The organism is Polaromonas sp. A23 (assembly GCF_002001015.1).
GTDB lineage: Bacteria > Pseudomonadota > Gammaproteobacteria > Burkholderiales > Burkholderiaceae_C > Polaromonas.
Genome location: NZ_MUNO01000001.1, coordinates 57,672 through 115,155, shown reverse-complemented (window position 1 = coordinate 115,155; position 57,484 = coordinate 57,672). Strand labels below are relative to the sequence as shown.

Sequence of the window (57,484 nt, the reverse complement as noted above, 5' to 3'; positions counted from 1 at the left end):
AGCCCTACCGACGCCGAGCCGAAATCGGTTTCTGGGTTGTGGTGCTGACGATCCAGGTGCTGTTCAACAGCATCACAACCTGGATTGATTTACGGACAGCCCCGTTTGCCCAGCCTTTACTGTGGGAGCTCTCGAGCAACCTGACCGTGGGCTTGCTAATCCCCGCGCTGATCGCTTTCGAGCGGCGTTTTCCGTTGCGCTGGGACACGCTGGGCCGCAACCTGCCCTGGCACCTGGCCGGCACGCTGGTGTTTTGCGCCATGCATGTGCTGGTGATGATGGCGCTGCGCAAGGCGGCCTATGCGCTGGTCGGAGCCAGCTACAACTTCGGCAACTGGGCAACCGTGCTGGCTTACGAGTACCTCAAGGACGTGCGCAGCTACGTGCTGATTCTTTGCGCCGTGCTCAGCTACCGCCTGCTGCTGCTGCGCTTGCAGGGTGAAGCGCGCGTGCTGGACGCGCCCGAGACGCCCGCCGGCACCGAATCGGCCGGGCCGTCACTGCGGCCTGAGCGGTTCCTGGTGCGCAAGCTGCGCAAGGAATTTCTCATTGCCGCCACAGACATCGAATGGCTGCAGGCCCAGGGCAACTACATCGGCATCCACGTCAACGGCCACGACTACCTGCTGCGCTCGACCCTGGCAGACTTTTTGAGCCAGCTTGACCCGGCGCGTTTTGTCCAGGTGCACCGCAGCTATGCCGCCAACCTGGACCGCGTGGCAGAAATTGAGCCAGAAAGCAGCGGCGATGCCCGCCTGCGCATGAAGGACGGCAGCCAGGTGCCGTGCAGCCGGCGCTACCGCGCGGCTCTGGGTGGTAGTTAATAGAAAAATCAGGATTTCCCCCTTTAGATACGGGAAAAGTATGCTATTTATTCAATAGCATACGATGCTCGCATTAAAAGTGAGGTGCGCCAACATGGCGCAGAAAATCAGCCAGCGTTTTGCCAGCTTCATGCTGGAAGCCGGTTTCCAGTACCTGCAGTTTTTCAATACGGTCAACCCGGAAACTGCGAAAGTCCTGCCGTGCTTCGCACCAGGCCGCAAGCGTCCAGACCTTGCCCCAGAAAAAGCAGCCCAGCGGGCGAATCATGCGCTCGCTGGTGTTGTCCTGTAAGTCGCGGTAATGCAGCTTGACCTTGTGCCGCGCCTGGACCGCTTCGCGCAAGCGTTGCAGCCGCTGCTGGTTCTCGCCATCCACACCCAGCAGGGGCGCGTAGACCGCCAGACTTTCTGCGGCCACACGCGCCGCCGCCGGTAACACCGACAGGATTTTTCCCAGCGCATCTTCGGCCTCGCGGGCCAGGCCCGGGTCCAGGCCCTGCTGCGCCAGGCGCACCGAGGCCACCAGCGCCTTGGCTTCTTCCTGAGTGAACATCAAAGGGGGCAAGTCAAAGCCGGTGCCCAGTCGGTACCCGACGCCGGCTTCGCCTTCAAGAGGAACGCCCTGGTGCTGCAATTCGGCAACGTCACGGTAGATGGTACGTACCGACACTTCCAGGCGCTTCGACAGAAACACCGCCGTGGTGAGGCGGCGTCCGCGGATCAACTGCAGGATCTGAAACAGACGGTCGGCGCGGCGCATGGCAGGACTTTAGCGCAGCACGCCGGTCGTCAGGCCTCAAAACCCAATCGGGCGGGATCGGCCTGCATGGCCAGGGCAATCACCTGCATGTCGTGATCGCTGATTTCAAACAGGCCGAAGCGCAGTTTGTAGCCCCAGTGTTGGCGCTCCTGTGCAAACTCAAGCCGGTCCAGCAGTGGCGCCACCGGCACCTCCTGTGCGGTCAGGTAAGCCACGTCACGCCGAAAAGGCACAAAGCCACCGCCCATGTCAAACGGATAAGGTTCACCGGGCTGGGCCACACCTATGGACACGAAGTGCTGGTACTTGTCCCGCGCGCCGAACGCAAGCGTTGGCGCGTAGTAAGTGACACGGTCGCCCGGCAACACCCTCTTCAGCGGGGCGCATTTGCCGTGGCAGACCTGCATGTAGCCCCGCGCAGGCTCGGCACATCCACGGCGGGCGTGCTCCGCGCTGGCCACGGCAATCCAGTTTCGGGGGTGCAATTGCGGGTGGGATTGCATCGCCGCCTCAGGCCAGTGCGTGCAGGCCGACCCGGTTGCCGTCCAGGTCGGTGATGTGCGCAAAGAAACCCAAGCCGGGTGGCAAGGCCTGCCGGCCCAGCGCAATGTTGCCGCCGGCCTTGGCCACCCGCGTCAAGGCTGCATCCAGCGAAGGGGAAGCATCGAGATAAATCAGCGTGCCTGTGGCGCCGGGTGCCGGTGCTGTGGGGCCGGCCATGAGGCAGCCGCCGACACCTTCACCCTCATAGGGAAACACGGCACCTTCGGAGGGGCCCATGGGCTCGCGGCGCAGCTTGCAGTTCAATACGGCTTCGTAAAAAACCTGGGCGCGGTCAATTTGGGTGCTGGGGATTTCAAACCAGCTGATGGTGCTTTTCATGAAGGACTCCTGTTGTGTTGAAGAAGCCTTGATGATGAAGAGGGGCTGCTGACAGCGTGGTGTCAGCAGGGTTGTCAATCCAGTGCCTGGTCCAGCACTTCCACCCAATGCCTGACCGGCGTTGCGGTGCCGCTTTGCAGATGGGTGATGCAGCCGATGTTGGCCGACACAATGAGCTCGGGCGCCATGTCCTGCAGATGGCCCAGCTTGCGGTCGCGCAGCTGGGTGGCAATCTCAGGCTGCAGCACCGAATAGGTGCCGGCGGAGCCGCAGCAAAAATGCGCTTCGCAGGAGGTCACCTTCACGTTGAAGCCAAGCGCACCCAGGTGTTTTTCGACACCGCCGCGCAACTGCTGGCCGTGCTGCAGCGTGCACGGCGGATGAAATGCAATGGTGCCGCTTCCGGCCCTGTCGGAGACTTTCTCGCGCAGCGCCTCCACCAGTTCAGGCAGCAACTCGCTCAGGTCGCGCGTCAGTTCGCTGATGCGCGCCGCCTTGGCCGCGTAGGCCGCGTCATCCTGAAGGATGTAGCAGTACTCCTTGACCGTGACGCCGCAGCCCGAAGCGTTCATGACGATGGCCTCCACGCCCGCCTCCACATGCGGCCACCAGGCGTCGATGTTGCGGCGCATTTCCGCCTTGCCGCCGTCCTGGTCGTTCAGGTGAAACTTGACGGCACCGCAGCAGCCGGCCTTGGCTGCAACCACGGTCTGGATGCCCGCCGCATCGAGCACGCGCGCCGTGGCGGTGTTGATGTTGGGCATCATGGCCGGTTGCACGCAGCCGGCGAGCATCAGCACCTTGCGCGCATGTTCGCCTTGGGGCCAACGGCCTGCCGGTTGCGACGCCGGCACCTTGGCCTTGAGCGCTGCCGGCAGCAGGCCGCGCACCGCTTGGCCCACTTTCATGGCCGGAGCAAACAGCGGCGAAGGCAAGCCTTGCTTGAGTGCCCAGCGCACCGTGCTTTCAAGCGCAGGCCGCGGCACACGTTCATCCACCAGCTTGCGGCCGATGTCCACCAAGTGACCGTATTGCACGCCGCTGGGGCAGGTGCTCTCGCAATTGCGGCAGGTCAGGCACCGGTCCAGGTGCATCTGGGTCTTGCGTGTCGGCGCCTCGCCTTCAAGCACCTGCTTGATCAGGTAAATGCGCCCGCGTGGGCCATCGAGTTCGTCGCCGAGTAACTGGTAGGTGGGGCAGGTGGCGGTGCAAAAGCCGCAATGCACGCACTTGCGCAGAATCGCTTCAGCGGCCAGGCCGTCGGCCGTGCCCTGGAATTCGGGGGAGAGCTTGGTTTGCATCAGAGGTCGGGATAGAGGCGACCGCGGTTGAAAATGCCGGAGGGATCGAATTCTTTCTTCAGTTGGCGATGAATCCGGTTCAGCGGCGGTTTTAATGCATCGAATCGGCCTTCTGCCCTTTGTTTTCGGGCGTCATCAGCTATAAATAAAGTAGCAAACCCACCCACACCTGCAGCCAGTTCACGCAGCCGCGGACCCTCGCCCGGCGCAGCACGTACCCAGCGCAGGCCGCCGTGCCATTCGATCAGCGGCGGCTCGGGCAAGTCCAGCACCGCGGCGGTCTGCGGCAGAGACAAGCGCCACAGGTCCCGCTCGCCCCGTGCCAGAAACCAGGGCAGTTGCTGGTCGCGGCACAGCGTCCAGTCGGGCGCCACCGCGGCGTTGTCCTGCCGTTCGCCGCCCATGGTTTTGCAGGCGGCATCCACAGCTGCCACCGCCCCGCGCAGGCGTAGGTAAAGTGCGGGCAGGCCGTCGTCCACCCAGCAACTGGCATTGAGCGGCAGCGGCTGGCCGCCCCAGCGGTTCAGCTGCACCAGCGCCTGGGCCTGGCTCATCTGGAACTTCAGCGTGGCTTCGGCCGGGGCCAGCGGCAACACCTTGAGGCTGATTTCGGTGAGCAGACCCAGCGTTCCCATGGCGCCGACCATCAAACGCGACACGTCATAGCCCGCCACGTTTTTCATGACTTGGCCGCCAAAGGTCAGCAATTCGCCCCTGCCGTTGAGCATCGTCAGGCCCAGCACGTAGTCACGCACGGCGCCCACGTTCGCACGCGCCGGGCCGCTCAGGCCGGCGGCCACCATGCCACCGACGGTCGCTACGCTCCCCGCGGTGGAGCCGCTGTATGCGGGGCCTTCGCCCAAGGGCTCAGACCGGGTAGCACCCGGCCCAAAATGCGGCGGCTCGAAAGGCAGGCACTGGCCGCGTTCGGCCAGCACGGCTTCCAGCTCGGCCAGGGGGGTGCCGGCACGCACGGTGACGACGAGTTCGGTCGGCTCATAGCTGGTGATGCCGGTCAGCGCCGAGGTTTCCAGCAACTCACCCGCAGGCGGCTCGCCGTAAAAATCCTTGCTGCCGCCACCGCGTATACGCAGCGGCGTGCCACTGGCCGCGGCGGCGCGGATCTGGTCGGTGATGTCTTGAAGCCGTGAATCCATGGCACCGATGGTAAGCGGCACGCTGGCGGCTCAGTTTGATATTTTTGAACGGCCGCTGTTCGGTTTTTTGGTGTGGCAGCTAGGAGTCTGCGCGGCAGAAGGCGTCGAAGCGAAAAGTGGCCCCGGCGAGCACAGTTTTTTGCCGGGTTTGCAGCGCCATAGCCGTAGCTATGGGGCAAAAAGCCGGTGAAAAATGGGCCGTCGCGGCCGCTTTGCAGCCGACGCTCCTTCTGTCGCGCAGGCTCCTAGTCAATGAAGAAGTTGACCGGCAAGCCGGGCACATCCACCCGCATCGAAAACACGCAGCCTGACTGCGGCATGGCCGCAAGCTCGGCAGCCGGGCGGCCGTGGCAAGCGGTTGTCAGGTACAGGGTCTGCATATCGTCGCCGCCAAAACAGGGCATGGTCGGACACATTGCCGGCGTGGGAATGTCAGCCAGAATCTGCCCGCTCGGGGACAGCTTGAGCACGCGTCCGCCCTCGAACATGGCCACCCAATAGTTGCCCTGGCTGTCCACGGCCGCACCGTCGGGCCGGCCGCCGTACCCCGGCAAGCCGGGTTGCCACCCTGGCGGTTTACCGGGGAATTGCATGAACACGCGCTCGCCTGTCATCTGGTTGCTGGCCGCGTCCCAGCTCCAGGCCCGAATCACGTGGGCCGTGGTATTTGTCCAGTAAACCGTGCTTGCGTCGGGCGACCAGGCCAGGCCGTTGGCAATCGTCGCATTGCCGGCCTTGCGCTCAAGCACCGGAGCTTTCCCCCCGCGGCAGTCGAGCGAAAAAAGCTGCGCCGTGGCCGCGTCGCGCGGTTCGTACATGGTGCCAGCCCAGAAGCGGCCAAGGGGATCGGCCTTGCCGTCGTTGAAACGGGTGGTGGCGGTGTCATGGTCGGCCAGCACCAGCCGCTGCAACGACCCGCCCCACTGCGTTGCGCGGTAGATGCCGTCTCGCAGTGCAATCACCAGACCACTGGCCAGGCCGTTTGTCCGCGCCGGCGCAATGCTTCCGGGCTCGCTAGGCATGGCCCAGTTTTCCACCGCGCCCGTGAACACATTGCAGCGGTGAATCTGGCGGCCGGGAATGTCGATCCAGTACAGCATCTGCTCGTCGGCATGCCAGAAGGGGGACTCGCCCAGGCCGCAGGGCTGGGGGACGACGGTTTGCCAATTCATTGCATACGCTCCACTTGAATATTCATCTGCACGCTCATCGACTCACCCGGCGCCAGCACCCGCACACCAAGATCTTCCGCGCGTCCGGCGCCGGCCTGCATCAGGTTGATGGCGTTGTTGACGTGACTGACGGGTTCGATCGCCACAAAGTCACGCGTGCCGTTGGTGAAAACCACGAGACGGTCCAGGCTGGAAGTGATGCGCGTGCGCAGCAGTTCGTCCTGTAATAACACCTCGCCTCGCCAGCCGTCAAAACAATGATCAACATCCAGCGGCGTGCAATCGGTATCCAGTCCGCGCGAGGGCTGCCTGTGTGTTGGCAGTTTCTCGTCGCTCATTTCCCAGCGTCCCGCGGCCTCAAACGCGATATGGCTGCGGCTGCGCTTGACGAAATACGGGTGCCAGCCGAGGCCGGCCGGTGCCGGTGTGGGGGCCTGGTTGGTCATGCTGAGCGTCAGCTCAAGAGTGTTGCCGCTCAGGCGAAAGGTTTGCGAAGCGTCAAACGCAAACGGCCAGGACACGTCTGCACGGTGTTCGCAGGCAAGCATCAGCAACTGGTCGTCCTGGTCCAGCACCTGCCAGGGCCGCTGCCAGCCCAGGCCATGGATGGCGTGGGGCTCCGGGCCGTTGTTCTGCACCAGGGGATGGCTGGTTCCCTGCCACTTCAAGGTGGCATGACCGACACGGTTGGAAAACGGCACCAGCGGATAGCTGCCGGCCAGGCGCACCGAAACCAGTGCGGAGGCGGGGGTGGAGCGCAGCACGGGAATGTCGCCCAGCCAGAGGCCGGCGATGCAGCCGCCCAGCTCAGGCTTGATCTCGCAGCGCAGGCTGGCGCTGGACAAGATGATGGGTTCTGTCATGGCGCCTCCTTCAGGGCCACTGCCCCCGGGAAGAGAAAACGCCAAGCCCCTTCGGGTGACGGCAAATGAAGGTGGGTGTGGGGGTCCATGTCATCTCCTGCGGCCATTGTGCACCGGCGCACGGGATGGGCCGGACAAAAAAAAGGGCCCGCCAGAACCGTGGTTCTTGCGGGCCCAACATCCAAAGGAGACTCTCGCTATTTATTCAGGCTGCGGCTGCCATCCGGCCAGCCGCAGCATTCATTCCCTTAACGGTTGTAAGCGGTTTCGCCGTGCGACGTGATGTCCAGGCCTTCGCGCTCGTCTTCTTCGCTGACACGCAGGCCGATCGTGAGGTCGACCACCTTGTAGGCAATGAAGGACACAACACCTGACCAGACGATGGTGATCAGCACGGCCTTGGCCTGGATCCAGACCTGGCTGGCGATGGAGTAGGCTTCGGGCGCCGTCATGGCCACGGTGGTCCAGTCGGCAACTAAGCTTGGGCCACCCAGGCTCGGCGAGTTGAAGACACCAGTCAGCAGCGCGCCGAGGATACCGCCCACACCATGCACGCCGAACACGTCGAGCGAGTCGTCAGCACCCAGCAGTTTCTTCAGACCATTGACACCCCAGAGGCAGGCGAAACCAGCCACCAGGCCGATGATCAGGCCGCCACCGATGCCGACGTTGCCGGCGGCCGGCGTGATGGCCACGAGGCCTGCCACGGCGCCGGAGGCAGCGCCCAGCATCGATGCCTTGCCGCGCATCAGTGCTTCACCGACGCACCATGCCAACACCGCGGCAGCCGTAGCACCCAGGGTGTTGATGAAGGCCAGAGCGGCAAAACCGTTGGCTTCAAGAGCGGAGCCGGCGTTGAAGCCGAACCAGCCCACCCACAGCAGGGCGGAGCCGACCATGGTCAATGTCAGGCTGTGAGGCGCCATGGCTTCTTTGCCGTAACCGATGCGTTTGCCCACCATGTAGGCGCCGACCAGACCAGCGACGGCGGCGTTGATGTGCACGACGGTACCGCCCGCGAAGTCCAGGGCGCCCATCTGCCAGATATAGCCAGCCTTGGCATTCATGCCATCGACCACTTCCTTGGCGGTGTAGGCGTCAGGGCCCATCCAGAACCAGACCATGTGCGCCATGGGTGCATAGCTGAAGGTGAACCAGATGACCATGAACATCAACACTGCGGAGAACTTCATGCGTTCGGCAAAAGCGCCGACGATGAGTGCGCAGGTGATGCCGGCGAAGGTGGCCTGGAAAGCTGCGAAGACGATTTCAGGAATCACAACGCCCTTGCTGAAAGTCGCGGCATTGGCAAAGGTGCCCGCGACGTTGTCCCAGACACCTTTCATGAACAGCCGGTCAAAGCCGCCGAAGAAGGCATTGCCTTCGGTGAAGGCCAGGCTGTAGCCGTAGATAAACCACAGCACCACGATCATGGAGAAGGTCACCATGACCTGCATGAGCACCGACAGCATGTTCTTGCTGCGAACCAAGCCACCGTAGAACAGCGCCAGGCCGGGAATGGTCATCAAGATGACGAGCATGGTCGAGACCATCATCCAGGCGGTGTCGCCCTTGTTAGCGACGGGGGCAGGCGCAGCTGCTGCGGGAGCGGCAGGGGCAGCGGCTGCCACTGCTGGGGTAGCCGCCGCAGCCGCCGGCGCGGCAGCTTCGGAGGCTGCGGGTGCGGCAGCAGGCGCCTGGGCCATGACGGCCGCAGCACCGGTGAACAGGCTCAGTCCCAGAGCCAGTGAGGCAAGTAGTTTTTTCATGTCTATGTTCTCTTTTTTTAGGATGGAGGCTTACAACGCTTCTTTGCCGGTCTCGCCTGTGCGGATGCGCACGACCTGCTCGAGGTTGTAAACGAAGACCTTGCCGTCGCCAATCTTGCCGGTGCGGGCTGCGCCCTCTACCGCTTCGATCACACGATCAACCAGCTCGTCGGACACTGCGGCCTCGATCTTGACCTTGGGCAGGAAGTCAACCACGTACTCCGCGCCGCGGTACAGCTCTGTGTGGCCCTTCTGGCGACCGAAGCCCTTGACTTCGGTCACGGTGATGCCTTGCACACCAATGCCGGAGAGCGCCTCACGCACTTCATCCAGCTTGAACGGTTTGATAATTGCCGTTACGAGTTTCATAGATTCTCCTTTGCCTCTGTTTTTCGGATGTTATTTCAGAAAGTCTTCTTGATCGAAAAAACCAGGCCACTCTTGGCCAGATCACGCGTGCCCGAACCAGGCAACAGGTAAGGCGCGCCGAGACCACTGGTGCCGACGGCAGCCAGGCTCAACACCAGTCCATCGATGTCTTTGTTGACGGCTACAGAATAATCGGAATATGAGTTGCCGTTCTTGATTTTTTGCGCGCCGACGTGCGGCACAACCGACCAGCCGGAGCCGAGGTCAAAATTGGCGCTCAGGTCGAGGTAACCGCTGTTTTTGCTGTTGGCTGTACCGAACAGGTTGGTGGTGGCGTGCGAGTACTTGACGGTGACGACACCCAAAGTGAGGGCGCCGTACAACTCAAACGTGTTGGGGCTGACCTGCCCGGCCGTCTTTTTCATGTTGTTGCCGGCGTACCAGTAATAGAGGCCGCCGAGGTCATAGCCCAAGCCATTTGCCATTGAGCCCTTGTAGCCGCCGTAGACATCAATTTCAACCGGGCCTTTGGTGGTGTTCGGGTTGGCAGTGGTGTCCTTGAGCCAGGTGATCGAGGAAGCCCACGAGCCGACGTAAAAGCCGCTGCTGTGCGCATAGTCGATGCCGCCGTTGATAGCCGGCTTTTTCCCGCTCTGGGAAATACCGCGGTAACGGTAATCGGTTGTGGCGCCAATGTTGTAGGACAGCGTGGATGCCGGTGCAGGAGCTGGCGCGGCGGTTTGCGCGAATGCAGAACCGGCAAGCGCTAGAGTCACAATCAGCAATGTTTTTGGGGCGGCGAATGTCATGAAAAACTCCATGGAAGTTGGGTAGGACGTATGCGAACAATGTGGAGTTAGCACGGAGCGTGCCAAACTTCGCTAGCGCCAAAGTTGTGCGTCACCGCTTTTTGTAAGTGCCGCGTTATAACAAAATTAATCAAAAAAGATATTTGCACCAATTAAGTGCGTCAATAAATGCGCACTATTGGTGCATGCAAGGGAGAAGTGGTCAATGAGCCTGTCTTTAGTGCAAAGCCGCGCCCTGTTGGGCATGCAGGCGCATCCGGTTTGTGTCGAGGTCCACCTGGCCAACGGACTGCCCAGCTTCACGCTGGTCGGGCTGGCAGAAACAGAGGTCAAGGAAGCGCGGGAACGGGTCCGTTCGGCCATTCAGAACACCGGGCTGGAATTTCCGAGCAACAAGAGAATCACGGTCAACCTCGCACCGGCCGACCTGCCCAAGGACTCTGGCCGGTTCGACCTGCCCATCGCCTTGGGCATTCTGGCTGCGAGCGGCCAAATCGACAAGGGCAAGCTGGCAGGGTATGAATTTGCCGGAGAGCTTTCATTGGGCGGTGAATTGCGCCCCATACGCGGAGCGCTGGCCATGAGCCTTGCGTTGCCGGCACAGGAAGCCGGGCAACCCCGACCAAAGCTTGTGCTGCCGGGAGGCAGCGCCGAAGAAGCCGCCCTGGTGCCGGATGCCGAGGTGTATCGGGCCCATCACCTGCTGGATGTGGTCAGACAGTTTCTTCCCGGTGACGGAGCGCCTGAAAGTAATGAGGGCTGGGTCCGGATGCAGGCGGCCACACAGGAGCCGCCCAGTCACTACCCCGATCTGTCAGATGTCAAAGGTCAGGCGGCGGCCAGACGAGCGCTTGAAATTGCGGCTGCCGGCGGACACAGTCTGTTAATGGTAGGCGCACCGGGTTCGGGCAAGTCCATGTTGGCCCAGCGCTTCGCCGGGCTGCTGCCGGCCATGACCACGGACGAAGCGCTCCAGAGTGCGGCCATTGCCTCACTTGGCGGCCGCTTTTCACTGGACCGTTGGGCAGTTCGACCCACCTGCGCGCCTCACCATACAGCGAGCGCAGTCGCCCTGGTTGGCGGCGGATCGCCGCCCCGGCCTGGTGAAATTTCCCTGGCTCACCATGGTGTGTTGTTTCTTGATGAGCTGCCGGAATTTCCACGTGCCGCGCTTGAGGCACTGCGTGAGCCCCTGGAGTCAGGAACCATCACCATCTCCCGCGCCGCACAACGCGCAGAGTTCCCCGCGCGCTTTCAGTTGATTGCCGCCATGAACCCATGCCCTTGCGGATACCTCGGCTCCAGCCTGCGGGCCTGCCGCTGCTCGCCCGACCAGGTTTCGCGTTATCAGGGCAAACTCAGCGGCCCGCTGCTGGACCGCATTGATTTGCATGTGGAAGTCGGTGCTCTGGCCGCCAATGAGCTGCTCGGCGCCGCACCAGGAGAAGACACGGCAAGCATCCGGCAGCGGGTGGTCGCGGCGCGGGAATGCGCCGTGACGCGCCAGGGCAGCAGCAACCAGTCACTGCAGGGAAAAGCCATCGACACACAGTGCCAGCTGGACGACGCTGCAGCAAAATTCCTGAACACCGCGGCAGCCAAGCTCGGCTGGTCCGGCCGCAGCATTCACCGCTGCCTGAAGGTTGCACGCACCATCGCCGACTTGGCAGGCGCTGCCACCGTGCAAATCACCCATGTGGCCGAAGCGGTGCAATACCGCCGTGCGCTCAAGGCGCACTGATGCCCCTCAAGCGCGTGGCGGCTCTCAGTTGACGCGCGCAGGGGTCCCGTGCCCCCTCAGTGCCAATGCCAGCACTGACAGCACAAAAGCGGTCGCGCTTGCGACGCTGCGCCACATATTGGCCTGGCCCCATGCGCGTCGTGTCTGCTCCCAATCGGCTGGCAAGGCATCCGGGTTCCAGGACTCGGTGTAGGCATTCAAAGGCAGGTTGACCTCACGTGTCAGAAAAATGATGCCTCCGAGGTAGAGCAGGGCGGCTACCGACAAAAGCAGGCACCAGCCACGGCGCTGCCAGTCCAGGGCGACCGCCAGAACACACCACAACGGCGGCAGAAAGAAGAACACAAAAAAGAGGCTGTGCCGGACGTTGCGATTCAGTGAGGACTGCACGATTGCATAGGTCGCGCCGTCCATTTGCAGGGTCGCAAAGTTCACGTTGAAACTGTAGGTACCGAAGAAGCCCGCCATGATGCCGAACCAGACAACAGCCAGGACGTGGAAAGCAAGAGAGGTGGGGGTATGTCTCATCCGTGCAGTATGAAACGGCTGCCGCCCCGCTCTCTTAACGCCGGATAAGTCCCAGGTTGGCGCGCACGCGGGACAGGGACACATCGGTCATGCCCAGCCAGGACGCGAGGTGCTTCAATGGAATCCGTTCACACCACATCGGGCGGTTGACAAGCACCTCTTGATAACGCTGGCTCGCGTCAGACTGCAGAAATATGCGCTCGCGCCACATCTTTTCATCCAGCAGCCCCTGCAGAGCGCGCAGCTGGAGCGCGGTCCAGGCCGGCTCGGTGCTCATCTCCCTTTCGAAAACCGCATAACTGATGGCGTGTACACGCGTTGGCTCCAGCGCAGCCACAAAAAAAGAACTGTCCGTTTCGCGCAAAGCAGGGGTGATGGGCCACAGCGGCTGCCCATCAGAAAAAAAGTTCTTGTTCGCTTCCACGCCGTTTTGATCCAGGTAGTACAGCCGCAGCAGACCGCTTTCTACCCACCAGAAGTCGCCCCACCCTTGCCCGGCCCGCAGCAAGGGCTCACCTTTGGCAAGACAACGCAGCCGCGCGCTCGCCACCACCCGTCGGATGACAGGATGCGGCGCCTCGGGCATCAAGGTCATCAATCCGTTGAACAGCAAGTTCTCACTCATGGCGCCTTGAATCCTTACTCAAGCGACAGGCGGCAAACCTACAAGTTAGGCGCCAGCAAACGCTGCAGGTCTTCAGCCTTCGCACCGCGCCGTTTTGCCAGATCCTCCAGCTGGTCATCACCGATCTTGCCCACGTTGAAGTAGACACTCTGCGGGTGGCTCAGGTAAAAGCCGCTGACGCTGGCGGCCGGAGTCATGGCCAGGCTCTCGGTCAGGGCCATGCCGATGTCGCCGGCCTGCAGCAGATCGAACATGTCTTTCTTGACGCTGTGGTCCGGACAGGCCGGGTAGCCTGGCGCGGGGCGTATGCCCTGGTACTTTTCGGCGATCATGTCTTCCGTGCTCAGTGTTTCGCCGGCGGCATAACCCCACAGATCGTCGCGCACCCGCTTGTGCATGGCTTCGGCAAACGCCTCGGCCAGCCGGTCGGCCAGCGCCTTGAGCATGATGGACGAGTAGTCGTCGTTGTCGTCGTTGAAGTACTTTTCCTTCTTCTCTGCACCCAGACCTGCGGTGACAGCGAAAAGGCCAATGTAGTCCTCGATTCTTGAGTCTTTTTGGCCTCCAGCCCCTATCAATTGTGCGGGAACAGCTATCAAATCAGGAGTGAACAATTTCGGTGCGACAAAGTCCGACAGGCAGCGGTTAGGTCGCATCACGCCGTCGAGCGCGGTTTTCTCGGCTTGCTGGCGCAGACCGTACCAGGTCATGGCGACCTCGCTGCGTGACTCGTCGGTGTAGATCTCGATGTCGTCGCCCACGCTGTTGGCCGGGTACAGGCCGATCACGCCACTGGCAGTCAGCCAACGGCCTTCGATCAGGCGCTTGAGCATGCGTTTGGCGTCTCCGAAAACGCGCACCGCCTCTTCACCGACCACCTCGTCTTTGAGAATCGCCGGAAAGGGGCCGGCCAGGTCCCAGGTCTGGAAGAACGGCCCCCAGTCGATGTAGTCCGCCAGTTCGGCCAGGTCGAAATTCTTGAACACACGGCGACCGATGAACTTGGGTTTGGGCGGCGTGTAGCTGGCCCAGTCGATCACCGTTTTATTGGCACGGGCTTTGGCCAGCGGCCACATCGGTGTCTGTTTCTTGTTGGCGTGCTGGGTACGCACTTTGTCGTAGTCGCTGTTGAGCTCCTCAATGTATTTGGCGGCCTGGTCGGACAACAGGCTTTGCGCCACGCTGACGCTGCGCGAGGCGTCTGGCACATAAACCACTGGGCCTTCGTAGTGCGGAGAGATCTTGACTGCCGTGTGCACACGGCTGGTGGTGGCGCCGCCAATCATCAGCGGGATTTTCTTGATGCGGAAATGGTCGTCCTTCTGCATCTCGCCAGCAACGTACTGCATTTCTTCCAGGCTGGGCGTGATCAGGCCCGAGAGGCCGACAATGTCGGCGCCCTCAACCTTGGCGCGCGCCAGGATTTCGTGGCAGGGCACCATCACGCCCATGTTGACAACCTCGAAGTTGTTGCACTGCAGGACCACGGTCACGATGTTCTTGCCGATGTCGTGCACGTCGCCCTTGACGGTGGCGATGATGATCTTGCCCTTGGTCTTGACGTCGCCGCCAGCCGCTTCCAGCAGCAGCTTCTCGGCCTCGATATAAGGCAGCAAATGCGCCACCGCCTGTTTCATCACGCGCGCGCTCTTGACCACCTGCGGCAAAAACATCTTGCCCTGGCCGAACAGGTCACCGACCACGTTCATGCCGTCCATCAGCGGGCCCTCAATCACATGCAGCGGCCGACCGCCGCCGGCCAGGATGGCCTGGTAGACCTCTTCCGTGTCTTCGGTAATGAACTCGTTCATGCCGTGCACCAGCGCATGCGACAGGCGCGCGCGAACCGGCAAGGCACGCCATTCGTTTTTCTTGCTGTCGTCCTTGGCGCCGCTCTTCGCGGTTTCGGCCACTTCGATCAGGCGCTCGCTCGGTGACAGTTCAGGCTCGCCCGGCTTGTAGACAGGCGTGCGGTTGAGCACCACGTCTTCCACCCGCTCGCGCAGTGTGGGTTCGAGGTCGTCATAAACGCCAACCATGCCGGCGTTGACGATACCCATGTCCATGCCGGCCTGGATCGCGTGGTACAGAAACACGGTATGGATGGCTTCGCGCACCGGGTCGTTGCCGCGGAAGGAAAAGCTGACATTGGACACGCCGCCCGACACTTTGGCGCCGGGCAGGTTCTGCTTGATCCAGCGCGTCGCGTTGATGAAGTCCACAGCGTAGTTGTTGTGCTCTTCGATGCCGGTGGCAATCGCGAAAATATTGGGATCGAAGATGATGTCTTCGGGCGGGAAGTCCAGCTCATCGACCAGCACGCGGTAGGCACGCTCGCAGATTTCGACCTTGCGCTCGTAGGTGTCGGCCTGGCCTTTTTCGTCGAAGGCCATCACCACCGCCGCCGCACCATAACGCTTGAGCAGTTTGGCCTGCTGCTTGAAGGGCTCCAGTCCTTCCTTCATCGAGATCGAGTTGACGATGCCCTTGCCCTGGATGCAGCGCAGGCCGGCCTCGATCACGCTCCACTTGGAACTGTCGATCATGATGGGCACGCGCGCGATGTCGGGCTCACTGGCGATCAGGTTCAGGAAACGCACCATGGCGGCCTGGCTGTCCAGCATCGCCTCGTCCATGTTGATGTCAATGATCTGCGCGCCGTTTTCCACCTGCTGGCGAGCCACAACGAGTGCCTGCTCGTATTCGCCGTTGAGGATCATGCGGGCAAACGCCTTGGAGCCCGTCACATTGGTGCGCTCGCCGATGTTGACGAACAGGCTACCCGCGCCGATGGCCACCGGCTCCAGGCCGGACAGTTTCATGGGGGGAACTTGGATTTCAGACATGACTCACCTTGGAATAAAGGTGAGCGCCGTTGCAAAGGCAGGCTGCGGGGCCTGCGGTTACTCAAGCCTGACGAAACCGGGTTTCGCTGCAACGCTCCTTGAGTTGGGCATATTTTAAGCGGAAGCCGGCTTACCCGCGCGGGCGCGGGCCCATTTCCGCGAACCTGGTGAAGTTCAGGCCGTCAGCCGTGCCAGCGCTTCCTGGTACTTGGCGGCGGTTTTCTCAATCACGTCCTGGGGTACGCGCGGCGCCGGAGGCGTTTTGTCCCAGGGCTTGCCGTTGACCAGAGTCTGCTCCAGCCAGTCGCGCACAAACTGCTTGTCGTAGCTGGGCGGGTTGGCTCCGATGGCAAATGCCGCCTCGTAGCCTTCAATCGGCCAGTAACGCGAGGAATCGGGCGTCAGCACTTCGTCCATCAGCGTCAGCGTGCCGTTTTCATCCAGGCCGAATTCGAACTTGGTGTCGGCAATGATGATGCCCTTGGTCAGGGCGAAAGCTGCCGCTTCCTTGTAAATACGGACGCTGGTGTCACGAATCTGGGCAGCCAGATCCGCGCCAACCACCTTGACAACCTGCTCATAACTGATGTTCTCGTCATGCTCCCCGACTGCAGCCTTAGCCGCCGGCGTGAAGATCGGCTCGGGCAGTTTGGACGCATTTTTAAGCCCGGCCGGCAACGAAACGCCGCACACAGACCGGCTCTCCTGGTACTCCTTCCACCCGCTGCCCGCCAGGTAGCCACGCACCACCGCCTCGACCGGGATCGGCTTGAGGCGTTTGACCAGCATGGAGCGGTCTCTGACCTGCGGTATTTCGGCGGCGGTCACCACACTTTCAGGCGCTTCGCCGGTCAGGTGGTTGGGACAGATATGGCCCAGCTTGCCGAACCAGAACAGCGCCATCTGCGTGAGCAGCGCGCCCTTGCCGGGAATGGGCTCGCCAAGAATCACGTCAAAGGCACTGAGCCGGTCGCTGGCGACCATCAGCAGCCGGTCTTTGCCAACCGCGTAGTTGTCGCGGACCTTGCCGCGGGCCAGCAGGGGCAGAGAAGTCAGGGCGGAGGTGTGGAGTGCGGAGGTCATGGGTGCTTGCCAAAGTAAAAAAGCCCGCTGATGCCAGCGAGCTTTCAATTATCGCCCGTTCGAAAACCGGCGCAGAAAGTGGGGTGTCCCCCGTTTAGTGCACCACCTGGGCCAGCTCGCCCTTGGCATAACGTGCCGCCACCACCTGCAGGTTGTCGCCCTTGATCTTGGCCCCCTGGCCTTCGCAACCGAATTCAATGTAGCGCTGCTTGCAAATCGCCTTGGCGGCCTCGCGCGCGGGCTTGAGCCATTCGCGGGCATCGAATTTCTCGGGATTTTCGGCCAGAAACTTGCGCACGGCGGCAGTCATCGCGAGGCGAATGTCGGTGTCGATGTTGATCTTGCGCACGCCGTGCTTGATGGCTTCCTGGATTTCTTCCACGGGCACGCCGTAGGTTTCCTTCATGTTGCCGCCGTACTGGCGAATCAATGCCAGCAGCTCCTGCGGCACCGAGGACGAGCCATGCATCACCAAGTGGGTGCTGGGAATGCGACGGTGGATTTCCTTGATGCGGTCGATCGCCAGAATATCGCCGGTGGGCTTGCGTGTGAACTTGTAGGCGCCGTGGCTGGTGCCGATGGCGATGGCCAGCGCGTCAATCTGGGTTTGCTTGACGAAGTCAGCGGCCTGCTCGGGGTCGGTCAGCAATTGCTCACGCGTCATGGTCGCGTCGGTGCCGTGGCCGTCTTCCTTGTCGCCCTTCATGGTTTCCAGCGAACCCAGGCAACCAAGTTCGCCTTCGACCGTGACGCCGACCTTGTGCGCCAGCTGCGAAACCTTTTTGGTCACGTCGACGTTGTACTCGTAGCTGGCGATGGTCTTGCCATCGCCTTCGAGCGAGCCGTCCATCATGACGGACGAAAAACCGAGGTTGATCGCGCCCTGGCAGACATCGGGATTCTGGCCATGGTCCTGGTGCATGACCAGGGGGATCTGCGGATACATCTCAATGGCAGCCTGGATCAGGTGCTTGATGAAAGCCTCGCCCGCGTACTTGCGCGCACCGGCGCTGGCCTGCAGGATCACGGGTGCGCCGGTTTCCTTTGCCGCTTCCATGACAGCCTGGACCTGCTCAAGATTGTTGACGTTGAAAGCTGGAATGCCGTAGCCGTTGAGAGCCGCATGGTCCAGCAGCTCGCGCATGGAAACGAGTGCCATAAGAAATATCCCGTGAAAAGGTTGAACAGATCGGTAACTGACCGGTAACTTCGTCTATTTTACCCGGCACACGGGCGATCAGGGCCTCAAGGTCGCCTATCGTGCAGCCCGATTTGTCGGCACATGTCCGCCAGCCGTGTAGGACAACGCCATTGCCAACACCGCGGTACAGGCAGCAGGTTTCAGCCCGGCCGGCCGGCCGACTTCACAAAGGCGGCCACGCGCTCAAGCACAGGCGCCCGAAACCTGAGCACCAAGGCCATCGATGCCAGCACGGTGACATGACTGACGCTTTCCAGCAACTCATGATCAACCCGCACGCCACTGGCCTGGAGCTTGTGCGCCAGCGCGACAGTACTGCGTCGGGAATTGACGATGCGGTCCGCGGCTGGCGCCAGCAGGAGTGCCGGCGGTGAAGCCGGCGACACATGGGCCATGGGTTGACTGTCAGCGGGCGTCTGCGGCCAGCTGAAGGCCACCCGGGTCTGTGGGTCAACGATGGGAAGGAAATCGTAGGGGCCAGCCAGGCCTATCCAGCCCGCCAGGCGCGAAGGAGCAAGCCCTTGCGCTGCAAGCCAGCGCGGGTCCAGCGCCACCATGGCCGCGTTGTAGGCGCCTGCGCTGTGGCCCATGACAAAGATGCGGGCAGGGTCAGCACCATAAGCCGATGCATGCTCCGCCGCCCAGCTGACGGCAAGCGCGCTGTCCTGCACAAACACCGGGTAACGAAATTCGGGGCTCAGACGATAGTCTGCGATCACAGCCACGATGCCGCAGGAAGCCAGGGCTTCGCCGACAAAGCGGTAGTCCCCGCGCTCACCGGATGACCAGCTGCCGCCATAAAAGAACACCACCATCGGCGCGTTGGCAGAGCCGGCGACGGGCTGGTAAATATCAAGCCGCTGACGCGCATGGTCGCCGTAAGGCAGGTCTTGCGTACGCCGGTACGTATCGGCAGGAACGGTGGCGTTAAGCACGTCCGCTGCGGAACAGGCGGTGAGCAGTGCCGGCAGCATGGCAAACAGCGAACGTCTGGGCAATTCAAAGTCAGTGGTGTCCATAGAACCACTGATACGCACAGCTGCCTGCTCTGGATTCAGCCCGGCGTTCCCCGGGACAGCTGCGGCCCGGTGCCTTTGCTCAACCGGAAATCAGGCGACGCGGCAGATCTTGAGCATGTTGGTGCCACCCGGAGCACCCATGGGTTCCCCGCAGGTGATGGCGTATACATCGCCGCTTTGCACGATGTCCCTGCGCAGCAGGTGGCCTTCGGCCTGTTCCAGCGCGGTGTCGCGGTCGGCGCTCTGGTCCATCAGCAGCGGGCGAACATTGCGGTACAGCGCCATCTTGCGCTGCGTGGCCAGGCGAGGCGTCAGCGCATAGATCGGCACGCGAATGTCATGGCGGCTCATCCACAGGGGAGTGGAGCCGCTGTCGGTCAGCGCCACAATGGCCTTGGCGCCGAGATGGTAAGCGGTGAACAACGCGCCCATGGCAATGGACTGGTCAATACGCGTGAAGGTTTTGCCGCTGAAATCGGCGTCGAGCGCCGCGTATTCGGTTTTTTCGGCCTCCAGGCAAATGCTGGCCATTTCTTCAATGGTTTCCAGCGGGTACTTGCCGGCGGCGGTTTCAGCACTGAGCATCACGGCGTCGGTGCCATCCAGCACGGCGTTGGCCACGTCACTGACCTCGGCGCGCGTTGGCACCGGGTTGAGAATCATGCTCTCCATCATCTGGGTTGCGGTGATGACGACCTTGTCCATGGCGCGGGCCATCTTGATCATGCGTTTTTGCAACGCCGGCACCGCCGCGTTGCCCACCTCAATCGCCAGATCGCCACGCGCGACCATGATGCCGTCGCTCACCTGCAAGATTTCTTCCAGCTTGGGAATGGCCTCGGCCCGTTCGATCTTGGCGATCAGCCCTGGCTTGTGCTTGTAGGGCGCGGCGGCCACATTGCACAGCTGGCGCGCCATTTCCATGTCGGTGGCGTTCTGCGGAAAACTCACCGCCACATAGTCGGCCTGGAAACTCATGGCGGTCTTGATGTCCTCCATGTCCTTGCCGGTCAGGGCCGGCGCGGTCAGGCCGCCGCCCTTTTTGTTGATGCCCTTGTTGTTGGACAGGAAGCCGCCCACCTTGACGGTGGTTTGCACCTCGTCGCCGCGCACCGAATCAACCGTCAGCACAATCAGACCGTCGTTGAGCAGCAGCACGTCACCAGAGCGCACATCGCGCGGCAGCTCTTTGTAGTCCAGCCCCACACCCTTGATGTCGCCCGGCTCAGTGCGCGAAGCGTCGAGCATGAACTTGGCGCCAGCCTCCAGCAGGACCTTGCCTTCGGCAAACTTGCCGACGCGGATTTTCGGGCCCTGCAGGTCAGCCATGATGGCGACCTCGACCCCGGCGCGCTGGGCGGCTTCGCGCACCATGGTCGCCCGGTCGATGTGATCCTGCGCGGTGCCGTGGCTGAAGTTCAGGCGAACCACGGTCACGCCGGCACGTATCATTTTTTCGAGCAGCGCCGGATCGCTGGAAGCAGGGCCAAGGGTGGCAACAATTTTGGTGGCGCTGTAGTGCATGTTGTTTGTCTCCTGTAATTTGTTTTCGATTCTCACACGGAACCCATGGCACACCGGTACAGACCGGGTACATGCATCCGCTGGCAGCGCGTGTTGAGCTACGACAGCAGATTGAATGCCAAACAAACGATTTTTGACATTTCTTTAAAGAAAATCAGCCGTTTGCCCTTTACGCACGGGCGCCAATAGCTATCAAATCAATAGCAAACTAGAACAGCACCAACCGACTCAGCCTGCCACCCGCTTTTGCAGAATGTCGAAAGCCGGGAGCTGCTTGCCCTCCAGCACTTCGAGGAATGCGCCGCCACCCGTCGAGATGTAGCCCACGTCTTTTTCAATGCCGTATTTGGCGATGGCTGCCAGCGTGTCCCCGCCGCCGGCAATGCTGAAGGCGCTGCTTTTTGCAATGGCATCGGCGATGGTTTTGGTTCCGCCTTCAAAGGCAGCGAATTCGAACACGCCCACCGGGCCGTTCCAGACGATGGTGCCGGCCGCCATCAACTGGTCCGCCAGCCGCTTGGCCGTTTGCGGGCCGATGTCCAGGATCAGGTCGTCTTCTGCAACCTCACTGGCAGCCTTCACGGTAGCCATCGCATCGGCACTGAAAGTCTTGGCAGTCACGACATCGCTGGGGATCGGAACTTCGGCGCCCCGTGCCTTCATGGCGACCATGACCGCGCGGGCCTCGTCCAGCAATTCACGCTCGGCCAGGCTTTTGCCGATGGGCAAACCGCTGGCCAGCATAAAGGTGTTGGCAATGCCGCCGCCCACGATCAACTGGTCCACCTTGCCTGCCAATGCCTTCAGGATGGTCAGCTTGGTCGAGACCTTGCTGCCGGCCACAATCGCCACCAGCGGCCGCTTGGGGTTGGCCAATGCCTTGGAGATGGCATCCATTTCAGCCGCCAGCAGCGGGCCGGCGCAGGCGGTTGGCGCGAACTGCGCAATGCCGTAGGTCGAGGCTTCGGCGCGGTGCGCCGTGCCGAAGGCGTCATGGACAAAGATGTCGCACAGCGCCGCCATCTTGCGGGCCAGCGTTTCGTCATTCTTCTTCTCTCCCTTGTTGACGCGGCAGTTCTCCAACAGCACGAGCTGGCCAGGCTGCACGGTCACGCCGCCCACCCAGTCCGACACAAGTGGCACCTCGCGCTTCATGAGTTCGCCCAGGCGCTGTGCCACGGGAGCGAGGGAGTCTTCAGGCTTGAATTGCCCCTCCGTCGGCCGGCCAAGGTGCGAAGTCACCATGACCGCAGCGCCCGCATCCAGCGCCATCTGAATGCAGGGAATCGAGGCACGGATACGGGTGTCTTCAGTAATCTGCCCCGCATCGTCCTGCGGCACATTGAGATCAGCCCGGATAAAGACACGCCGGCCCTTGACCAGCCCCTGAGAACACAAATCGGAAAAACGGAGGAAGTTCATGAAAGCTCGCAATGGAAAGTTGGCGTCGAGTTGCGCAAAGCCTCAAATTGTAGGTGCGCCACCGTGGAGGACCGTGAGCGACCGTAACGGCGCCAAGCAGGCAGGGGCCGCGGGTCCGGCTTTGCCGGGCCGCAGGCGCAGCGGCCCCCGAGGGGCTGGAGCCTGCGGCTCCAAAGCTGCTTGAGCAGCTTTGGACAGGCGACAGAGGCGAAGCGTCTCGCGAGCCGCGGCCTGCAAGGCCTCGGGAGTTACACGAAGTGAACGACCGTGGGGGCTTTAAGTGCTACCAGTTCATTCCGATATGCAAGGGCAAGTAAACAGCCATGCCAGCGATGATGGTGCCCAGCACGCCCCGGCGCCAGAAAAACCAGGCTGCGCCGGCCAACGCGGCGAACACCCGGGCATCCTGCCAGCTGGCAATGAACTGGCCCTGTGTCATCACGATCTCAGGCACGATGACAGCCGACAGGGCGGCAATCGGCGCATAGTGCAGGCCACGCTGCGCCCAGGCCGGCAAGGTCCAGGGTTTGCTGGAAATAAAGAAGAACGAGCGTGTAATCACCGTGACCACGGCCAGCCCAAGAATGGTGACTACGGTCCACCAGTCGGTCATGCCGTCCCCCCGGTTTTCGGCGGCTGCGGCGCTGGCTTTTCCAGCGTCAGGCACACAGCCACTGCCGCTGCGATGGCCACCAGGATGTTGAGCTTGAGCGGCAAGGCAAAGGCCGCTACCGCCGCAGCGCCGGCTACGCCGGCAGACACGACGCGCAAACGAGTGCTGGCCAGCGAGCACAGGATGCCCAGCAGAGCCAGGATGCCTGCGAACCCCAGTCCCCAACGCAGAGGAATTGCATTGGCAAGCCCAATGCCGAGCAGGCTGGGCACCACCCAGAAGACCCAGGTCACTGCGCAATTTCCCGCAAGGTAGGCCTCCTGGGCACGCAGCGCCGCCGTGTCATTTGACGGCACCGGGTGCGGATGGCGATTGGTGAACATCACGTAGCTGAGGTCGGCCGTGAAGTACCCGCTGGCGAGCCGCCGCCAGAGCGGCTGGTGCATCAGGTAGGGCCGAAGATGGGCGCTGAAGACAACAAACCGCAGGTTGACGCAAGCCGCTGTCGCCAGAATCACCCACATGGGCGCCCCGGCAAGAATCAGGGGCACCGCAGCGAGCTGGGAACTGCCGGCAAACACAATCACCCCCATCAGGACCGCTTCGAAGGTGCTCATGCCCGACTTGACCATGGCCACGCCGGTCATCAGGCCCCAGGCGGCCGTACCGGCAGCCACCGACCCCATATCGCGCACGCCCTGGCGGAACTCGGGATGCCTGAAAAGGGCTGCGGTCAAGGCGCTTTCCCCGGGTCGCCGAATACCAGACCGGGCTGCAACACAAAGCCACGCACAAACTCGGCCACGCCCATCGGCTTGCCGCCGGGCTTTTGCAGACGCGTTGCGCGCAACACGCCGGCACCGGTGGCCAGGTCCACACCGGCCGGACCGACCGCGAGAACCTGGCCCGGTAATGCACCCTCCGGTTGTTGCGTTCCCTCAAGCACTTCGGCCAGCCAAAACTTGACCGTGTCTTCCGCCAGAACGCTGGTTGCACCCGGAAAGGGATTGAAAGCGCGTATGCGCCGGGCGATGACCTCGGCGCTTTTGCTCCAGTCAATGGCAGCCTCGTGCTTTTCTATCTTGTGCGCATAGGTGATGCCGTGGTTCGGCTGCGGAACGGGTTTGAGACCGCCGCAGGCGGCCAGCGCCAGCGCTTCGACGATCAGCCGGCCCCCCAAAACGGCCAGCCTGTCATGCAGCGCCCCCGTGGTGTCCGCCGGCAAAATCGCGAGCTTTTCGGTCAGCAACATGTCACCGGTATCCAGGCCTGCATCCATCTGCATGATGGAGATGCCGGTTTCGCTGTCGCCGGCCTCGATGGCGCGGTGAATGGGCGCCGCGCCGCGCCAACGCGGCAGCAGCGACGCATGGATGTTGAAGCAGCCCAAGCGGGGGGTGTCCAGCACCCACTGCGGAAGAATCAGGCCGTAGGCGGCCACCACCATGGCGTCGGCCCGGGCCGCGATGATCGCCTCCCTCGCGGCAGCGGCGTCTTCCGGGTATTTGCCGTCCAGCCGTAAACTTCGCGGCTGCGCAACCGGGATTCCTTTTTCCTGCGCAAACTGCTTCACGCTGGAAGCCTGGAGCTTCATGCCGCGACCGGCTGGCCGGTCAGGCTGCGTCAGAACAAGGGGGATCTCGAAGCCTGCCGCATGGAGTTGCGCGAGGGCCACACGGGCAAATTCGGGGGTACCGGCAAAAATAATGCGCATCAGGCCATTTTCGCCGAGACCCGATGATGCAAGCCGGGTAAGCCGGGACTTTATCTTCAGACCAGCCGGGGCCGCGGAACCGGCTTATCCGGGCCGCAGGCGCAGCGCCCCCTCGGGGGGCAGCGAGCTACGCGCAGCGAGGGAACGTGGGGGCCAAAATCAGACCCGCTCTTCGTCCTTCTTCTGCTTGAGCATCTTGATCTTGATGCGATTGCGTTTAAGCGGGGAGAGATATTCCACAAACACCTTGCCCAGCAGGTGATCCATCTCGTGCTGAATACACACCGCAAGCAGGCCTTCGGCACTGTGGGTCTGCTCCCGACCGTCAAGATCCATGGCCTTCACACGAATCGCGCTGGCCCGCTCCACCCCGTCGTATACGCCGGGTACGGAAAGGCAACCCTCGTCATTGACCTGGGTTTCCGGGCTGGACCAGATGATTTCGGGGTTGATCAGCACCAAGGGCTGGTCCCGACCTTCGCTGACATCGATCACGACCAAGCGCTCGTGCACATCCACCTGGCTGGCGGCCAAGCCAATGCCCTGGGCTTCGTACATGGTTTCAAGCATGTCGGCAACAAGGCCGCGGATACGGGCGTCTACAGCCGCAACAGGCTTAGCCACGGTATGCAGGCGCGGGTCCGGGTAACGAAGAATGGTCAGTTGAGTCATGGTGGCAGGCAATCAGATGTCGCTATTTTCGCTAATTTTCGCTAATTTTGAGCGTTCCTGTTGTCGCGAAATCGCATATTCGTTGCCTAATCAAGGGCTTAAGTACAGAATCGCTAGTGATTTATCAAGATACAAACGCGGCGCTTGGCCTTTAAGGTCCAGGCCGTGCCAGCCCCAAGGGCCTCAAGATGCAACATATTTTTGGTCGGTTCAGTCAAATTTCAATAGCGGCCGCTCTGCTGGCATCCACCGCCGGATTGCAGGCGCAGAACTTCCCGATCACGGCCGGCCAGAAAGCCACCGCCAGCCAGGTAGCCCAAACCGGGGTCCCTCTGAGTGACCTGGCGCCCAATGCTCCCGACGAGTACACCGTCAAACGCGGCGACACCTTATGGGCGATTTCCGGCATGTTCCTCAAAACGCCTTGGCGCTGGCCCGAGTTGTGGGGCATGAACCTGGAAGACATACGAAATCCGCACCGTATTTACCCCGGGCAGCAGCTGTATCTGGACAAATCCAACGGCCGCGCCACCTTGAGAGCCCGCCGCTCCGGCGAAAGTGAGGGCCAACCCGGAACGGTCCGCGTTTCACCACGTACACGCTACGAGTCGCTGGCAGACGCTGCGGTGCCAACCCTGTCGCCGCAGGCCATCGAACCCTTTCTTTCCGAAGCGCTGATCGTGGACGAAGCCGCGTTCCTGGCAGCGCCGCGTATTGTGGCCGCTCAGGAAGGCCGGGTTCTGCTCAGCCGTGGTGACCGGGCATATGCACGGGGCGTTTATACAAGCAAAGACACCGGCAAGCCGCTGAGCACCGCCAAGGGCGAGCCGTTGGACTACCGCGTCTTTCGCAACGCTACGCCGCTGAAAGATCCGAGCACCGGGGAAGTCCTCGGCTACGAAGCACAGTTTCTCGGCAAAGCCGAGCTGGTTCGAGGCGAATCCACAGCCAGTGTGACAGGCAAGGACGGCAAGGTAAGCGATGAAATTGTCCCTGCCACGATTGACATCCTGGTGGCCAAGGAAGAAATGCGCGTCGGCGACCGGCTGGTGGCTGAGCCACCGCGTGAACTGTTGAGTTATGTGCCGCGCGCACCTTCCACCCAGATCGAAGGGCAGATCGTCTCGATCTATGGCAGCGCCGTACGCTACGCGGCCGGAAACCAGGTCGTGGTGATTAACCGCGGAGCCAGGGACGGCCTGGAACGCGGCCATGTGCTGGCCGTTCAGCAAAGCGGCCAGGTTTTGACCGACCGTACCGATTCAGCCCGGACTCAGATCAGACTACCTCATGAACGCAATGGCCTGATGATTGTGTTCCGCACTTTCGAGAAGCTCTCCTATGCGCTGATCCTGGAGGTAAACGAGGGCGCCAAAGTAGGCGATCGCTTTATCAATCCGAACTGAGCCCGGTTTTCTTCCGTTGCACACGCGCTGCGTGAACACCGCCGTACTGGTTCCCTCAGCCTGAGCGCAGCCGAGCTATGGAAGCTTCTGAACTTGGCGCCTGGCTGCGCCTGTCCCTGACCCCCGGCATCGGAAATACGGGAGCACGTCAACTACTGGCCGCCTTTGGTTCGCCTGAAGCCATCTTTGACCAGGATGCGGCCGCCCTGCGACAGCTCGGCTCCGACCGGCTGGTAAGCGCCGTGCAAACCGAACCGGCCACACTGGCCGCGCAGTTGCAAATCGCGCTGGAATGGCTCCGCGGCGCAGACAACCGGCACATTATTCCGCTGGGCGATAGCGCCTATCCGCCGGCTCTGCTCGACATCGAAGATCCACCCTCCATGCTTTATATGGTCGGAACCCTTGATGCACGTCTAAGAGCTACTATACAAAATAGAGCACTTTGCCTGGCCATCGTTGGCAGCCGCAACCCGACACCGCAAGGCGAAAACAATGCCCGACAATTTGCCAAGGCGTTCGGTGAAGCTGGCCTTTGCGTCGTGTCCGGCATGGCCTTAGGGGTAGACGGTGCCGCCCATGACGGCGCCCTGCTGGGCGGTGGCCCAACCTTGGCTGTGGTGGGAACCGGCCTGGATCGGGTGTATCCCAAGCAACACCTGGCGCTGGCGCACCGCATCGCCGAGCACGGCCTGATCATCAGCGAATTTCCGCTGGGAACCCCACCGCTGACCGCTAATTTTCCCAAACGCAACCGGCTTATTTCCGGCCTTTCGCAAGGTACGCTGGTGATTGAGGCGGCGCTGAAGTCGGGGTCACTGATTACGGCCCGGCTTGCGGCCGAACAAGGCAGGGAAGTGTTCGCAATTCCCGGCTCGATCCATTCTCCCCAGTCCCGTGGCTGCCACGCCTTGATCAAGCAGGGTGCCAAGCTGGTGGAATCTGCCCAGGACGTATTGGAAGAGCTGGATTTACCGCATGTTCCTGCCGTCATACCGGCCAATACCGATCTCGCAAACATGGAACCAGAAGACTCCCTGCTTGCCGCAATGGGTTTCGAGCCGGTTTCGCTGGACGCTCTGCAGGCGCGGACGGGTCTTGCAACAGCTATATTGCAGGCCCGGTTGCTGGACCTGGAAATGGGGGGCGAGCTCGCCAGGCTGCCAGGCGGCCTGTTTCAACGGATGGCAACGGTTTAAGCGGCGGTGTCCCGTGAGCTGAAAAGGCCATAGGAAGTTACTGGTGGCGTCCTCCGCAACTGCGTTATATTGGATGCATGTTTGAAGTACTGGTGTACGTTTACGAAAATTACTGGCAAGGGGACGCATGCCCCGAGTTGCACCAGTTGAGCCGAAAACTCACGGCAGTTGGTTTCGAGGCAGAAGAGATTCAGGCCGCACTGGTCTGGCTCAACGGCCTGAACATCGCCGCCCAGAATACACAAGCTGGCCTGCCAGCCAGTACCGTGGTCGCGTCAGAAATTTCGACAGCGCCTGCACCGTCCGGTTTTGTCACCCAGTCAACGGGTAGCTTGCGCGTCTATTCGGTCGCCGAGCAGGACCACCTCGGTGCACAGGCTTTGGGTTTTGTCAGCTTCCTCGAATCTTCCGGTGTGCTGCCGTCGCACATGCGCGAAATCGTCATTGACCGGGCCATGGCTGCTCCAGGCGAGCCATTGACGCTTGACGACCTCAAAATCATTGTGTTGATGGTGTATTGGAGCTTCGGCGAAGAACCGGATGCGCTGGTCTTGGACGAACTCTGCGACGACACCGAGTTTCGCGTAGCTCATTGAGCCTCCACGCTCGTTACACCTTGCAGACCACCTGAGGCGCCTCTTCACCAGCCGGGGCCACGGATCTGGCTTTGCCAGTCCGTAGGCGCAGCGGCCCCCTCGGGGGCAGAGAGTTACACGAAGTGAGCGACCGTGGGGGCCCTATTCAGCCGAGCAGACGCTCCGGGTTGGCGTCAAGTTTGGCCAGCGCATCGCGTGTGGCGCGCACGGTCAGCGCTTCGTCTTCGGTTGGCACCAGCAACCCGGCCTGCAAATAGGCGGCCAAGCGGCGCGCCTGAATCAGGAAATTGCGTCCATCGGTTGAAGCAAAGAGATGCAATTGCTTGCGCTCGCTACGCCAGGCGAACTGCACGTGGCTGACCTGGCCGTTATGGTCGAGGCTGAACCACGCACCCACCTGGAGCTCCTGCGCCCAGGAACGCATGGCCTCGCTGGGCTGACTGCCCCCATCCGCGATCACTTCGATGTCAGACGCATCAATGCCTATCATCATGACCAGATTTTCGGTGTCCAGAGGCAGGTCACCCACATCTTCATCAGAGAGGTAGTCTTCCAGATTGGCCAGTCTCTTGGCCATTTCTTCGATACGCTCCACGGAGATCGCATCAGTTTTTGACATGAAGGCGTCCGCCAGCGTATCGCTGATGATTTTCAGATGCTGGTCCTGGACCGACGGGGTCATGCCAAGCATGGACATACCCATCCGAAGCAATTGCAGCAGCTTGGGCAGATCGGCAATGACACGCGCCCGGTCGTTGCGATTGGGTTTGGCGCTTGCCGCCCAAACCAGATCGGCAGCAGCCTGCTTGAGCTGAATGGTGTCCTCATGCTGGGGGCCATTTTTCATGGCAGCGATAGCCAGCACTTCAGCCCATATCTTGAAAAGGAACTCGCGGATTTCCTCGCGCACCGGCATGTCATTGAGCATGCTGCGCATCTCAATGGTGTACTGGATGGCCATGGTTTCCTTTTGCTCCATCTGCTGCGCGACGCTCACCACGCGCGCCGCACTTCCCTGCCCCGACAGGAACTTGGAAAGAAACTTCTGGAACTCGTCATATACCAGCTGAAACACACGTCGACCGGTCTCAGGGTATTGCTCGATGACCTGCACGATCCGCTTGATCTCGATCTCAAGGGCGCCGCCGGAAACGGTTGCATCAAAGCCCAACACACAGGAACCCATGCGATCGATCAGCCGGCGTGCCGGGTGCTGCAAGGACCCGAAAAACTCGGGTTCGGAAATCGCCACGCGCAACACCGGCATCTGCAGCCGGGCGAACCACACCCGAACAGCAGGCGGAATACGGTCTTCCGCGAGAATGCTCTGGAACATCAGCGCCACAATTTCAATGGTCGCTTTTTCGCTTGAAGTACTGGCGGCCTGCTTGAGGTCGCTGGTACGCTGACGCAAGGCGCCGGCCGCGTGCTCCACGTCTGCCGAACCGTAAACCTGGTCAGGCGCGTCAACAAGCGTGCCCTCATAGGCATTGCCACCGGCAGCAGGCGGCGGCGGTACCTTGGCCATCGCCTGCGCCAGCTGGGACGAGGGTTGATTGACATGGGTGTGATCAAAATCGACCGCATGGTCCGACAACAGGCGTTTCAAGTGTCCCATCACGCCCTGCGCGCGCATACGCGCCCTTGCCAGCGGAGAAGTTCCGGTTTGCATGCGGGTCTCGTCGTGGATTGCTTGCCGGGCCGCTGAAGAATCCGTCGGCTCTACACTGCCGCCAGACAAACCGCCACCACGCCCAGCGCTTGCAGGGACGGCAGGATTTTTACGGTTCCCAGGTCCTGCGCCACCTCCACCTCCACCTCCACCTCCACCTCCACCTGTACCGCCCCCCCCGCCTGGACGCCCACCGCCAGCAGGGACTGTTCCCCCGCTCACACCGGAAGCGCTCCCCAGAGAGCCCGTACTCGAAGCCCGCCCTGTCGGAGACGCAGCCCGCCCATCCGCCAACTTTGGCCCGATTGCCCGTGGTGGGCTTTCCGAAGATGGCGTACGTTTGACCAGAGATCGAAGGTCGATATCGACCATCACGTTTTCCTTGATCAGGAATTCGTTCGCTGCACGATAGGCATCCAGCAAATGCGTGGTCAATTGCTGCTGAATCAAATCCTGCACCATCAACCAAACCTCACGAGACAACGGCGCCAAGGTCCATTGCTCAATCAGATTCTGCGATAGCACTTCAGGCCGAAGAATGTCTTCCTTGGCCAGCTCGGGCACCCCTTCAAGGCTTTGGACGCGCAGGCGCAAATCATTGAGCTCCCAACTTGCGCTGTCAAGCAGGCGCAGGGCCAACCGCGAGGCGAGGATGCGGTTTTCCATCACCTCATTACCCATCAACTCAAATTTGCCCGTGTCCACAGCCATCCGAACCGATGCTGTCGGCGGAACAAGCGCTTTCTTCCAGGCGGCGATAGTCGCGTTGACCCAGACCGTTTCATTTTCCTGAAAGGACAACCAAGCGTCGCGACGGTCCTGCATTTCGCGGGCGTTGCCGCTTTGCTCCATCAATCCCGACAACTTGACTCTGACACCACTGGCCAGCTCTGGCAGGATGCGGACGGCGTGGCCCACGAACCGTTCGCGTGCCTGCCGCGCAAGCAAAAGGTCTCGTTTGGTGTTTGTGGCCACGACCGTATGGAGTTCTGGTTACAAGCCTAAACCGTGGCCCCGGCATTCGGATCGTTGGGGTCTTCTTCCTTCTTTCCCGAGATTTTGACCAGATCTTCGCGCTTGATTCCAAGCCACATCGCAATGGCGGCGGCCACAAAAACCGACGAGTAGATGCCGAAGAGAATACCAATCGTCAGGGCCAACGCGAAATAAAACAGGGTCGGCCCGCCGAATAGCAGCATGGACAACACCATGATCTGGGTTGACCCGTGGGTAATGATGGTCCGGCTGATCGTAGAGGTGATCGCGTTATCGATGATCTGGACAGTATTCATCTTGCGGTAACGCCGAAAATTCTCACGGATCCGATCAAAAATCACAACCGATTCATTGACCGAATAGCCCAGCACAGCCAGCACCGCGGCCAGAACTGAAAGGGAAAACTCCCACTGAAAAAACGCAAAAAAGCCGAGAATGATCACGACGTCATGCAAGTTCGCGATGATGGCCGCCACCGCATATTTCCATTCGAAGCGGAAAGCCAAGTAGACCATGATGCCGAACACCACCATGGCCAGCGCCTTGAGACCATCCTGTGCCAGCTCCTCACCAACCTGGGGACCGACAAATTCGGTTCGCCGCAAGGCCACCTGAGGCTCCTCCGCCTTCAGCGCCGCCATCACCTTGTCGCTTTGCTGGGCTGTGGTCACGCCCCTTTGCGCGGGCAGTCGGATCATCACTTCCCGCGCTGTCCCAAAATTCTGAACCTGCACATCGGTAAAACCCAGACCGGCCACGGTGCCGCGGACCTTCTCCACATCGGCAGGCTGCGAATAACTGACTTCCATCACCGTGCCGCCGGTGAATTCGACCGACAGGTGCAACCCGCGCGAGAACAGAAAAAACACGGCCAGCACAAAGGTCGCCAATGAAATCACATTGAAAATCAGGGCATGCCGCATGAACGGAATGTCCTTGCGAATCTTGAAAAATTCCATGACGTCCTTTTCCCGTTGTTCTGCGGCTTAGGTAGCTGTTGCGGCGGATTTGCCGTTTTTGGCCGGTACGCCAGCGTCGCCGGGCGGTCGCCAGATGGTGCCGATGGACACCGATTTGAGCTTCTTCTGCCGTCCGTACCAGAGATTGACCAGGCCACGCGAGAAAAACACTGCCGAGAACATGCTGGTCAGGATACCGATAACGTGAACAACTGCAAACCCCCGCACAGGCCCTGAACCGAAGGCCAGCAAGGCGAGGCCGGCAATCAGTGTCGTGATGTTTGAGTCCAGGATGGTGGCCCAAGCCCGCTCGTACCCTGTATGAATGGCCGCCTGGGGCGCCGCGCCGTTACGCAGCTCCTCGCGCACCCGTTCGTTGATCAGCACATTCGAGTCAATCGCCATGCCGAGGGCCAGCGCCATGGCCGCCATGCCGGGCAAAGTCAGCGTCGCCTGAAGCATGGACAACACCGCCACCAGCATCAACAGATTCACCGCAAGCGCCAGCCCCGAGAATAGACCGAACAGCATGTAGTAAACAGCCATGCAGGCCACAATGACAAGAAAGCCCCAAGCCACACTGTGAAAACCTTTGGAAATGTTTTCTGCCCCCAGCGTAGGACCGATGGTGCGCTCCTCGATGATTTCCATGGGCGCGGCCAGTGAACCTGCGCGCAGCAACAGGGCCAGGTCATTCGCTTCAGTGACGCTCATGGAGCCGGAAATCTGGAAGCGATTGCCCAGTTCTCCCTGAATCACGGGCGCCGTCAGCACTTCGCCTTTGCCCTTTTCAAACAGGACAATCGCCATGCGTTTTTTGAGGTTTTCGCGGCTGACGTCACGCATGATGCGTCCACCTTTCGCGTCAACTGTCAGGTCCACCTTGGGTTTCTGATCCTGCGAGTCGAAACCAGGCTGGGCATCGGTCAGGCTTTCACCCGTCAGAATGACCTGTTTTTTCACAATCACCGGCCGGCCATCACGCTCCAGAAAGCGCTCAGAGCCAAAAGGAACGGCACTGGACCCACTCTCGGCCGCTCGCCCCTCGGCGCTTTCGTCAACCAGCCGCATCTCCAGCGTGGCCGTACGACCCAAAATGTCTTTTGCCTTGGCCGTGTCCTGCACGCCCGGCAACTGCACCACGATGCGATCCAGGCCTTGCTGCTGGATCACGGGCTCGGCCACGCCGAGCTCGTTGATCCGGTTGTGCAAGGTCACCATGTTCTGCTTGAGTGCCTGTTCCTGCACCAGACGCGCCGCTTCAGGTTTGATGCGCACGGTCAGCTTGTATTCGGTGCCATCCGGCGCATCGACGGCCTGCAAGTCCGCGAATTGGTCCTGAACAAGGCGGCGAGCAGCGTCCAGCGTGGCCGTGTCGCGGAAACGGATGTCAATGGCTTGCCCATCGCGGCTAATGCCACCATGACGGATGTTCTTTTCGCGCAGCACCAGTCGAAGGTCACCGGCCAGCGATTCCGCCTTTTTTGTCAAGGCTGCCTGCATGTCTACCTGAAGCATGAAGTGCACACCGCCGCGCAAGTCCAGGCCCAGGTACATGGGCCTGGCGTTGATCGCCGTCAGCCACGCCGGGGAGCGTGACAACAAGTTGAGGGCAACCACATAAGGCGAAGACGCCGGATCGGGCATCAGCGCCTTTTCGATGGCGTCCTTGGCCTTGAGCTGGGAATCTGTATCGCTGAACCGGGCCTTCACGGACGTCCCGTCCAGGGTCACGGCATCGGCAGCGACCTTGGCGTCGCGAAGGACCTGCTCGATCCGCGTGACCGTCGTACTGTCAATCCTGACCGTGGCTTTGCTGCTCGAGACCTGAACGGCCGGCGCCTCGCCAAAAAAATTGGGCAAGGTATACAGTGCGGCAATCAATACCGCGATGACGAGGATCGCGTACTTCCAGACCGGATAACGATTCATGAGCGTGCTGTTCCTGAGAAACTAGGGGACCCGGCCGGGCCACGGAGGCCAGACAAACGAAGCTGTTTACTTGATGCTGCCTTTGGGCAAAACCTGAACAATCGCGCTGCGCTGCAACTGAACTTCAACACCCGTAGCGAGCTCCAGGCCAAGGTAGGCATCGCCCAGCTTGGTAACCGTTCCGAGCAGCCCACCGGCGGTAACAACTTCATCGCCCTTGGCCAGTGCATCGATCATGGCGCGATGTTCTTTCTGCTTTTTCATCTGTGGACGGATCATCACAAAATACAGCACCACAAACATCAGGACCAGCGGCAACATGCTGGTAAGCGACGACAACATGCCGCCTTCGGCAGCAGCGGCAGGGGCGGTTTGGGCAAACGCAGAAGAAATGAACACGGCAGACTCCACAACAAAGAAGGATGCGCCCCGACGGATGCCGGGGGCAAAGAGAGCCTGATTGTATGCGGCCGAGTTTCGTAAGCAGTTGTAACCAGCAAGGCTGTAAGGCTTAATTGTCAGGGTTGCGCCAGACGCCTCAAACCCATCTGAAGGACCAGATTCTCACCTCACAAAAGCAAGGAGTCGGCAATTCAGGCGGCCTGGCGCACCTTGACTGCCGGCTGGCGAAATGCAGCCACGGCCTCAGTCCATTTCTGCTGAGCCAGTTCGACATTGCGTGCCTTCACATGCCCATAACCCTTGATGAGCTCCGGGATGCGGGCAATTTCAACCGCGGCGGCATGGTTGTCCGCGTCCAGCGAAAACAGCACTTCGTCAATGCTCGCCTCATATTGCTTGATCAGTGCCCGCTCCATCTTGCGCTCTTCCGTGCGCCCGAAAGGATCAAGCGCGGTGCCGCGCAACCCCTTCAGTCTGGCCAGCACCTTGAAGGCCGTCAACATCCAGGGGCCGAATTTTTGCTTCTGCAACTCGCCTTTTTCATTTTTCTTCGCAATCATGGGCGGTGCAAGGTGGTAATTGAGCTTGAAGTCGCCTTCAAACATCGCCCCGACCTTGTCATGAAAACTGCGGTCGGTGTGCAGGCGCGCCACTTCGTATTCGTCCTTGTAGGCCATCAGCTTGAACAGGTACTTGGCGACGTTTTGCGTCAAAAGTGTCTTTCCGAGAGCCGATTCCGCCTGCTCCACCCGCTTCACAAAACTTTCGTAGTGGCTGGCGTAAGCAGCATTCTGGTAATCGGTCAGGAAAGCAACCCGGCGTGCCACCAAGTCCGCCAGACCCTGGCGCGGTGTGGGCATGGCAATGACCTGCGCGGAGACAAACAATTTTTCAACCGACGCCAGATCGTGCGCTGCGCGGCGGCCCCACTCAAAGGCAGTCTTGTTGTTGTCCACCGCCACGGCGTTCAGCTCGATGGCCCGCATCAGCGATGCATATTCCAGGGGAATCCAGCCTTTTTGCCATGCGTAGCCCAGCATCATCGGGTTGGTATAAATGCTGTCGCCCATCAGTTTCGTCGAGGCCGCATCGGCATTGAAGGCACCCACGCCAGCCAAGCCCACAGCCTTGACAATTTCTGCGGCGCAAGCCTCGGCCGGATTCTGCCAATTGACGTTGTGCACAAAAGCTGCGGTCGGTGTGCTGTAGGAGTTGAGCGCCACATGGGTACGGCCCTCTCGCATGCGCATCAGCGTTTCCTTGCCGGCCGCCACGATGGGGTCGCAGCCGATGATCAGATCAGCGCCCGCCATGCTGACACGGGTGGTACGGATGTCATTCTGGCTCGCACCTATGAGCACGTGGCTCCAGGTAGCACCACCCTTTTGCGCCAGGCCGCCAGCGTCTTGGGTCACGATGCCCTTGCCTTCGATATGGCCGGCCATGCCCAGCAATTGACCAATGGTGATGACGCCGGTGCCGCCAACGCCAGCGACCACTATGCCCCAGACATCTCCATTAGCGCCGTGAGTGGAAGGAATCTGCGGCTCAGGCAGCGGACCCATTTCAAAAGGCGATGCAGCCTTGCCCTTGGCCTTCTTCTTGAGCTGACCGCCTTCCACCGTCACAAAGCTCGGGCAAAAGCCCTTCAGGCAGGACATGTCCTTGTTGCAGGTGGACTGGTTGATCTGGCGCTTGCGCCCAAATTCGGTTTCGAGTGGCTCCACGCTCAGGCAGTTGGACTGCACGCTGCAGTCGCCACAGCCTTCGCAGACCAGTTCGTTGATAACCACGCGCCGGGCCGGATCGACCATGCTGCCGCGCTTGCGGCGGCGGCGCTTTTCGGTGGCACAGGTCTGGTCGTAAATGATGACCGTCGTACCCTTGATCTCGCGGAACTGGCGCTGGATGGCATCCAGTTCATCACGATGGTGCACAGCAACGCCTTCGACCAGGGTGACGCCTTCATACTTCTCCGGCTCGTCGGTCACCACCACAATTTTCGCCGCGCCTTCGGCCCGCATGGACTGGGCAATCTGCACCACTGAAAGGCCTTCAGGCCGCTCGCCGATCTGCTGGCCGCCGGTCATGGCCACCGCGTCGTTGTAGAGAATCTTGTAGGTGATGTTCACACCCGAGACAATCGACTGGCGCACGGCCAGTGAGCCACTGTGGAAGTAAGTGCCGTCTCCAAGATTGGCAAAAATGTGCTGGTCGGTGGTGAAAGGCTGCTGGCCTACCCAAGGCACGCCCTCCCCGCCCATTTGTGTGAAACCGATCGTGGAGCGGTCCATCCAGGTGGCCATGAAGTGGCACCCGATACCACCCATGGCGCGCGAGCCCTCCGGCACCACGGTGGAGGTGTTGTGCGGGCAGCCTGAGCAGAACCAGGGCGTGCGGTCGGCCTTGACCTCCAGCACCTGCATGGCGCGCTCCTTGGCTTCCAGAATCGCCAGCTGCGCATCAATACGCGCAGCCATGTCGCTGTCCAGGCCTAGCCTGCGAACACGCTGTGCAATCGCCTTGGCGATCAGCGCCGGCGACAGGTCGGCGTTGGCGCGCAGCAGCGTATTGGCCGCCGGGTTCGGCATGGACCACTCGCCGCCGCTGAAGTCACCCTCGACCTCGTTGAACTTGCCGTAGATGTTGGGGCGCACGTCTGCGCGCCAGTTGTACAGCTCTTCCTTGAGCTGGTATTCAATGACCTGGCGCTTTTCCTCAACCACCAGGATTTCCTGTAGCCCGGTTGCAAACTCGCGCGTACCCTGGGCTTCCAGCGGCCAGACCACGCCCACCTTGTGCAGGCGGATACCGAGCTGCCGGCAGGTCGCATCGTCCAGCCCCAGATCGATCAAGGCCTGGCGGGTGTCGTTGTAGGCCTTGCCGCTGGCGATGATGCCGAAGCGGTCGTTCGGGCCTTCGATCACGTTGTAATTGAGCCGGTTGGCGCGGATATAGGCCAGCGCGGCGTACCACTTGTAGTCAAAAAGGCGTGCTTCCTGATCCAGCGCAACGTCGGGCCAGCGAATGTGCACGCCGCCCGGCGGCATTTGAAAGTCTGTCGGCAACTTGATCTGCACGCGCTCGGGGTCAATCATCGCCGTGGCGCTGGACTCGACAATCTCCTGGATGGTTTTCATGCCGGCCCAGACGCCGGAGAAGCGGCTCATCGCAAACGCGTGCACGCCCAAATCCAGGATTTCCTGCACATCGGCCGGGAAAAACACCGGCAAGCCGCAGGCTTTGAAAATGTGGTCGCTCTGGTGGGCTGCGGTCGAGCTCTTGGCCACATGGTCGTCGCCGGCCACGGCAATCACACCGCCCCAGGCCGTGGTGCCCGCCATGTTGGCGTGTTTGAAAACATCGGAGCAGCGGTCCACGCCCGGTCCTTTGCCGTACCAGATGCCGAACACACCGTCGAACTTGTTGGTGCCGGGAGGCGAAAAGCCCAGTTGTTGCGTACCCCACAGCGCAGTGGCGGCCAGCTCTTCATTGACACCCGGCTGGAACACGATGTTTTGCGCTTTCAGGTAGCTCGAAGCTTTCCACAAGGCCTGGTCGTAACCGCCCAGCGGTGAACCACGGTACCCGCTGACAAAGCCCGCGGTGTTCTTGCCCTGCAAGGCATCGCGCTGGCGCTGCAGCATGGGCAACTTGACGAGGGCCTGAACGCCGCTCATGAAGGCCTGACCGTAATCGAGGCTGTATTTGTCGTCGAGCGTGACGGTCTCGAGGGCCTTGCGAATGTGTTCGGGCAGGGGGGCGTTCATCTTGTCTCCAATCGTGGGGCGGGCACCGCCTTTTGGGCGGAGAGAAAAGGCTCACACCCGGGTAGGGCGATGCCTCTATATAGGAGCAAAGTGTAGGCTTGATGGTCTGATAAGTCTTTGCTTTTTATGCCTTGTTTTGCCACTCAAGCGAAAGATTCTTGCCTAAAATTGCCACATATGGAAACACTAGACAAGTTTGACCTCGCCATCCTGAATGAATTGCAGATGGACGGTCGTCTGAGCAATGCTGAATTGAGCACCCGCGTCGGGCTGAGCGCAGCGCCTTGCTGGCGGCGCGTCAGGGCGCTGGAGGAAGGCGGATTCATCAAGGGCTACCGCGCGGAAATTGACCGCCACAAAATCGGCCTGGGCGTGCTGGCTTTTGTGCGCCTGGATGCGGACCGCAACACGGGAGACGCGACCAGCGCGATGGAAGAGGCGATCCGTAAATTGCCGGAAATCATTGCCTGCCACTACATCAGCGGCACCGGCACCTTCGAGTTGCAGGTGGTGGCCCGGGACCTGGACAGTTTTTCGCGCTTCGCCCTGAAAAGCCTGCTGAACCTGCCCAACGTGAAAGACATGCACACCAGCTTTTCGTTGGGGGAAATCAAGTCCAGCAGCGTGCTGCCGCTGGGTCACCTGTCAGACAAAACACCATGAGGCCCCACCATGCCTGATTACCGTCCACAGCCCTTTTTAGCCCTGCTTGTCATGCTTTTTCTGGTTCCAGCCCATACGGGATGGGCGCAAACAGCTCCTGATTTGATAGTAAATCCGGCGCCCTTGCCAATGCGCAATCTGCAGATTGAGGTGCGCCAGGTGCGCAGCAGCAGCGCATCCCGCAGCACGCTGGGCGCCTCGGGCACGGTACGGCTGCAGCCTGGCCACTCTGGAGCTCAAGTCAACCTTGAAGCGCAAAGCGACCAGCGAGCCGGGTCGGGCGATGTGGCGCAGCGCTTGCTGGTATTGAACGGGCGCAGCGCCAACATCATGGCGGGCAACAGCGTCCCTCTGCGGCTGCTCCACAGCTTTGTGCAAAACGGCATCGTGCGCTACGGCAGCGGCACCGTACTGGTCAACGCGGGCAGCGGTTTTTCTGCCACGCCGCTCTGGCGGGGCGGCGACAGCGCCGAGCTGGAACTGGCAGCCGTGCAAAGCACGCGCCTGACGGCTTCTCCCGCGACTCCTCCCACCGATTCCCGCGTGGTGACGACGCTGGTTGCGCCACTCAACGAGTGGGTGACCGTGGCCCAGTCAGATGAAGACAGCAGCGGTAGCAGTTCCGGTTTGTTCAACAACACGCAATCGGCAAGCCGGACGGCGTTGACGGTGCAACTGCGGATTTCGCTGCGTTAGGGCCCTTCTTTTCAATCCCGCACGCAGCGCGCCACCAACGGCAGCAACGGGTAGCGCAGCATCGCCTCACGCCCACCCGAACCCAGGCCAAACTCGGCGCGCAATCGCGCATTGCTGTACACGGGCTGCGATGCGCCTTGCCCGCCTGCGTCGCGGAAAAGCACGTCAGAGCCGCGCGAACTCTCAATCAGCGCGCTGTCATCCACAAACCGCACGCTGAAGTCAATGCCATGTTCACAACGGTAACGCGCCGCGCCTGAATCGTTGCCGGTGGCTGCACAAGCCGAAAGAAAAGCAACCGTAGCGAGCAGCAAGCCGCGGCCGAACAAGGTGGTGGACGTCAGACTCATTTGGGCCACAACACCCACAGGCGCAAAGGCTGGTTGACCCGGCTGGCCAGTTCACCCGCTTGCGGGCCGGTACCGGCGAAATAGTCGGCACGCACAGCGCCGACAATGGCACTGCCCGTGTCCTGCGCCATCACGAGCTTTTGCAGGTCTGCCGCTGCGCCACGCGACGCGAGCCAGACGGGGGTTCCATAAGGGATGCTTTCCCGGTCCACGGCAATGGAACGGCCCGGCGTCAGCGGCACCCCTTGGGCACCGCGCGGGCCGTAGGCCGCGTCCCTCTCGTTCAAGGCCTCCTCACGGAAAAAGATATAGCGCGGGTTGCTCCACAGCAGCTGCGGCAGGCGCTGGGGGTTTTGCGCCACCCAGGTCTTGGTCGACTCCGTCCAGGGCGCAACCATCCGGCCCTGGCCCTGCTCGATCAACCATTGGGTGATGCTGCGGAAAGGCTGCTCATTGGAACCCGCGAAGGCCACGCGTACGGTGCGCTGCCCCCCATCGGCCTCGGTAACAAGCAGCCGGCCCGAACCCTGGATATGCAGCGACATGGCATCAATCGGGTCGGCCAGCCAGGCGATTTCCCTCCCCCTCAACGCCGCCTGCGCCTCGGGCAGGGTCTCGATTTCCTGGCGCGTATACCAGGGCTTGCGCCCGCTCAGGCCTGCTGGCGGCTGGTACAGCGGCACCGCATACCCATTGCCGGACAGCCGGCTGGCCTTGAGCAGGGGCTCGTAATAACTCGTGAGCAAACCATCGGCTTGGCCCTGCAGCGTTTCGACGCGGTAAGGCTGCAGACGACTGGTCATCCAGGCGCGCTGCTCGTCCCCGGTGGCAATGCTCAGGCGCCGCACCTCGCCACACAGAGGCGCAAACACAGCCCCCGGCCGTTCGCAGCTTTTGAGCCAGGCGTTCCAGGCTTCAAACAGGGTGTCACTTTCAAAACCCGGCAAGTCCGTCCAGGCCACAGGCACCCAGCGGCTCTTGCCGCGCACCTGGGCCGCCCCTTGGGCCCCCGTGTCGGGCCGCGCGGGAACGCTGGCCCCCGTGGGCGCCGGAGGAGCGGGCAAGCGGGGAGCGCTCGTACAGCCGGCGATGGCCAGCACAGCGGCGATAATGAGGATGCTTGGTGTTACCCGGAAAAAAACAGTCATGGCCTTACTTTTACTCGAAGCCTTCGGAGCCCTGCTCATTTTGGTCTTCATTGTCTGGTGGACGATGTTCTCCGGCCGCAACAAGGGTGAACTCAAAGATACCCTCCGGCGTGAAGCCGACCAGGACAAGCCGGGCGATCCGCGATAGCGTTATAGCGCTATAAATTACGGAGCAGATTAGCCAGCTCTACCGCCGACTTTACCCGCATTTTGTCAAACACCCGGGCCCGATGAACCTCCACGGTACGCACACTGATGTCGAGCTGATCCGCCACCAGCTTGTTCGGCAGTCCTTCCACCACCAGCTTCATGACATCGCGCTCACGCTCGGTCAGGCCGTCAAGACGGGCCTGCAAACTGGTGTGTTCGCTGCGCTGTGCCAGAGCGGTCGCCGACTGCGCCAGCGCCTGCTCAATGCGATCCACCAGCGCGTTGTCGGAAAAGGGCTTTTCGCAAAAATCAAAGGCCCCGCGCTTGACGGCATCCACCGCAGTTGGAACGTCGGCATGACCGGTCAGAAAAATCACCGGCAGGGTGGGAAGCAGACCATAGCCAATCAACTTCTCGAACATGGCCAGCCCGCTCATGTCGCCCATGCGCACATCCAGTAACGCACAGGAGGGCGAACTGATCCTGAGCTGTTCTGAAATCCGATTGTCAAAGGCCTCGGCACTGTCAAAGGTTTCGCTCATCAGGCGCCGGGACCGCAGCAGCCAGGCCAGCGCCTCGCGTACGCTGGCGTCGTCATCCACGATGTACACGGTGGCGTTCTGAATAGGTTCCATGACTGCTCCTGTCTAGGTAGCTATAGCAGCTACCGCTTGCTGCTGCAAGGCCGAGGCAAGCGCCACCGGCAATGTAAAAGTGAAAATCGTACCTTGGGGTTGCACGGCCTCAAACCCCAGGAAGCCACCATGCTGCTCAATCACAGTGCGGCACAGGCTAAGGCCCAGGCCCATGCCCTCTGGCTTGGTCGTGAAGAATGGCGTAAAGAGCTGGCGCGCCACCTCTTCCGGGATGCCTTGGCCATTGTCGATCACCGCAAACTCCACCCAGCGGCTGTGCGCATTGGATGCGGCAGGCCGCACACGCAGAGTCAGCACCTTTTCATCGCGTCTGTCCAGCCCCTGCATGGCCTGCATGCCGTTGCGCGCCAGGTTCAGCAACACCTGCTCGACCATGGTCCGGTCGCACAGCACGGGATCGCAACTTTCATCGACCCGAATCAACACACGGACCCCCAGCTTGCGCGCCTGCAAACTTACGAGCGGCATGACGGCGTCCAGCAGCAAGCGCGGCGCTATCGACTCACGCACCTGGTCGCGGCGACGCACAAAGTCGTGCACGCTTTTGATGACCTTGCCGGCACGCTCAGCCTGTTCTGCAATGCGGCGCATGGCCAGCTGCAGGTCTTCGTTGTCCGGCGGCAGCGGGTCGCCAGCTGCCGCGCTCTGCAGCAGGTTCAGCGATCCAGTGGCGTAGCTTGAAATCGCTGCCAGCGGCTGGTTCAGTTCGTGGCTGAGCAGCGAGGCCATTTCACCCACCGTGGCCAGGCGGGCCGTGGCCTGCAGGCGGTCCTGGCTGGCCCGTGACAATTCTTCGACGCGCCGTTGTTCGCTCACGTCCAGAATGGCGCTCATCCAGCCGGTCTGCTTGCCCACGGCATTGATCAGAGGCGCCTCGATGATCAACACCGGAAAGCGCGAGCCATCGCGGCGCATGAACACCGACTCAAAGCCTTCGCGCGGCAAGGTGGCACCTACCGCCAGCCGCCTGGATTGCCGTTGCTGGTACTCCTCCACCTGTTCCGGCGGCCAGTAGGGCGGAGGCATGCTGTGCTTGAGCAATTCTCCGGCCTCCATGCCCACCATCTGGCAGAAAGCCGGATTGACATAGGTGACGCGTCCCTGCAGGTCCCGCGCGCGCATGCCGGTCACAAGCGAGTCTTCCATGGCTTTGCGAAAAGCCAGTGCATCGGCCAGGTCATGCTCAACCTTCAGCCGCCGCCGCATGTCCCGCGCCAGCAACGCCAGCACGGCCACCAGGGCAATCGACATGGCCGCGACCAGCGCAGTCAGCAGGTTGGGGAACAGCGCCGGCGTTCCCACCTGGCGCTCCAGCCGCAGCACCATCGTGTTGCCGGGAAGGTCAAGCAGATGCTGGGCCACATAGGCCCGGTTACCCCGTGCCGGGTTGCCGTACATGGCCAGGCGCGTGCCATCGGCTTCCGTAAACGCCAGCCCCTGGCCGCGGCTCAGCTTCGGCCCCGCCAGTTCTGACAACATGTCCGGCAGCGAGTAGGTTGCCACCAGGTAGCCTGAGAGCCGTCCCGCCGTCGAGACGGGAAGGCACATGTCCAGCACTTCCAGACCCAGCCCGTCAGCCTGCGGCAGAAAGTAGCTGGTCGAATAAGCCGGACCGCTGAAACGCTGCGCAGCCGCACATGCAAAACTAACGTCGGACTGGGTGTTCTCGCGACCCAGCCGCTCGAAGACGGAGGTGCGGTAAGGGGTTTCGGCAAAAGACGGCGTTGCCAGCGTCAGGTCCCGCCACTCCAGTCTGACGATCTCACGGTGTTCGCGCAGCAATTCGATGGCCGAAAACCGCCACGCCTCGGGACTGGGACTGCTGGCCTGCAAGGCCTGAAAGCTCTGGACATTGCGGTTCAGCGCACCCCGAATGTCGGTGGCGGTCTGCATCACATCCTGCTCTAGCCGGCTTTGGACCTGGCTTGATTCATAACGCCCCGCCAGCCAGACCAACGTGGACAACATGCCCAGCAACAGGGCAACCAGCAAAACCCACAGGGCCCACCGCCGGCTCCAGCGGCGCCGGCCCGGGGGCGCTTCAGCAAGGCGGGAGGTTTCGTCGAGTTGGTTCACAAGACCACATGGTTCAGTGCGGGCAACTGCAAACGAACCGCTTGAAGGCGCTCGAACTGCGCCTGAGCCATGACCACACCAGGGTCGCTGGCCTGCTGCGCCAGGACCTCACCCCAGGGGCCCACCACAAGACTTTGCCCCCAGGTGCGGCGCCCGTTTTCGTGGACACCGCCCTGGGCCGCGGCCACCACGTAACAGAGGTTTTCGACGGCCCGGGCCCGAAGCAGGACCTCCCAGTGAGCCTGGCCGGTGGTGAAAGTAAAGGCGCTGGGCACCAGCAGCACGTCGGCCTTCAGGGCCCGGTACAACTCGGGAAAGCGCAGGTCGTAACAAACGCTCAGACCCACCCTGTAGGTGTGGCCATCAACAGAAGGCAGGTCAAAGGTCACCGGCGCCGATCCGCCCTCGATGACCCGCGATTCATCGTACTGCTCCCGCCCATTGTCAAAGCGGAAAAGATGGATCTTGTCGTAACGGGCAACACATTGCCCCGAAGGGGCATACGCCAGCGAACTGTTACGCACACGCAGGTTGTCACTGGTACGCAGCGGAACAGTGCCGCCCACAATCCAGAGCCCGAGTTCGTTCGCGCAGCGGGCCAGAAAATCCTGGATGGGGCCTTCGCCCGCCGCCTCCTGAACGCCCAGCTTGTCCGTTTCCTTCATGCCCATCACGCAAAAGTACTCGGGCAACACCACCAACTCGGCGCCTTGCGCCGCGGCCTGCTCGAGCAGCTGCCGCGCCACCGCCAGATTGGCCGGTACGCTGGCGCCAGAAACCATTTGAAGGGCTGCGAGCTGCATGTTTACCTCCTGGATTCGCCGTCGGCGGCAGGTTTGGCCTCACCTCCCGCCTTGCGGTCGACTTTGGTGATTTTCGGGTTGGTCCAGGTTCCGTCGATATGAAACTCCTGGGTCGCAGCCTCGCTCAACGGACGCCGCAGGAAATACTGGGCCAGAAAGGAGCCCAACCCGATGGCCGGGTTGATCACGGTCGCAATCAGCGACGCCGTGCCGGCATTGATTTCCGGCACCACCACCACTCTGAGATCCTGCGTTTCCTTTGCAATGTCGGCGGAACCTTCCATCAGAACAGCCGCATTGACACCTTTCATCTGCAGATTGTTGGTCGATGCCAGCCCCTGGGCGATGGTCACATCGCCACGCACGAAGTCAAATGAAAACCCGTCGGAGAAAACGTCGCGGAAGTCCAGCGTCAGGCGCCGGGGCAAGGCCTGCAGGCTGAGCACACCCAGCAGCTTGGCTATACCGGGATCAGCCTTCAGGAACTGGCCGGAGGCAACATTCACGTTGAACTGCCCGTTCAGGCTGGGATAGTCCAGGCCCAGCGGCGAGCCTATCCAGGCAATCTGGCCTTCCAGTTTTCCTTTGCCGCGGCGAATAACGTCGGTCATGCCGAAACGTTTGAGCAGTTCCCCTGAATCGGCAATGTCGAGCTTGAAATTCATCACCGTCCGCCGCCGCTCGGCGCCTGCCCGGACGCCACCCGAAACAGGCTGCTGCGCATTGACCGCCACCCAGTTGCCGGTGGCTGTCAAGGTGGCTTCCGGCACGATGACATTGAGCTTGTTCAAGCGCCACTCCCGTACACCGCCTTCGCGGGCCACTGTGCCGGCACCACGATTGACTGCGTCAATTTCAACCCGGCCCAGTTTTTTGCCGCGCAGCTCCAGGTCTTCCACCACAATGTCCAATGCCGGGATATTGGCCGGCTGCTCATTGAGAATGGCCTCGACGTCGCTGGCCGTGCTCTGGCCCAGGCTCAAGCGTGACAGCCGCCCATAGAGCCGCCCTGAGCCCGCCCCGCCTGGCTGACGAAACTCCACGTAACCATTGAGCTCGGCAGCATCGATGTTGGCACGCCAGGTCAGGCCGTCGCGCGATCCGCCAAGAACAACATTGTTGAGCTTTCGGCCTTCCAGAACGAGTTCGCGGGCACGTATGGCCATGGTGGTAGGCAGATAGCTCAACATGGCACTGGCCGGCGTCAGGCGTTCGTCGCCTGCAGGGGAAGGTCCAGCCACCGCGCCGGTGGCAAGCACCTTTTCCCACGCATCAAGGTCAAAGCTCGCCAGATTCACGTTGGCGGCGACGCCGGTGTCAGACAAAGGTGCACTTTCGCCAGGCTCCAGGCCAATGGCAATACCTCCGCGCAAAACACGCGGCTCCGCCCCGCTGATGTCGCGCACATACAGCACCGAAGCCAGACGGCCCAGAGTCAGTGACACCTGATCCTGCAGGGCTTGACCCGTCCCGGTTGACCCGCGCAACACCGTGTTTTCAAAACGCACGGGCAGCGCGGTTTCGGCGCTCTTGTTCAGGGGCGCAGGCAAGCTCAGGGCCATGCCCTGCAGATTGCTGGACACACTGATCTCGGCCACACCACGCCCGAAGCCCAGGCTGGCGGTGTAGGCCGTGCTGCCATTGACGTTGCGCGCGAGGCGGGACGCCAGGTCAAGCTCTTTGGCCTGACGCAACCCTTCCGCGGTGAGAGTGCCCTGCGCCCGAATAAGCACGCTGGCATCCGGAAATTCAACAGCGCTGCGTGCCTGACCCACCGGAGGGGACCGCGTGCCCCCCTCCAGCCGGACATCACCGCCCAGCATCCGCGCCTGGCCACCGCTGATCGAAAACCCGCTTTCGGAGAAAGTAACCAGCCCCTTTGCGCGCGTCAACTGCGGCGTATTCGGCGCAAACCGCATCTCGTTGCCCGCGAGGGTGACACTGCCCTGCACGCGGGACTTCTCGATGTTGGCCAGGGGAAGGCTAAGGGAGAGCTTGTAGTCGGCCATGCCACCTGCCACTGTTTTGGCCAGCGCCTGGTCGGTGATGCCACTCAATGGGGAGCTGTTCACCACACCTACGGCCTCCGCCAAGGGACCTTTCAGGTCGGCCGTTACCTGCACAGTGGCCGCGTGCATCAGGTCGGGGATGCGGGCATCCGCCTTGAGTACCTGCAACCCAGGGAAGCCGGCCACCCGGCCGACAGCACCGTTGACCTGCATGGAAGCCCGGTCAAACACCAGCTCGCCATCAAGCTCACTCAAGGCGGGCCAGGCATTGGCCTCCTTCGGTTGCACCGATTTCGGCACATAGGCAAAGCCAGCCTTGCCCACTTTGGCAGAGACTCTGAATTCGCCTTTTTTCGGATCGGAAAACGGCATGTCCATCAGGTCGCCCTTGACCTTGAACTTCACGTCACTGAGAGCGCCTTCGGTGACAGCGTCACGCACGTAATGGCGCACCGTGGCGGGCAGGATCAGCGGCAGGTAGCGGTGCACCTTGCTGCCATCTCCGCGGCTGAGACTGCCCTGCAGGTCCAGCACGCCGGGAAAGCGGCCGTCCGACACGTCAGCACCCGCCGCAGGAACCGGCGCTGCTTCAGCGGTATGCCAGCCGGCCTGCGCGCTGCCCTGAGCGTCCGCGTTGGCAAACAGCATGTTGCGCAACTGGACGTCGATTTTGGGCCCGCTCACTTTCCACTGAGCATCAGCCGAGAAGCTGTCAAGCAGCACATGTGGATCTTCAAAGATGCCCGGCAAATTAATCTCGCCGTTGCCGATCCGGACTTTGGCATTTCCGCCCTGATGAGTCAAATCGAAGTCCACAGCCGCGCCGCGCACGCCCGGCCTGTTGGGGGTACCCGGCCCGGCCAACTGCGCGGCCACCTCGAGCTGCGTAACCCGGCCCTTGGCGGCGTAGGTTACAGGCGCCTGCAGTGGCCCTTGCCACCTTGCTTCTACCGAGTCCACCAGCCCCTTGGGAGAAAGGGTGACAAGCATGGCATGCGCCGCGTCGCCCAGTGGTAGCCGGCCGGCGATCAATGCAAGGGCAGCCAGATCCAGCTTGTCGGCCTTGAGTTCGCCCCGCGCGGGTGAGCGGCCCTCCGCACTGTTATAGATAAGGGCCAAGTTGCCGCCGGGCCACTGCAAGCCATCCCGGGTACGGAACTGCAGGCCTTCGGTGGCAAATTCGAACCCACCTGCAAATTGCCTTCCGCCGACCCGGCCGCTGACCGCCTGCAGAGCCAGAGATTGCAAGGCCTTCCCAAGCTGCACATCCACCTCCAGCAGTGCAACATCGGCCGTGCCACCGGTGATCTGCCCCTCGCTGACATCAACCCAGGCCCGAAGTGCGCCACTGCCGGCCCTCAGGTCGATGCCCAGGCTGTCGAGGCTGGCGTAACGTTTGACCTCAGAAGCGTCAACACGCGAGAACTCGGCATAAAGCTGGCCAACCCACTTGCGCCACTCACCAGCATCGCTTGACCACAGCGGCTCGCGGAACACAGCGCGCAGGCTGAAGCGGTCGCCCCAGGCGGGCGGTGGCGTCGCATCCAGACGCATCAGGTGGCGTCGCCCGGGGTTGCGCAGCGTCCAGTCCACTTGCGTCAACGCCAGCACCGGCGCCCGTCGCATGTCGTCGGTCCAGCGCACAGTACCACCACGGATGACAAACTCGGTCTGGGAAAAAAACCAGTCGGCGATGGCGCTGCTGTCCCGCCCGGCGTCCAGCGACACATCCAGGCCAGCCACAAGGATTTTCCCGTCCGCGGTGCGGTGGATATCCAGCTCCGGCTGGTCTATGTAAAGCTGCTCGAAACCCAGCCCCCAAAGCGAGGAGGGTGATACCGCGGCCAATACACGCGGCAAGCGCAGGGCTTCACGCCCCTGCGTATCCAGCAGCGCAACGTCTCGCAATTCGAAAGACGGGATCAGCCCTCCAGGTCGGGCTGTGATCTGCCCTATGCGCACGGGTACACCCAACGCCTGGCTGGCAATGGTTTCCATGCGCGGGCGAAACTCACCGATTCGCGGCACAATCCAGCCGTGAAGTACGGCCCAGGCCATACCGAAGAGAATCCAGAAAGCCAGCACCAAGCCCAGGGCCAGACGCGCAACAAACGCGGCAATTTTGAGACGTTTGGAGGCAGGCGCTGGCTGAGTGAGTGTGGTTTGATCCATTGGCATGAGAATTATGACCTTCAGCGCTTCCGTCCGTTCCACGCCACTCCGGCGAGTTTAGTGATGTTCATGCCATCGCCCGAACTTTCGGACATGCCAGAGACGGCATCAGGCTATTCCCGCTTTGTCCAGCGCATACGGCGGCGCTATTCCGAACAGCTTGCCTTGTTGCCCGAAGGGGCGCCGGTGCGTGCCACCATGCAAACAGCCTATGAGGCCCTGCAGGCGCAGGGCCTGGACACCGGCGCTGCCCTGCGGGTGTTGCGCCAGCTCGTCATGGAGCGCCTGGTGGTTCTTGATTGTGATCATGAAGCCCCCACGCTTGTCGCTTCGCGTACTGCGCTGCCCCCCGAGGGGGCGCTGCGCCTGCGGCCCGGCGAAGCCGGTTCCGCGGCCCCGGCTGATGGAGACCCCGCCCGCGCCTTGATCGCTGCGGGGGTGGCTCTGGAAGTCGTGACCCGAGCCATGACGGAGTTGGCGGAGCTGGCCCTGGACATTGCGATTTGCGCATCCCGCCCACCCCTCGATGCTTTGCATGGTGTGCCCCAGGTGCCTGGCGTGCCTGGTTCACGAGCCCAGTTGTGGATCGTCGGCATGGGCAAGCTCGGCGCCAGGGAACTCAATGTTTCCAGCGACATCGACCTGATCTACGTGTACGACCACGATGGAGAAACCACCGGACAGACAGGTGGGCGAGGTGTCATCTCCAACCATGAATACTTTGCGCAGCAGGTCAAGGCCATCTACAACCTGATCGGGGAAACCACGGAACACGGCTTTGTATTCCGGGTCGACCTCGCTTTGCGGCCCAATGGCAATTCCGGGCCGGCCGCAATTTCTCTGGGGGCACTGGAGGAGTATTTTCAGGTCCAGGGCCGCGAATGGGAGCGTTTTGCCTGGCTCAAGAGCCGGGTGGTGGCGCCGCTGGAATGCATTCAAAACTGTTCGGCCCAGGCGCTGCGAGGCTCCGTGCTGCCGTTTGTGTTCCGGCGCTACCTCGATTACAACGTTTTCGATTCACTGCGCATCCTGCACCGGCAGATCCGGGAACATGCGTCCAAACGTGCGGCCGGCCACCCCGAACGCGCCAACGATGTGAAGATGTCGCGTGGCGGCATCCGTGAAATTGAATTCACCGTGCAGTTGCTGCAAGTGGTGCGTGGCGGGCAATTCCCCGAGTTACGCACACGGCCGACCCTGGATGCGTTGCAGCGGGTAGCCAGCGCCGGCCTGATGACGCAGGCCACAGCCGAGGCGCTGATGCGTGCCTACAATTTTTTGCGGCGCGTCGAGCACCGCATCCAGTACCTGGACGATCAGCAAACCCATGTACTGCCCACCCGCGACGATGACCTGGCCTGGATTGCCCGGACCCTGGGCTACAGCAATTGCTGCGCTTTCCTCAGCGAGCTGGACACCCACCGGGAACTGGTGGCCCAGGAGTTTGACACCCTGCTGGGCAAGAAAAAAGACTGCAAGGGCTGCGGAAAATCGGCTCCTGCAGCCCCGCAGGATCTTGAAGAACTTCTGGAAAAACTTTCCCAGACCTGGCCCGAAAAATTCAAGACGCGGCTGGAACTGTGGCGAACGCACCCTCGCGTGCTGGGCCTGCGCGATGACGCGCGGGCGCGGCTGACCAGTCTGGTGCAGCGTACTGCCCTGTGGCTGACCGAAGGACGGGTCGACGAGGATGCGGCGGTACGCATCATTGACTGGATCGAGCCCCTGCTGCGCCGCGAAAGCTACCTGGCATTGCTGCTGGAGCGGCCGGCGGTACATGAGCGGCTGCTGCGCCTGCTGGGCGCGGCCAAATGGCCTGCACGTTATCTGCTGCAGCACCCGGGCGTCATCGACGAGCTGGCCAGTGACGCCATGCTGCATGAGCGTTTTGACAGCGCTGCCTTCACGCAGGAACTGCAGCAGCGTTTGACTGCCCTGCGGCGAACCGGCGAGGATGACGAGGAAACCTGCCTGAACCTGCTGCGCCGCGCGCACCACGCCGAAGTGTTCCGTACATTGGCGCGCGATGTTGAAGGCGCGCTGACGGTCGAGCAGGTCGCTGACGACCTCAGCACCCTGGCCGAAACCGTGCTCAAGATCACAGCCGCCTGGTGCTGGCAGCACCTGAAGAACCGTCACAGGGAAACACCCCGGTTCGCCATCATTGCTTACGGCAAACTGGGCGGCAAGGAGCTTGGCTACGGCAGCGACCTCGATATTGTGTTTGTTTATGAAGACGATGACGAACGCGCTCCCGAGGTCTATGCGGCCTTTGTTCGCAAGCTGATCAACTGGCTGACCATCAAGACCAGCGAAGGCGACCTGTTTGAGATCGACACCGCGCTGCGGCCGAATGGCAACTCCGGGCTGCTGGTCACCCGCTTCGAAGCCTATGCGGCCTACCAGCAGCAGCGCGGCAGCAATACCGCCTGGACCTGGGAACACCAAGCCATCACGCGCGCGCGTTTTGTTCTCGGTGAAGAGGATGTAGCCCCCATACTTGCTGCGCTGCATGCGGCATTGACGCCCCAGGGAGAAGAGCCTGTGCGGGATAACCGCCCGGCTCACTCACTCCGGCAGCGCTTCGACGAGGTGCGGCTGGCCGTGATCACCGCGGTCCGTGACATCCCGGCCCTGCAGCACGAAATTGTGACCATGCGCCAGAAGGTACGTGCAGCGCATCCGATCAAGGGAGAAAAAACCGGCGAGAAGTTCGACGTCAAGCACAGCCCCGGCGGCATGGTTGATGTTGAATTTGTCGTGCAGTTTCTGGTGTTGTCCCGGTCACGCGAGCACTCCGGGCTTGTCGACAACGTCGGCAACATTGCCCTGCTGCAGCGGGCCGAGGTTGCCGGTTTGTTACCTGCGGGCGTGGGCGAGGCCGCGGCTGGCGCCTATCGCAAATTGCGCCGCGTACAACACCGCGCGCGCCTGAATGAAAACCCGACCCAGGTCACCCCGCCGGATTTGCAGGCCGAGCGCAACGCCGTGCTTGCCCTGTGGGCTGCAGTGCTCGGAGAGCCCTGAAGAACCCGGCCATGTTTCGGCACCGCAGCTAACGGCGCCGAAACCCGGTCTCCGGCTACCTGCCCGTGAAGGGCGGTGTCCGGCCCGAGTGGCACTGAACCTGCCTTTACGCGGTTGGCTTGTATTCAATTGAAACAGTTGTTCTAATTAAATCAATCGATTGATTTACGTGCTCTAATCGGGCGCATGAAATCCGCCTCTCCCACCTCGCCAGCCGCCGCCAGCACCAGCCCCGAGGTCCGCCGGCAGCGCTCCGACGGCGCCGAGGCCAGGTCTCACTTGCTGCTCACCGCCTTGCGGCTGTTTGCCGAAAGGGGGTTTACCAAAACCTCAACCCGCGAAATTGCGCTGGCAGCCGGGGTGAATATTGCCGCCATCAGCTACTACTTCGGCGACAAGGCCGGGCTTTACCGCGCCGTCTTCACCGAACCCATGGGCAGCGCCAAGGATGACATCGGGCTCTACGACCAGCCCGGCTTCACCTTGCGGCAGTCCTTGCAAGGTTTTGTCGCCAGTTTTTTGAATCCGATGAAACAAGGCGAGTTCATACAACAGTGCACCCGCCTGCATTTTCGCGAGATGCTGGAGCCTACCGGGGTCTGGGCTGAAGAACTCGACCAGGGCATCAAGCCCGCCCACGCCGCGCTGGTGGCCGTGCTCGGCCGGCACCTGGGCGTGACCCGGCCCGATGATGATCTGCACCGGCTGGCCTTCAGCATCACCGGCCTGGCCTTGCAGATGTACGTTACCCGCGACGTGATCGAAGGTGTGCGACCGCAGCTGCTCGCCACGCCGAAAGCCATTGACCTGTGGGCGGCCCGCCTGGTGGATTTTTCCGAGGCCATGGTCGCTGTTGAACTGGCCCGGCGCCAGTCCCTTACTTCCGCCAAGAAAAGCAAAACATGAAGATAAACCGTCTGATTGCCCCTGGGCTGGTTCTGATGCTCGGCGCCTGCGCGCTGCATTCACCACCCGACAAGGTCTCTGCCAACACGCCTTCGCAGTGGTTCGCCCCCTTGCCCGCGCAAGTCCAGGCGGCCGGGCTTCCCCACAACGGGACGCTGACCGATTTGACGCAGTGGTGGCAGCAGCAGGGCGACCCGCTGCTGGTGGAGCTGATCAATGCCGCGCAGGCTGTGAGCCCCAGCGTGGCAACGGCACGTTCGCGCATCGAGCAATCCCGTGCCACGCGGGTGGCGGCCGGCGCGGCCCTGCTGCCCTCGCTCGACGCCACGGCGAGCATCAGCCGCGGCCGCACGCAGCCAGCCACCGGGCCCGGCGCCGCGCCCGTGATCACCACGACGCAAGCGGGTTTACAGACCGCTTGGGAAATCGACGTGTTTGGTGGCAAGCGGGCCGGCCGCGATGCTGCCAGCGAGCGCCTGGCCGGTGCCCAGGCGCAGTGGCACGATGCGCGCGTCTCGGTGGCGGCCGAGGTTGCCAACCAGTATTACAGCCTGCGCACCTGCAAGCAGCTTGAAATCGTGACGCAGTCCGATGCCACTTCGCGCGGCGAAACCGCCCGTCTGTCTGACCTCAGCACCAAGGCAGGTTTCACTGCACCGGCCACCGACGCCCTGGCGCGTGCCAGCGCCGCCGAGGCCAGCGCCCGCGCCACGCAGCAACGTGCCCAATGCGAGCTGGACATCAAGGCGCTGGTGGCCTTGACTGGGCTCCCCGAGCCGGACATCAGACAAAAAGTGGCTTTAGCCCCCGAACCACGGGCGCAAGCAGCTATGTTTTCAATAGCGTCCGTGCCGGCCGATGCGCTGACCCAGCGCCCCGATGTGTTCAATGCCGAACGCGAAGTGGCGGCCGCCAGCGCCGATGTCGGCAGCGCCCAGGCCGAGCGTTACCCGCGCCTGAGCCTGAGCGGCTCCATCGGCAACTCGCGTTTTCGCACAGGCGGCGTGACCACCACGCTGGACACCTGGTCCATCGGCCCGCTCGCGCTGACCTTGCCGCTGTTTGACGGCGGACGCCGCGCGGCGGACGTGGACGCGGCCCGGGCGCGTTACGACGAAGCGGCAGCGCTTTACCGCGCCCGCGTGCGGCAGGCCGTGCGCGAGGTCGAGGAAGCCCTGGTCAATCTGCAAAGCACGGCCGCACGCGAGGGCGATGCGCAAACCGCGGTGGCCGGCTACCGGGCATCCTTCACCGGCACCGAAGCGCGTTACCGCAACGGCTTGGCCAGTCTGGTGGAACTGGAAGATGCACGCCGCCTGCAGCTGGGCGCGGAGACCACGCTGGCCTCGCTGCAGCGTGAGCGCCTGTCGGCCTGGGTGGCGCTGTACCGCGCCATGGGCGGCGGCTGGACGCCGGCCATGGCCGGCCCCGAAGCCAGCCCTTCAGCATCTTCCAACGTGCAGGCCACACCGGCCAGGCCCTGAGCTTTTTTCTCCCTCTTACTGTCCCTGTTTGATTCCAAGAACATCATGAACAAATTCAAACTCAAACCTGTTGCCGTGATCGCCATCCTTGTTGTTGCTGTGGCAGCAGGCGTCTTCTTTTTCTTTTCTTCCTCCGAAAAATCCGGGGAGGCTGAAGCAGACGCCAAGGCCACGCCCAAGCCGGCCCTGACGGTGACCACCGCCCAGCCCCAGCCGGCACGCCTGACCATTGCGCTGGCAGCCAACGGCAACATCGTGGCCTGGCAGGAGGCCATCATCGGCTCCGAGTCGAACGGCTTGCGCCTGACCGATGTGCGAGCCAATGTCGGCGACGTGGTGAAAGCCGGACAGGTGCTTGCAACCTTTTCGACCGAGAGCGTGCAGGCCGACGTGGCCCAGGCGCGTGCCAGCCTGCTGGAGGCCCAGGCCAGCGCATCCGACGCGGCGGCCAACGCCGAACGCGCCCGCACGCTGCAGAACTCGGGCGCGCTGAGCACCCAGCAGATCAACCAGTACCTGACCACCGAAAAAACCGCGCGGGCGCGCGCCGAGGCAGCGCAGGCCGTGCTGGACGCGCAGCAGCTGCGCGGCAGACAGACCCAGGTGCTGGCCCCCGACAGCGGCGTGATCTCGGCACGCACGGCCACCGTGGGTGCGGTCGTCAGCTCCGGCACCGAACTTTTCCGTCTGGTCCGCAAGGGCCGGCTCGAATGGCGTGCCGAAGTGACCTCGGCCGAGCTCGGCCGCATCACCACCGGCACCACAGCCGTCATCCGGCCGGCCAGCGGCGGCGAGCTGCGCGGCCGTGTGCGCATGATTGCGCCGACGGTTGATCCGCAGACACGCTCGGCGCTGGTTTACGTAGACCTGCCAGCCTCGGCGGGCAAGGATGCACCGGCCAAGGCCGGCATGTTCGCCCGCGGCGAATTCAACCTCGGCACGTCGGAAGCGCTGACGGTACCGCAACGCGCCATCGTGGTCCGCGACGGTTTCAACTTCGTCTTCCAGCTGGACGCCAACAACCGGGTCAGCCAGGTCAAGGTGCAGACCGGCCGGCTGGTGGGTGACCGGGTGGAGGTGGTCTCCGGTCTGACAGCCGATGCGCGCATCGTGGTCGACGGCGCCGGCTTCCTCAACGACGGCGACGTTGTCCGCATCACAGCCGCGCCAGAGGCTGCAGCCGGAACTTCCAAGCAAAATACGTCACCAGCCCCCGTTGCACCTGCCTCGGCAGCTAGCAAATAAGGAGCGTCACGATGAATGTTTCCTCCTGGTCGATCAAAAACCCGATTCCCGCGGTGATGCTGTTTGTGCTGCTGAGCTTCGGCGGCATGTTGTCCTTCAAGGCCATGAAGGTGCAGAACTTTCCCGACATCGACCTGCCAACGGTCAGCGTGTCGGCCTCGCTGCCAGGCGCCGCGCCCGCCCAGCTTGAAACCGAGGTGGCGCGCAAGCTTGAAAATTCGATTGCCACGGTGCAGGGCCTCAAGCACATCTATACCAAGGTGCAGGACGGTGGTGTGACGATCACGGCTGAGTTCCGCCTCGAAAAACCGGTACAGGAAGCCGTGGACGATGTGCGCTCGGCCGTGGCGCGCGTGCGCTCCGATCTGCCCGGCGATGTGCGCGACCCCATCGTCAGCAAGGTGGACCTGGCCGGCCAGCCCGTGCTGGCCTTCACTGTGGCTTCGGGCCGCATGGACCCCGAGGCGCTGTCCTGGTTTGTCGACAACACCATCTCGCGCAAGCTGCTCGCCGTGCGCGGCGTGGGCGCTGTCAACCGCGTGGGCGGCGTGACGCGTGAGGTGCGCATCGCGCTCGATCCGTCCAAGCTGCAGGCGCTGGGCGCCAGTGCCGCCGACATCTCTCGCCAGCTCAAGCAGGTGCAAACCGAAAGCGCTGGCGGCCGCACCGACCTGGGCGGCAGCGAACAACCCGTGCGCACCCTGGCCACGGTGAAATCCGCCGAAGAACTGGCGCGGATGGAACTCTCGCTAACGGACGGCAGGCGCATCCGGCTTGACCAGGTGGCGACCGTCACCGATACCTATGCCGACCCGCGGTCGGCGGCGCTGCTCGACGGCAAGCCGGTGGTTGGTTTTGAAGTTGCTCGCAGCCGCGGCGAAAGCGAAGTGGCGGTTGGTGCCGCCGTGCAGGTGGCCCTGGCCGAACTCAAGACGCAACACCCCGACCTGGTGCTGACCGAGGCCTTCAACTTCGTCAAACCGGTGGAAGAAGAATACGACGGCTCGATGGCGCTGCTTTACGAAGGTGCGCTGCTGGCGGTGCTGGTGGTCTGGCTGTTCCTGCGCGACTGGCGCGCCACTTTTGTGTCGGCTGTGGCGTTGCCGCTGTCGGTGATCCCGGCTTTCATCGGCATGTACCTGCTTGGGTTTTCGATCAACGTGGTGACGCTGCTGGCGCTTTCGCTGGTGATCGGCATCCTGGTCGACGATGCGATTGTCGAGGTGGAAAACATCGTGCGCCACCTGCGCATGGGCAAGACGCCCTACCAGGCGGCGATGGAGGCGGCCGACGAGATTGGTCTCGCGGTGGTGGCCACCACCTTCACGCTGATTGCCGTGTTTTTGCCGACGGCCTTCATGAGCGGTGTGGCCGGCAAATTCTTCAAGCAGTTCGGCTGGACCGCCTCGCTGGCAGTGTTCGCCTCGCTGGTGGTGGCGCGCGTGCTCACGCCCATGATGGCGGCCTACATCCTCAAGCCCATCGTCGGCGACCACAAGGACCCGGGCTGGATGCGCGTTTACATGCGCTGGGCGACGTGGTGCCTGAAGCACCGCGTGCTCACCATGGTGGCTGCCACGCTGTTTTTCTTCGGCTCCATCATGCTGATTCCACTGCTGCCTACCGGCTTCATCCCACCGGACGACAACTCGCAGACCCAGGTTTATATCGAGCTGCCGCCCGGTTCCAGCCTGGCGCAAACCAAGGCTGCAGCCGAGCACGCGCGCCAACTCGTCAGCAAAGTCGAGCATGTACGCAGCGTCTACACCACCATAGGCGGCGGTAGCGCGGGCACCGACCCGTTTGCCATGGCCGGCGCGGCAGAAACGCGCAAGGCCACCCTGACGGTGCTGCTGACCGAGCGGACCGAGCGGCCGCGCAAGCAGGGCATTGAAAACAAGATGCGCGCGGCCCTGGAAGCACTGCCCGGTGTGCGCACCAAGGTCGGCCTGGGCGGCTCGGGCGAAAAATACGTGCTGGTGCTGACCGGCGAAGACCCGGTGGCCCTGCAGGCCGCGGCGCTGGCCGTGGAAAAAGACTTGCGCACCGTCCCCGGCCTGGGCAGCGTGGCGTCCACCGCCAGCCTGATCCGGCCCGAGATCGCGGTGCGGCCCGACTTTGCACGTGCGGCCGACCTCGGTGTGACCAGCGCAGCCATCGGCGAGACGCTGCGCATCGCAACCCTGGGGGACTACGACGTGTCGCTGCCCAAGCTCAACCTGCCGGAGCGTCAGGTGCCGATTGTGGTGAAACTCGACGACGCGGCACGCAAG

47 protein-coding genes and 1 riboswitch (2 of these 48 only partly in view) are annotated in these 57,484 nt (G+C 62.1%); of the genes, 14 read left to right on the top strand and 33 right to left on the bottom strand.

Annotated elements, in window-relative coordinates:
• Positions 1 to 824, top strand: the 3' portion of a protein-coding gene (locus B0B52_RS00470) for a LytTR family DNA-binding domain-containing protein (protein WP_077591634.1). Its footprint begins 46 nt before the window's first position; only the last 824 of its 870 coding nucleotides appear in the window; its start codon lies beyond the left edge, outside the window; the stop codon is at positions 822 to 824.
• A 73-nt stretch (positions 825 to 897) separates the two neighbouring features.
• On the opposite strand, the gene B0B52_RS00465 is transcribed toward B0B52_RS00470, so the two are convergent.
• The 5 genes from B0B52_RS00465 to glcE form a co-directional block, all read right to left on the bottom strand.
• Positions 898 to 1,584, bottom strand: a complete 687-nt coding sequence (locus B0B52_RS00465; RefSeq protein WP_077591633.1) for a YafY family protein — start codon at positions 1,582 to 1,584, stop codon at positions 898 to 900.
• Between the two features lie 29 nt (positions 1,585 to 1,613).
• Entirely contained in the window at positions 1,614 to 2,087 is a 474-nt protein-coding gene (locus tag B0B52_RS00460; RefSeq protein ID WP_077591632.1) for an EVE domain-containing protein, read from the bottom strand.
• Between the two features lie 7 nt (positions 2,088 to 2,094).
• On the bottom strand, positions 2,095 to 2,466 hold the full coding sequence (locus tag B0B52_RS00455; RefSeq protein ID WP_077591647.1) for a VOC family protein: 372 nt from the start codon (positions 2,464 to 2,466) through the stop codon (positions 2,095 to 2,097).
• A 74-nt stretch (positions 2,467 to 2,540) separates the two neighbouring features.
• On the bottom strand, positions 2,541 to 3,767 hold the full coding sequence (gene glcF, locus B0B52_RS00450; RefSeq protein ID WP_077591631.1) for a glycolate oxidase subunit GlcF: 1,227 nt from the start codon (positions 3,765 to 3,767) through the stop codon (positions 2,541 to 2,543).
• Entirely contained in the window at positions 3,767 to 4,924 is a 1,158-nt protein-coding gene (glcE, locus tag B0B52_RS00445; protein ID WP_077591630.1) for a glycolate oxidase subunit GlcE, read from the bottom strand. The genes glcF and glcE overlap by 1 nt, the downstream gene beginning before the upstream one ends.
• Here glcE and B0B52_RS00440 point away from each other — a divergent pair.
• Entirely contained in the window at positions 4,923 to 5,114 is a 192-nt protein-coding gene (locus B0B52_RS00440) for a hypothetical protein (protein WP_077591629.1), read from the top strand. The genes glcE and B0B52_RS00440 overlap by 2 nt on opposite strands.
• A 55-nt stretch (positions 5,115 to 5,169) precedes the next feature.
• On the opposite strand, the gene B0B52_RS00435 is transcribed toward B0B52_RS00440, so the two are convergent.
• From B0B52_RS00435 to B0B52_RS00415, 5 genes are all read right to left on the bottom strand, one after another.
• Positions 5,170 to 6,096 carry an SMP-30/gluconolactonase/LRE family protein gene (locus B0B52_RS00435; protein WP_077591628.1) on the bottom strand — a complete coding sequence of 309 codons (927 nt, stop codon included), beginning with the start codon at positions 6,094 to 6,096 and terminating at the stop codon, positions 5,170 to 5,172.
• Positions 6,093 to 6,959, bottom strand: a complete 867-nt coding sequence (locus tag B0B52_RS00430) for an aldose 1-epimerase (protein WP_077591627.1) — start codon at positions 6,957 to 6,959, stop codon at positions 6,093 to 6,095. Before B0B52_RS00430 ends, B0B52_RS00435 begins: the two co-directional genes overlap by 4 nt.
• Positions 6,960 to 7,207: 248 nt before the next feature.
• Positions 7,208 to 8,728: an ammonium transporter gene (locus B0B52_RS00425; protein ID WP_077591626.1), complete on the bottom strand. Its 1,521-nt coding sequence runs from the start codon at positions 8,726 to 8,728 to the stop codon at positions 7,208 to 7,210.
• 30 nt (positions 8,729 to 8,758) lie between these two features.
• A complete protein-coding gene (gene glnK, locus B0B52_RS00420; protein WP_077591625.1) occupies positions 8,759 to 9,097 on the bottom strand; it encodes a P-II family nitrogen regulator in 339 nt (112 codons plus the stop codon).
• A gap of 35 nt (positions 9,098 to 9,132) precedes the next feature.
• Entirely contained in the window at positions 9,133 to 9,906 is a 774-nt protein-coding gene (locus tag B0B52_RS00415) for a TorF family putative porin (protein ID WP_077591624.1), read from the bottom strand.
• A 205-nt stretch (positions 9,907 to 10,111) separates the two neighbouring features.
• Between B0B52_RS00415 and B0B52_RS00410 the strand changes: the two genes are divergently transcribed.
• On the top strand, positions 10,112 to 11,647 hold the full coding sequence (locus B0B52_RS00410) for a YifB family Mg chelatase-like AAA ATPase (protein WP_077591623.1): 1,536 nt from the start codon (positions 10,112 to 10,114) through the stop codon (positions 11,645 to 11,647).
• Between the two features lie 24 nt (positions 11,648 to 11,671).
• Here the strand turns inward: B0B52_RS00410 and B0B52_RS00405 are convergent, their stop codons facing one another.
• The 12 genes from B0B52_RS00405 to def all read right to left on the bottom strand — a co-directional run bounded on the left by B0B52_RS00405 (position 11,672) and on the right by def (position 24,894).
• Entirely contained in the window at positions 11,672 to 12,175 is a 504-nt protein-coding gene (locus B0B52_RS00405) for a DUF1772 domain-containing protein (RefSeq protein ID WP_077591622.1), read from the bottom strand.
• Between the two features lie 34 nt (positions 12,176 to 12,209).
• The gene (locus B0B52_RS00400; protein WP_077591621.1) at positions 12,210 to 12,800 is read right to left on the bottom strand and encodes a Crp/Fnr family transcriptional regulator; all 591 of its coding nucleotides are present in this window, start codon (positions 12,798 to 12,800) and stop codon (positions 12,210 to 12,212) included.
• Between the two features lie 38 nt (positions 12,801 to 12,838).
• Positions 12,839 to 15,622, bottom strand: a complete 2,784-nt coding sequence (gene metH, locus B0B52_RS00395) for a methionine synthase (RefSeq protein ID WP_371327347.1) — start codon at positions 15,620 to 15,622, stop codon at positions 12,839 to 12,841.
• Between the two features lie 38 nt (positions 15,623 to 15,660).
• Positions 15,661 to 15,752: riboswitch (S-adenosyl-L-homocysteine riboswitch) on the bottom strand.
• A 68-nt stretch (positions 15,753 to 15,820) separates the two neighbouring features.
• Complete coding sequence (locus tag B0B52_RS00390; protein WP_077591619.1) at positions 15,821 to 16,729, bottom strand: phosphoribosylaminoimidazolesuccinocarboxamide synthase; 909 nt, start codon at positions 16,727 to 16,729, stop codon at positions 15,821 to 15,823.
• 94 nt (positions 16,730 to 16,823) lie between these two features.
• On the bottom strand, positions 16,824 to 17,888 hold the full coding sequence (gene fba / locus B0B52_RS00385; protein WP_077591618.1) for a class II fructose-bisphosphate aldolase: 1,065 nt from the start codon (positions 17,886 to 17,888) through the stop codon (positions 16,824 to 16,826).
• Between the two features lie 182 nt (positions 17,889 to 18,070).
• Positions 18,071 to 18,949, bottom strand: coding sequence for an alpha/beta hydrolase (locus B0B52_RS00380; protein ID WP_077591617.1), 879 nt, complete (start codon positions 18,947 to 18,949; stop codon positions 18,071 to 18,073).
• A gap of 90 nt (positions 18,950 to 19,039) precedes the next feature.
• A complete protein-coding gene (pyk, locus tag B0B52_RS00375) occupies positions 19,040 to 20,473 on the bottom strand; it encodes a pyruvate kinase (RefSeq protein WP_077591616.1) in 1,434 nt (477 codons plus the stop codon).
• Positions 20,474 to 20,701: 228 nt separating this feature from the next.
• Positions 20,702 to 21,895, bottom strand: a complete 1,194-nt coding sequence (locus tag B0B52_RS00370; protein ID WP_077591615.1) for a phosphoglycerate kinase — start codon at positions 21,893 to 21,895, stop codon at positions 20,702 to 20,704.
• Positions 21,896 to 22,178: 283 nt separating this feature from the next.
• The gene (locus B0B52_RS00365) at positions 22,179 to 22,508 is read right to left on the bottom strand and encodes an AzlD domain-containing protein (protein ID WP_077591614.1); all 330 of its coding nucleotides are present in this window, start codon (positions 22,506 to 22,508) and stop codon (positions 22,179 to 22,181) included.
• On the bottom strand, positions 22,505 to 23,194 hold the full coding sequence (locus B0B52_RS00360) for an AzlC family ABC transporter permease (RefSeq protein WP_077591646.1): 690 nt from the start codon (positions 23,192 to 23,194) through the stop codon (positions 22,505 to 22,507). The genes B0B52_RS00365 and B0B52_RS00360 overlap by 4 nt, the downstream gene beginning before the upstream one ends.
• 47 nt (positions 23,195 to 23,241) lie before the next feature.
• Entirely contained in the window at positions 23,242 to 24,222 is a 981-nt protein-coding gene (gene fmt / locus B0B52_RS00355) for a methionyl-tRNA formyltransferase (RefSeq protein WP_077591613.1), read from the bottom strand.
• A gap of 159 nt (positions 24,223 to 24,381) precedes the next feature.
• A complete protein-coding gene (gene def / locus B0B52_RS00350; protein ID WP_077591645.1) occupies positions 24,382 to 24,894 on the bottom strand; it encodes a peptide deformylase in 513 nt (170 codons plus the stop codon).
• Between the two features lie 188 nt (positions 24,895 to 25,082).
• On the opposite strand from def, the gene B0B52_RS00345 reads away from it, so the two are divergent.
• From B0B52_RS00345 to B0B52_RS00335, 3 genes are all read left to right on the top strand, one after another.
• Positions 25,083 to 26,300, top strand: a complete 1,218-nt coding sequence (locus tag B0B52_RS00345; RefSeq protein WP_077591612.1) for a LysM peptidoglycan-binding domain-containing protein — start codon at positions 25,083 to 25,085, stop codon at positions 26,298 to 26,300.
• A 77-nt stretch (positions 26,301 to 26,377) separates the two neighbouring features.
• Positions 26,378 to 27,499: a DNA-processing protein DprA gene (gene dprA / locus B0B52_RS00340; protein ID WP_077591611.1), complete on the top strand. Its 1,122-nt coding sequence runs from the start codon at positions 26,378 to 26,380 to the stop codon at positions 27,497 to 27,499.
• Positions 27,500 to 27,576: 77 nt separating this feature from the next.
• Positions 27,577 to 28,095 (top strand): DUF494 domain-containing protein, encoded by a 519-nt coding sequence (locus B0B52_RS00335; protein ID WP_077591610.1) that lies wholly within the window; start codon positions 27,577 to 27,579, stop codon positions 28,093 to 28,095.
• Between the two features lie 145 nt (positions 28,096 to 28,240).
• On the opposite strand, the gene B0B52_RS00330 is transcribed toward B0B52_RS00335, so the two are convergent.
• From B0B52_RS00330 to B0B52_RS00310, 5 genes are all read right to left on the bottom strand, one after another.
• Complete coding sequence (locus B0B52_RS00330; RefSeq protein ID WP_077591609.1) at positions 28,241 to 30,742, bottom strand: DUF1631 family protein; 2,502 nt, start codon at positions 30,740 to 30,742, stop codon at positions 28,241 to 28,243.
• 26 nt (positions 30,743 to 30,768) lie between these two features.
• On the bottom strand, positions 30,769 to 31,722 hold the full coding sequence (gene secF / locus B0B52_RS00325) for a protein translocase subunit SecF (RefSeq protein WP_077591608.1): 954 nt from the start codon (positions 31,720 to 31,722) through the stop codon (positions 30,769 to 30,771).
• Between the two features lie 27 nt (positions 31,723 to 31,749).
• The gene (gene secD, locus B0B52_RS00320; RefSeq protein WP_077591607.1) at positions 31,750 to 33,654 is read right to left on the bottom strand and encodes a protein translocase subunit SecD; all 1,905 of its coding nucleotides are present in this window, start codon (positions 33,652 to 33,654) and stop codon (positions 31,750 to 31,752) included.
• 66 nt (positions 33,655 to 33,720) lie between these two features.
• Positions 33,721 to 34,053, bottom strand: a complete 333-nt coding sequence (yajC, locus tag B0B52_RS00315) for a preprotein translocase subunit YajC (RefSeq protein ID WP_077591606.1) — start codon at positions 34,051 to 34,053, stop codon at positions 33,721 to 33,723.
• Between the two features lie 194 nt (positions 34,054 to 34,247).
• Positions 34,248 to 37,826 (bottom strand): indolepyruvate ferredoxin oxidoreductase family protein, encoded by a 3,579-nt coding sequence (locus tag B0B52_RS00310; protein ID WP_077591605.1) that lies wholly within the window; start codon positions 37,824 to 37,826, stop codon positions 34,248 to 34,250.
• A gap of 177 nt (positions 37,827 to 38,003) precedes the next feature.
• Between B0B52_RS00310 and B0B52_RS00305 the strand changes: the two genes are divergently transcribed.
• Positions 38,004 to 38,489 (top strand): Lrp/AsnC family transcriptional regulator, encoded by a 486-nt coding sequence (locus tag B0B52_RS00305; RefSeq protein WP_077591604.1) that lies wholly within the window; start codon positions 38,004 to 38,006, stop codon positions 38,487 to 38,489.
• A gap of 9 nt (positions 38,490 to 38,498) precedes the next feature.
• Positions 38,499 to 39,185 carry a hypothetical protein gene (locus B0B52_RS00300; RefSeq protein ID WP_077591603.1) on the top strand — a complete coding sequence of 229 codons (687 nt, stop codon included), beginning with the start codon at positions 38,499 to 38,501 and terminating at the stop codon, positions 39,183 to 39,185.
• An 11-nt stretch (positions 39,186 to 39,196) separates the two neighbouring features.
• Here B0B52_RS00300 and B0B52_RS00295 read toward each other — a convergent pair whose 3' ends face one another.
• Together B0B52_RS00295 and B0B52_RS00290 are read right to left on the bottom strand one after the other, a co-directional pair.
• A complete protein-coding gene (locus B0B52_RS00295; protein WP_077591602.1) occupies positions 39,197 to 39,535 on the bottom strand; it encodes a hypothetical protein in 339 nt (112 codons plus the stop codon).
• Positions 39,532 to 40,683, bottom strand: a complete 1,152-nt coding sequence (locus tag B0B52_RS00290) for a murein transglycosylase A (RefSeq protein ID WP_254425588.1) — start codon at positions 40,681 to 40,683, stop codon at positions 39,532 to 39,534. The genes B0B52_RS00295 and B0B52_RS00290 overlap by 4 nt, the downstream gene beginning before the upstream one ends.
• Here B0B52_RS00290 and B0B52_RS22380 point away from each other — a divergent pair.
• Positions 40,682 to 40,831, top strand: coding sequence for a hypothetical protein (locus B0B52_RS22380; protein ID WP_168173450.1), 150 nt, complete (start codon positions 40,682 to 40,684; stop codon positions 40,829 to 40,831). The two genes, B0B52_RS00290 and B0B52_RS22380, sit on opposite strands and share 2 nt — an antisense overlap.
• A gap of 10 nt (positions 40,832 to 40,841) precedes the next feature.
• On the opposite strand, the gene B0B52_RS00285 is transcribed toward B0B52_RS22380, so the two are convergent.
• From B0B52_RS00285 to B0B52_RS00270, 4 genes are all read right to left on the bottom strand, one after another.
• Positions 40,842 to 41,468 carry a response regulator transcription factor gene (locus B0B52_RS00285; protein ID WP_077591600.1) on the bottom strand — a complete coding sequence of 209 codons (627 nt, stop codon included), beginning with the start codon at positions 41,466 to 41,468 and terminating at the stop codon, positions 40,842 to 40,844.
• A gap of 12 nt (positions 41,469 to 41,480) precedes the next feature.
• Positions 41,481 to 43,457, bottom strand: coding sequence for an ATP-binding protein (locus B0B52_RS00280; RefSeq protein WP_139351765.1), 1,977 nt, complete (start codon positions 43,455 to 43,457; stop codon positions 41,481 to 41,483).
• Between the two features lie 104 nt (positions 43,458 to 43,561).
• Positions 43,562 to 44,368, bottom strand: a complete 807-nt coding sequence (locus B0B52_RS00275; protein ID WP_077591599.1) for a carbon-nitrogen hydrolase family protein — start codon at positions 44,366 to 44,368, stop codon at positions 43,562 to 43,564.
• A 2-nt stretch (positions 44,369 to 44,370) separates the two neighbouring features.
• The gene (locus tag B0B52_RS00270; RefSeq protein WP_077591598.1) at positions 44,371 to 48,549 is read right to left on the bottom strand and encodes a YhdP family protein; all 4,179 of its coding nucleotides are present in this window, start codon (positions 48,547 to 48,549) and stop codon (positions 44,371 to 44,373) included.
• A 69-nt stretch (positions 48,550 to 48,618) separates the two neighbouring features.
• On the opposite strand from B0B52_RS00270, the gene glnE reads away from it, so the two are divergent.
• The 5 genes from glnE to B0B52_RS00245 all read left to right on the top strand — a co-directional run.
• Entirely contained in the window at positions 48,619 to 51,576 is a 2,958-nt protein-coding gene (gene glnE / locus B0B52_RS00265) for a bifunctional [glutamate--ammonia ligase]-adenylyl-L-tyrosine phosphorylase/[glutamate--ammonia-ligase] adenylyltransferase (RefSeq protein WP_254425585.1), read from the top strand.
• Positions 51,577 to 51,762: 186 nt separating this feature from the next.
• Positions 51,763 to 52,482 carry a CerR family C-terminal domain-containing protein gene (locus B0B52_RS00260; RefSeq protein ID WP_077591597.1) on the top strand — a complete coding sequence of 240 codons (720 nt, stop codon included), beginning with the start codon at positions 51,763 to 51,765 and terminating at the stop codon, positions 52,480 to 52,482.
• Positions 52,479 to 53,966: an efflux transporter outer membrane subunit gene (locus tag B0B52_RS00255; RefSeq protein ID WP_077591596.1), complete on the top strand. Its 1,488-nt coding sequence runs from the start codon at positions 52,479 to 52,481 to the stop codon at positions 53,964 to 53,966. Before B0B52_RS00260 ends, B0B52_RS00255 begins: the two co-directional genes overlap by 4 nt.
• 45 nt (positions 53,967 to 54,011) lie before the next feature.
• Positions 54,012 to 55,211: an efflux RND transporter periplasmic adaptor subunit gene (locus B0B52_RS00250; RefSeq protein WP_077591595.1), complete on the top strand. Its 1,200-nt coding sequence runs from the start codon at positions 54,012 to 54,014 to the stop codon at positions 55,209 to 55,211.
• Between the two features lie 11 nt (positions 55,212 to 55,222).
• Positions 55,223 to 57,484, top strand: partial view of an efflux RND transporter permease subunit gene (locus B0B52_RS00245; RefSeq protein ID WP_077591594.1) — the 5' portion only. The gene runs 873 nt beyond the window's last position; only the first 2,262 of its 3,135 coding nucleotides appear in the window; the start codon lies at positions 55,223 to 55,225; the stop codon falls past the right edge of the window.

What these genes read in the sequence shown, in the direction of transcription:
- glcF (WP_077591631.1), bottom strand. Translation starts at nt 3,767, where the DNA reads ATGCAAACCAAGCTCTCCCCCGAATTCCAGGGCACGGCCGACGGCCTG.
- glnE (WP_254425585.1), top strand. Translation starts at nt 48,619, where the DNA reads ATGCCATCGCCCGAACTTTCGGACATGCCAGAGACGGCATCAGGCTAT.
- B0B52_RS00300 (WP_077591603.1), top strand. Translation starts at nt 38,499, where the DNA reads ATGCCTGATTACCGTCCACAGCCCTTTTTAGCCCTGCTTGTCATGCTT.
- B0B52_RS00285 (WP_077591600.1), bottom strand. Translation starts at nt 41,468, where the DNA reads ATGGAACCTATTCAGAACGCCACCGTGTACATCGTGGATGACGACGCC.
- B0B52_RS00360 (WP_077591646.1), bottom strand. Translation starts at nt 23,194, where the DNA reads ATGGGGTCGGTGGCTGCCGGTACGGCCGCCTGGGGCCTGATGACCGGC.
- B0B52_RS00390 (WP_077591619.1), bottom strand. Translation starts at nt 16,729, where the DNA reads ATGACCTCCGCACTCCACACCTCCGCCCTGACTTCTCTGCCCCTGCTG.
- pyk (WP_077591616.1), bottom strand. Translation starts at nt 20,473, where the DNA reads ATGCACTACAGCGCCACCAAAATTGTTGCCACCCTTGGCCCTGCTTCC.
- B0B52_RS00365 (WP_077591614.1), bottom strand. Translation starts at nt 22,508, where the DNA reads ATGACCGACTGGTGGACCGTAGTCACCATTCTTGGGCTGGCCGTGGTC.
- B0B52_RS00460 (WP_077591632.1), bottom strand. Translation starts at nt 2,087, where the DNA reads ATGCAATCCCACCCGCAATTGCACCCCCGAAACTGGATTGCCGTGGCC.
- B0B52_RS00275 (WP_077591599.1), bottom strand. Translation starts at nt 44,368, where the DNA reads ATGCAGCTCGCAGCCCTTCAAATGGTTTCTGGCGCCAGCGTACCGGCC.
- fmt (WP_077591613.1), bottom strand. Translation starts at nt 24,222, where the DNA reads ATGCGCATTATTTTTGCCGGTACCCCCGAATTTGCCCGTGTGGCCCTC.
- B0B52_RS00250 (WP_077591595.1), top strand. Translation starts at nt 54,012, where the DNA reads ATGAACAAATTCAAACTCAAACCTGTTGCCGTGATCGCCATCCTTGTT.
- B0B52_RS00405 (WP_077591622.1), bottom strand. Translation starts at nt 12,175, where the DNA reads ATGAGACATACCCCCACCTCTCTTGCTTTCCACGTCCTGGCTGTTGTC.
- B0B52_RS00370 (WP_077591615.1), bottom strand. Translation starts at nt 21,895, where the DNA reads ATGAACTTCCTCCGTTTTTCCGATTTGTGTTCTCAGGGGCTGGTCAAG.
- B0B52_RS00435 (WP_077591628.1), bottom strand. Translation starts at nt 6,096, where the DNA reads ATGAATTGGCAAACCGTCGTCCCCCAGCCCTGCGGCCTGGGCGAGTCC.
- B0B52_RS00280 (WP_139351765.1), bottom strand. Translation starts at nt 43,457, where the DNA reads ATGTTGTCCACGTTGGTCTGGCTGGCGGGGCGTTATGAATCAAGCCAG.
- glcE (WP_077591630.1), bottom strand. Translation starts at nt 4,924, where the DNA reads ATGGATTCACGGCTTCAAGACATCACCGACCAGATCCGCGCCGCCGCG.
- B0B52_RS00425 (WP_077591626.1), bottom strand. Translation starts at nt 8,728, where the DNA reads ATGAAAAAACTACTTGCCTCACTGGCTCTGGGACTGAGCCTGTTCACC.
- metH (WP_371327347.1), bottom strand. Translation starts at nt 15,622, where the DNA reads ATGAAACTGTCCGGCCTGGAGCCGGTGGCCATCGGCGCGGGTAGCCTG.
- secF (WP_077591608.1), bottom strand. Translation starts at nt 31,722, where the DNA reads ATGGAATTTTTCAAGATTCGCAAGGACATTCCGTTCATGCGGCATGCC.
- B0B52_RS00260 (WP_077591597.1), top strand. Translation starts at nt 51,763, where the DNA reads ATGAAATCCGCCTCTCCCACCTCGCCAGCCGCCGCCAGCACCAGCCCC.
- B0B52_RS22380 (WP_168173450.1), top strand. Translation starts at nt 40,682, where the DNA reads ATGGCCTTACTTTTACTCGAAGCCTTCGGAGCCCTGCTCATTTTGGTC.
- def (WP_077591645.1), bottom strand. Translation starts at nt 24,894, where the DNA reads ATGACTCAACTGACCATTCTTCGTTACCCGGACCCGCGCCTGCATACC.
- B0B52_RS00335 (WP_077591610.1), top strand. Translation starts at nt 27,577, where the DNA reads ATGTTTGAAGTACTGGTGTACGTTTACGAAAATTACTGGCAAGGGGAC.
- B0B52_RS00305 (WP_077591604.1), top strand. Translation starts at nt 38,004, where the DNA reads ATGGAAACACTAGACAAGTTTGACCTCGCCATCCTGAATGAATTGCAG.
- B0B52_RS00430 (WP_077591627.1), bottom strand. Translation starts at nt 6,959, where the DNA reads ATGACAGAACCCATCATCTTGTCCAGCGCCAGCCTGCGCTGCGAGATC.
- B0B52_RS00410 (WP_077591623.1), top strand. Translation starts at nt 10,112, where the DNA reads ATGAGCCTGTCTTTAGTGCAAAGCCGCGCCCTGTTGGGCATGCAGGCG.
- B0B52_RS00345 (WP_077591612.1), top strand. Translation starts at nt 25,083, where the DNA reads ATGCAACATATTTTTGGTCGGTTCAGTCAAATTTCAATAGCGGCCGCT.
- B0B52_RS00455 (WP_077591647.1), bottom strand. Translation starts at nt 2,466, where the DNA reads ATGAAAAGCACCATCAGCTGGTTTGAAATCCCCAGCACCCAAATTGAC.
- dprA (WP_077591611.1), top strand. Translation starts at nt 26,378, where the DNA reads ATGGAAGCTTCTGAACTTGGCGCCTGGCTGCGCCTGTCCCTGACCCCC.
- B0B52_RS00290 (WP_254425588.1), bottom strand. Translation starts at nt 40,683, where the DNA reads ATGACTGTTTTTTTCCGGGTAACACCAAGCATCCTCATTATCGCCGCT.
- B0B52_RS00400 (WP_077591621.1), bottom strand. Translation starts at nt 12,800, where the DNA reads ATGAGTGAGAACTTGCTGTTCAACGGATTGATGACCTTGATGCCCGAG.
- B0B52_RS00255 (WP_077591596.1), top strand. Translation starts at nt 52,479, where the DNA reads ATGAAGATAAACCGTCTGATTGCCCCTGGGCTGGTTCTGATGCTCGGC.
- B0B52_RS00415 (WP_077591624.1), bottom strand. Translation starts at nt 9,906, where the DNA reads ATGACATTCGCCGCCCCAAAAACATTGCTGATTGTGACTCTAGCGCTT.
- B0B52_RS00380 (WP_077591617.1), bottom strand. Translation starts at nt 18,949, where the DNA reads ATGGACACCACTGACTTTGAATTGCCCAGACGTTCGCTGTTTGCCATG.
- B0B52_RS00295 (WP_077591602.1), bottom strand. Translation starts at nt 39,535, where the DNA reads ATGAGTCTGACGTCCACCACCTTGTTCGGCCGCGGCTTGCTGCTCGCT.
- B0B52_RS00440 (WP_077591629.1), top strand. Translation starts at nt 4,923, where the DNA reads ATGGCACCGATGGTAAGCGGCACGCTGGCGGCTCAGTTTGATATTTTT.
- fba (WP_077591618.1), bottom strand. Translation starts at nt 17,888, where the DNA reads ATGGCACTCGTTTCCATGCGCGAGCTGCTGGACCATGCGGCTCTCAAC.
- B0B52_RS00310 (WP_077591605.1), bottom strand. Translation starts at nt 37,826, where the DNA reads ATGAACGCCCCCCTGCCCGAACACATTCGCAAGGCCCTCGAGACCGTC.
- B0B52_RS00465 (WP_077591633.1), bottom strand. Translation starts at nt 1,584, where the DNA reads ATGCGCCGCGCCGACCGTCTGTTTCAGATCCTGCAGTTGATCCGCGGA.
- secD (WP_077591607.1), bottom strand. Translation starts at nt 33,654, where the DNA reads ATGAATCGTTATCCGGTCTGGAAGTACGCGATCCTCGTCATCGCGGTA.
- glnK (WP_077591625.1), bottom strand. Translation starts at nt 9,097, where the DNA reads ATGAAACTCGTAACGGCAATTATCAAACCGTTCAAGCTGGATGAAGTG.
- B0B52_RS00270 (WP_077591598.1), bottom strand. Translation starts at nt 48,549, where the DNA reads ATGGATCAAACCACACTCACTCAGCCAGCGCCTGCCTCCAAACGTCTC.